The sequence below is a fragment of the Actinacidiphila acididurans genome (assembly GCF_016918855.1).
GTDB classification, from domain to species: domain Bacteria; phylum Actinomycetota; class Actinomycetes; order Streptomycetales; family Streptomycetaceae; genus Actinacidiphila; species Actinacidiphila acididurans.
The window spans coordinates 56,003-111,123 of the sequence record NZ_JADKYB010000026.1; the positions used below are offsets into that span (position 1 = coordinate 56,003).

The 55,121-nt window shown below is 73.7% G+C and carries 55 protein-coding genes and 1 pseudogene (2 of these 56 running past the window's edge); 35 read left to right on the forward strand and 21 right to left on the reverse strand.

What is annotated here, in order from left to right:
- Positions 1-1,948 carry the 3' portion of an FUSC family protein gene (locus ITX44_RS34200; RefSeq protein WP_205362722.1) on the forward strand. Its footprint begins 173 nt before the window's first position, so the window shows 1,948 of its 2,121 coding nt (coding positions 174-2,121); the start codon falls outside the window, past its left edge; its stop codon occupies positions 1,946-1,948.
- A gap of 94 nt (positions 1,949-2,042) precedes the next feature.
- A complete protein-coding gene (locus ITX44_RS34205; protein ID WP_205362723.1) occupies positions 2,043-2,186 on the forward strand; it encodes a hypothetical protein in 144 nt (47 codons plus the stop codon).
- 113 nt (positions 2,187-2,299) lie between these two features.
- Here the strand turns inward: ITX44_RS34205 and ITX44_RS34210 are convergent, their stop codons facing one another.
- Positions 2,300-3,547 (reverse strand): acyl-CoA dehydrogenase family protein, encoded by a 1,248-nt coding sequence (locus ITX44_RS34210; RefSeq protein WP_205362727.1) that lies wholly within the window; start codon positions 3,545-3,547, stop codon positions 2,300-2,302.
- Positions 3,548-3,706: 159 nt separating this feature from the next.
- On the opposite strand from ITX44_RS34210, the gene ITX44_RS34215 reads away from it, so the two are divergent.
- Positions 3,707-4,351, forward strand: a complete 645-nt coding sequence (locus ITX44_RS34215) for a TetR/AcrR family transcriptional regulator (protein WP_205362728.1) — start codon at positions 3,707-3,709, stop codon at positions 4,349-4,351.
- Between the two features lie 45 nt (positions 4,352-4,396).
- Here ITX44_RS34215 and def read toward each other — a convergent pair whose 3' ends face one another.
- Entirely contained in the window at positions 4,397-4,954 is a 558-nt protein-coding gene (gene def / locus ITX44_RS34220; RefSeq protein WP_205362729.1) for a peptide deformylase, read from the reverse strand.
- A 194-nt stretch (positions 4,955-5,148) separates the two neighbouring features.
- Between def and ITX44_RS34225 the strand changes: the two genes are divergently transcribed.
- The 9 genes from ITX44_RS34225 (at position 5,149) to ITX44_RS34265 (ending at position 13,156) form a co-directional block, all read left to right on the forward strand.
- Positions 5,149-6,387: a MurT ligase domain-containing protein gene (locus ITX44_RS34225; protein WP_205362730.1), complete on the forward strand. Its 1,239-nt coding sequence runs from the start codon at positions 5,149-5,151 to the stop codon at positions 6,385-6,387.
- Between the two features lie 29 nt (positions 6,388-6,416).
- Positions 6,417-7,145 carry a type 1 glutamine amidotransferase gene (locus ITX44_RS34230; RefSeq protein WP_205362731.1) on the forward strand — a complete coding sequence of 243 codons (729 nt, stop codon included), beginning with the start codon at positions 6,417-6,419 and terminating at the stop codon, positions 7,143-7,145.
- A gap of 267 nt (positions 7,146-7,412) precedes the next feature.
- Positions 7,413-8,438: a 6-phosphofructokinase gene (locus tag ITX44_RS34235; RefSeq protein WP_205362732.1), complete on the forward strand. Its 1,026-nt coding sequence runs from the start codon at positions 7,413-7,415 to the stop codon at positions 8,436-8,438.
- Between the two features lie 131 nt (positions 8,439-8,569).
- Positions 8,570-9,532, forward strand: a complete 963-nt coding sequence (locus ITX44_RS34240) for a cytochrome c oxidase assembly protein (protein WP_205362734.1) — start codon at positions 8,570-8,572, stop codon at positions 9,530-9,532.
- 45 nt (positions 9,533-9,577) lie between these two features.
- On the forward strand, positions 9,578-10,606 hold the full coding sequence (locus ITX44_RS34245; protein ID WP_205362736.1) for a hypothetical protein: 1,029 nt from the start codon (positions 9,578-9,580) through the stop codon (positions 10,604-10,606).
- Between the two features lie 119 nt (positions 10,607-10,725).
- A complete protein-coding gene (locus tag ITX44_RS34250; protein ID WP_205362914.1) occupies positions 10,726-10,890 on the forward strand; it encodes a hypothetical protein in 165 nt (54 codons plus the stop codon).
- Between the two features lie 99 nt (positions 10,891-10,989).
- Positions 10,990-11,715: a lysophospholipid acyltransferase family protein gene (locus ITX44_RS34255; RefSeq protein ID WP_205362738.1), complete on the forward strand. Its 726-nt coding sequence runs from the start codon at positions 10,990-10,992 to the stop codon at positions 11,713-11,715.
- Positions 11,716-11,790: 75 nt separating this feature from the next.
- Positions 11,791-12,642, forward strand: coding sequence for a TIGR02452 family protein (locus tag ITX44_RS34260; RefSeq protein WP_205362740.1), 852 nt, complete (start codon positions 11,791-11,793; stop codon positions 12,640-12,642).
- A gap of 28 nt (positions 12,643-12,670) precedes the next feature.
- The gene (locus ITX44_RS34265) at positions 12,671-13,156 is read left to right on the forward strand and encodes a YbaK/EbsC family protein (protein WP_205362742.1); all 486 of its coding nucleotides are present in this window, start codon (positions 12,671-12,673) and stop codon (positions 13,154-13,156) included.
- Positions 13,157-13,237: 81 nt separating this feature from the next.
- Here ITX44_RS34265 and ITX44_RS34270 read toward each other — a convergent pair whose 3' ends face one another.
- The 8 genes from ITX44_RS34270 to ITX44_RS34305 all read right to left on the reverse strand — a co-directional run bounded on the left by ITX44_RS34270 (position 13,238) and on the right by ITX44_RS34305 (position 20,385).
- Positions 13,238-14,872 carry an alpha/beta hydrolase gene (locus ITX44_RS34270; RefSeq protein ID WP_205362745.1) on the reverse strand — a complete coding sequence of 545 codons (1,635 nt, stop codon included), beginning with the start codon at positions 14,870-14,872 and terminating at the stop codon, positions 13,238-13,240.
- Between the two features lie 54 nt (positions 14,873-14,926).
- Positions 14,927-15,802, reverse strand: a complete 876-nt coding sequence (locus ITX44_RS34275; protein ID WP_205362747.1) for an urease accessory protein UreD — start codon at positions 15,800-15,802, stop codon at positions 14,927-14,929.
- Positions 15,799-16,476 (reverse strand): urease accessory protein UreG, encoded by a 678-nt coding sequence (ureG, locus tag ITX44_RS34280; protein WP_205362749.1) that lies wholly within the window; start codon positions 16,474-16,476, stop codon positions 15,799-15,801. The genes ITX44_RS34275 and ureG overlap by 4 nt, the downstream gene beginning before the upstream one ends.
- Positions 16,477-16,614: 138 nt before the next feature.
- Complete coding sequence (locus ITX44_RS34285) at positions 16,615-17,316, reverse strand: urease accessory protein UreF (protein WP_205362899.1); 702 nt, start codon at positions 17,314-17,316, stop codon at positions 16,615-16,617.
- A 359-nt stretch (positions 17,317-17,675) separates the two neighbouring features.
- Positions 17,676-19,397, reverse strand: coding sequence for an urease subunit alpha (locus ITX44_RS34290; RefSeq protein ID WP_205362751.1), 1,722 nt, complete (start codon positions 19,395-19,397; stop codon positions 17,676-17,678).
- A complete protein-coding gene (locus tag ITX44_RS34295; protein WP_205362754.1) occupies positions 19,390-19,701 on the reverse strand; it encodes an urease subunit beta in 312 nt (103 codons plus the stop codon). The genes ITX44_RS34290 and ITX44_RS34295 overlap by 8 nt, the downstream gene beginning before the upstream one ends.
- A 12-nt stretch (positions 19,702-19,713) precedes the next feature.
- Entirely contained in the window at positions 19,714-20,016 is a 303-nt protein-coding gene (locus ITX44_RS34300; protein ID WP_205362901.1) for an urease subunit gamma, read from the reverse strand.
- 78 nt (positions 20,017-20,094) lie between these two features.
- The gene (locus tag ITX44_RS34305) at positions 20,095-20,385 is read right to left on the reverse strand and encodes a type II toxin-antitoxin system Phd/YefM family antitoxin (protein WP_205362755.1); all 291 of its coding nucleotides are present in this window, start codon (positions 20,383-20,385) and stop codon (positions 20,095-20,097) included.
- Positions 20,386-20,473: 88 nt separating this feature from the next.
- Here ITX44_RS34305 and ITX44_RS34310 point away from each other — a divergent pair, with 88 nt between their 5' ends.
- From ITX44_RS34310 to ITX44_RS34320, 3 genes are all read left to right on the forward strand, one after another.
- Positions 20,474-21,106, forward strand: coding sequence for an ATP-dependent Clp protease proteolytic subunit (locus ITX44_RS34310; RefSeq protein ID WP_205362756.1), 633 nt, complete (start codon positions 20,474-20,476; stop codon positions 21,104-21,106).
- A gap of 6 nt (positions 21,107-21,112) precedes the next feature.
- On the forward strand, positions 21,113-21,430 hold the full coding sequence (locus ITX44_RS34315) for a hypothetical protein (RefSeq protein WP_205362758.1): 318 nt from the start codon (positions 21,113-21,115) through the stop codon (positions 21,428-21,430).
- A 637-nt stretch (positions 21,431-22,067) separates the two neighbouring features.
- Positions 22,068-22,559 (forward strand): C40 family peptidase, encoded by a 492-nt coding sequence (locus ITX44_RS34320; RefSeq protein WP_205362760.1) that lies wholly within the window; start codon positions 22,068-22,070, stop codon positions 22,557-22,559.
- A 48-nt stretch (positions 22,560-22,607) separates the two neighbouring features.
- On the opposite strand, the gene ITX44_RS34325 is transcribed toward ITX44_RS34320, so the two are convergent.
- Positions 22,608-23,036 (reverse strand): ATP-binding protein, encoded by a 429-nt coding sequence (locus ITX44_RS34325; protein ID WP_205362762.1) that lies wholly within the window; start codon positions 23,034-23,036, stop codon positions 22,608-22,610.
- A gap of 247 nt (positions 23,037-23,283) precedes the next feature.
- Between ITX44_RS34325 and ITX44_RS34330 the strand changes: the two genes are divergently transcribed.
- Together ITX44_RS34330 and ITX44_RS34335 are read left to right on the forward strand one after the other, a co-directional pair.
- Positions 23,284-24,141: a helix-turn-helix domain-containing protein gene (locus ITX44_RS34330; protein WP_205362764.1), complete on the forward strand. Its 858-nt coding sequence runs from the start codon at positions 23,284-23,286 to the stop codon at positions 24,139-24,141.
- A gap of 99 nt (positions 24,142-24,240) precedes the next feature.
- Positions 24,241-24,474, forward strand: coding sequence for a DUF397 domain-containing protein (locus ITX44_RS34335; RefSeq protein WP_205362766.1), 234 nt, complete (start codon positions 24,241-24,243; stop codon positions 24,472-24,474).
- Positions 24,475-24,563: 89 nt separating this feature from the next.
- Here ITX44_RS34335 and ITX44_RS34340 read toward each other — a convergent pair whose 3' ends face one another.
- Positions 24,564-25,703, reverse strand: coding sequence for an 8-amino-7-oxononanoate synthase (locus ITX44_RS34340; protein ID WP_236062217.1), 1,140 nt, complete (start codon positions 25,701-25,703; stop codon positions 24,564-24,566).
- A gap of 183 nt (positions 25,704-25,886) precedes the next feature.
- On the opposite strand from ITX44_RS34340, the gene bioB reads away from it, so the two are divergent.
- From bioB to bioD, 3 genes and pseudogenes are all read left to right on the forward strand, one after another.
- Complete coding sequence (gene bioB, locus ITX44_RS34345) at positions 25,887-27,152, forward strand: biotin synthase BioB (protein WP_205362776.1); 1,266 nt, start codon at positions 25,887-25,889, stop codon at positions 27,150-27,152.
- Positions 27,145-28,506, forward strand: coding sequence for an adenosylmethionine--8-amino-7-oxononanoate transaminase (locus tag ITX44_RS34350; protein WP_205362777.1), 1,362 nt, complete (start codon positions 27,145-27,147; stop codon positions 28,504-28,506). Before bioB ends, ITX44_RS34350 begins: the two co-directional genes overlap by 8 nt.
- A 146-nt stretch (positions 28,507-28,652) precedes the next feature.
- Positions 28,653-29,363 (forward strand): annotated as a pseudogene (gene bioD / locus ITX44_RS41845) (dethiobiotin synthase); the annotation flags it as partial.
- A 509-nt stretch (positions 29,364-29,872) separates the two neighbouring features.
- On the opposite strand, the gene ITX44_RS34360 reads toward bioD, so the two are convergent.
- Positions 29,873-30,250: a fic family toxin-antitoxin system, toxin component gene (locus ITX44_RS34360; RefSeq protein WP_205362781.1), complete on the reverse strand. Its 378-nt coding sequence runs from the start codon at positions 30,248-30,250 to the stop codon at positions 29,873-29,875.
- Positions 30,247-30,489 carry a toxin-antitoxin system HicB family antitoxin gene (locus ITX44_RS34365; protein ID WP_205362790.1) on the reverse strand — a complete coding sequence of 81 codons (243 nt, stop codon included), beginning with the start codon at positions 30,487-30,489 and terminating at the stop codon, positions 30,247-30,249. Before ITX44_RS34365 ends, ITX44_RS34360 begins: the two co-directional genes overlap by 4 nt.
- A 99-nt stretch (positions 30,490-30,588) precedes the next feature.
- Between ITX44_RS34365 and ITX44_RS34370 the strand changes: the two genes are divergently transcribed.
- The 4 genes from ITX44_RS34370 to ITX44_RS34385 all read left to right on the forward strand — a co-directional run bounded on the left by ITX44_RS34370 (position 30,589) and on the right by ITX44_RS34385 (position 34,438).
- Positions 30,589-31,023 carry a GNAT family N-acetyltransferase gene (locus ITX44_RS34370; RefSeq protein WP_205362797.1) on the forward strand — a complete coding sequence of 145 codons (435 nt, stop codon included), beginning with the start codon at positions 30,589-30,591 and terminating at the stop codon, positions 31,021-31,023.
- Between the two features lie 150 nt (positions 31,024-31,173).
- A complete protein-coding gene (locus ITX44_RS34375; RefSeq protein WP_205362798.1) occupies positions 31,174-32,526 on the forward strand; it encodes a hemolysin family protein in 1,353 nt (450 codons plus the stop codon).
- Positions 32,523-33,539, forward strand: a complete 1,017-nt coding sequence (locus ITX44_RS34380) for a hemolysin family protein (RefSeq protein ID WP_205362799.1) — start codon at positions 32,523-32,525, stop codon at positions 33,537-33,539. The genes ITX44_RS34375 and ITX44_RS34380 overlap by 4 nt, the downstream gene beginning before the upstream one ends.
- Before the next feature lie 80 nt (positions 33,540-33,619).
- Entirely contained in the window at positions 33,620-34,438 is an 819-nt protein-coding gene (locus ITX44_RS34385; RefSeq protein WP_205362800.1) for an SGNH/GDSL hydrolase family protein, read from the forward strand.
- Between the two features lie 127 nt (positions 34,439-34,565).
- Here ITX44_RS34385 and ITX44_RS34390 read toward each other — a convergent pair whose 3' ends face one another.
- Positions 34,566-35,078 carry a GFA family protein gene (locus tag ITX44_RS34390; protein ID WP_307795622.1) on the reverse strand — a complete coding sequence of 171 codons (513 nt, stop codon included), beginning with the start codon at positions 35,076-35,078 and terminating at the stop codon, positions 34,566-34,568.
- Positions 35,079-35,103: 25 nt separating this feature from the next.
- Between ITX44_RS34390 and ITX44_RS34395 the strand changes: the two genes are divergently transcribed.
- From ITX44_RS34395 to mug, 4 genes are all read left to right on the forward strand, one after another.
- The gene (locus ITX44_RS34395) at positions 35,104-35,373 is read left to right on the forward strand and encodes a hypothetical protein (RefSeq protein WP_205362801.1); all 270 of its coding nucleotides are present in this window, start codon (positions 35,104-35,106) and stop codon (positions 35,371-35,373) included.
- A gap of 155 nt (positions 35,374-35,528) precedes the next feature.
- Complete coding sequence (locus tag ITX44_RS34400) at positions 35,529-36,419, forward strand: alpha/beta fold hydrolase (protein WP_307795623.1); 891 nt, start codon at positions 35,529-35,531, stop codon at positions 36,417-36,419.
- Positions 36,420-36,535: 116 nt separating this feature from the next.
- Positions 36,536-37,969 carry an adenylosuccinate lyase gene (gene purB / locus ITX44_RS34405; protein ID WP_205362809.1) on the forward strand — a complete coding sequence of 478 codons (1,434 nt, stop codon included), beginning with the start codon at positions 36,536-36,538 and terminating at the stop codon, positions 37,967-37,969.
- Positions 37,966-38,604: a G/U mismatch-specific DNA glycosylase gene (mug, locus tag ITX44_RS34410; RefSeq protein ID WP_205362904.1), complete on the forward strand. Its 639-nt coding sequence runs from the start codon at positions 37,966-37,968 to the stop codon at positions 38,602-38,604. Before purB ends, mug begins: the two co-directional genes overlap by 4 nt.
- Before the next feature lie 28 nt (positions 38,605-38,632).
- Here mug and ITX44_RS34415 read toward each other — a convergent pair whose 3' ends face one another.
- The gene (locus ITX44_RS34415; protein WP_205362810.1) at positions 38,633-39,151 is read right to left on the reverse strand and encodes a hypothetical protein; all 519 of its coding nucleotides are present in this window, start codon (positions 39,149-39,151) and stop codon (positions 38,633-38,635) included.
- A 151-nt stretch (positions 39,152-39,302) separates the two neighbouring features.
- Here ITX44_RS34415 and ITX44_RS34420 point away from each other — a divergent pair, with 151 nt between their 5' ends.
- Complete coding sequence (locus ITX44_RS34420; RefSeq protein WP_205362811.1) at positions 39,303-40,460, forward strand: ROK family transcriptional regulator; 1,158 nt, start codon at positions 39,303-39,305, stop codon at positions 40,458-40,460.
- Positions 40,461-40,545: 85 nt separating this feature from the next.
- On the opposite strand, the gene ITX44_RS34425 is transcribed toward ITX44_RS34420, so the two are convergent.
- Positions 40,546-41,307: a GntR family transcriptional regulator gene (locus ITX44_RS34425; protein ID WP_205362812.1), complete on the reverse strand. Its 762-nt coding sequence runs from the start codon at positions 41,305-41,307 to the stop codon at positions 40,546-40,548.
- 305 nt (positions 41,308-41,612) lie between these two features.
- Here ITX44_RS34425 and ITX44_RS34430 point away from each other — a divergent pair, with 305 nt between their 5' ends.
- Positions 41,613-42,359 carry an SDR family oxidoreductase gene (locus tag ITX44_RS34430; RefSeq protein ID WP_205362813.1) on the forward strand — a complete coding sequence of 249 codons (747 nt, stop codon included), beginning with the start codon at positions 41,613-41,615 and terminating at the stop codon, positions 42,357-42,359.
- A 180-nt stretch (positions 42,360-42,539) separates the two neighbouring features.
- Complete coding sequence (locus ITX44_RS34435) at positions 42,540-44,000, forward strand: NCS2 family permease (RefSeq protein WP_205362814.1); 1,461 nt, start codon at positions 42,540-42,542, stop codon at positions 43,998-44,000.
- 211 nt (positions 44,001-44,211) lie between these two features.
- Here ITX44_RS34435 and ITX44_RS34440 read toward each other — a convergent pair whose 3' ends face one another.
- Together ITX44_RS34440 and ITX44_RS34445 are read right to left on the reverse strand one after the other, a co-directional pair.
- Positions 44,212-47,139: a tetratricopeptide repeat protein gene (locus ITX44_RS34440; protein ID WP_205362816.1), complete on the reverse strand. Its 2,928-nt coding sequence runs from the start codon at positions 47,137-47,139 to the stop codon at positions 44,212-44,214.
- Positions 47,136-48,947, reverse strand: a complete 1,812-nt coding sequence (locus ITX44_RS34445; RefSeq protein ID WP_205362818.1) for an HSP90 family protein — start codon at positions 48,945-48,947, stop codon at positions 47,136-47,138. The genes ITX44_RS34440 and ITX44_RS34445 overlap by 4 nt, the downstream gene beginning before the upstream one ends.
- A gap of 342 nt (positions 48,948-49,289) precedes the next feature.
- Here ITX44_RS34445 and ITX44_RS34450 point away from each other — a divergent pair, with 342 nt between their 5' ends.
- The 3 genes from ITX44_RS34450 (at position 49,290) to ITX44_RS34460 (ending at position 53,277) form a co-directional block, all read left to right on the forward strand.
- Positions 49,290-50,723, forward strand: a complete 1,434-nt coding sequence (locus ITX44_RS34450; RefSeq protein ID WP_205362820.1) for a GNAT family N-acetyltransferase — start codon at positions 49,290-49,292, stop codon at positions 50,721-50,723.
- Positions 50,724-50,867: 144 nt separating this feature from the next.
- A complete protein-coding gene (locus tag ITX44_RS34455) occupies positions 50,868-52,556 on the forward strand; it encodes a DUF885 domain-containing protein (RefSeq protein ID WP_205362822.1) in 1,689 nt (562 codons plus the stop codon).
- 196 nt (positions 52,557-52,752) lie between these two features.
- Positions 52,753-53,277 carry a GNAT family N-acetyltransferase gene (locus tag ITX44_RS34460; protein WP_205362824.1) on the forward strand — a complete coding sequence of 175 codons (525 nt, stop codon included), beginning with the start codon at positions 52,753-52,755 and terminating at the stop codon, positions 53,275-53,277.
- A gap of 25 nt (positions 53,278-53,302) precedes the next feature.
- On the opposite strand, the gene ITX44_RS34465 is transcribed toward ITX44_RS34460, so the two are convergent.
- Positions 53,303-53,821: a rhodanese-like domain-containing protein gene (locus ITX44_RS34465; RefSeq protein WP_236062201.1), complete on the reverse strand. Its 519-nt coding sequence runs from the start codon at positions 53,819-53,821 to the stop codon at positions 53,303-53,305.
- A gap of 94 nt (positions 53,822-53,915) precedes the next feature.
- Between ITX44_RS34465 and ITX44_RS34470 the strand changes: the two genes are divergently transcribed.
- On the forward strand, positions 53,916-54,362 hold the full coding sequence (locus ITX44_RS34470; RefSeq protein ID WP_205362825.1) for an Lrp/AsnC family transcriptional regulator: 447 nt from the start codon (positions 53,916-53,918) through the stop codon (positions 54,360-54,362).
- A gap of 13 nt (positions 54,363-54,375) precedes the next feature.
- Here the strand turns inward: ITX44_RS34470 and ITX44_RS34475 are convergent, their stop codons facing one another.
- A protein-coding gene (locus tag ITX44_RS34475) for an AAA family ATPase (RefSeq protein WP_205362826.1) crosses the window boundary here: on the reverse strand, positions 54,376-55,121 show its end. 2,803 nt of this gene lie beyond the right edge of the window; the window shows 746 of its 3,549 coding nt (coding positions 2,804-3,549); the start codon falls outside the window, past its right edge; it ends in the stop codon at positions 54,376-54,378.

Genomic DNA, 55,121 nt, shown 5'->3' on the forward strand with positions numbered 1-55,121 from the left:
CGCCGCCGGGGTGGCCACCTTCCAGCGCAGTTGGCGGCCGCGCCCCGCGCTGGCGCTGTGGACGGGCGCCGCGCTGGCGGTGAGCACCTTCCTGGGGTACCTGGCCGCCTCGCACCTGGTGCCGTTCATGATCCTGCTGGCGGTGTGGGCGTTCGGCGCGGGCCTGGCGTGGGCGCTGGGCCCGACCATGGGCACGGTGGCCGCGCTCACGGTGGCCGTGATGCTGGTCGTGGTGACGCTGCCGACGACCGTGCTCGGCGCGCTGCACCACGCGGCGCTGATCGCGGTCGGCGCCGTGGTGCAGGCCGCGCTGATCTGGCTGTTCCCGGTACGGCGCTGGGGGCGGCAGCGGGACGCGCTGGCCGACGCCTTCGCCGCCGAGGCCGGCTTCGCCCGCCGGCTGCGGCAGGACCCGCTGGCCGAGTTCGACCCGGCGCCGCTGATGGCGGCCCGCGGCGCGGCCGTGGTCAGCCCCTGGCAGGCGCGGCGGCGGCCGGGTGAACTGCACGGCAACCGCGGCCTGGCCGAGCGGATCCGGCCGGTGCTGGCCTCGCTGGCCGACCCCAGGGTGGGCGCCGCCGCCGAGGGCCCCGAGCGCGACCGGGCCCGCGAACTGCTGGCGGTGGCGGCCGACGTCCTGGACGCGGTGGCCCGCGCGATCCGGCACGGCACGGCGGTACGGGTGCCCGCGTCGGCGCGCGAGGTGCTGTACGCGCCCGGGCTGTACCCCGAACTCACCGGCACCGCCCGCAAGTCCGCCACCCGGCTGATCGCCCTGCTCGGCGCCGCCGTGGACCGGGCCAACGGTTCCGGACCCGCCGACACCGACAGCACCGCGCACCTGCTGCGGCCCGCGGTGCGCGAACTGCTGCCCCTGGCGCTGCGTTCGGTACGCCGCCAGGCCGAGTGGGACGCGCCGGTGTTCCGGCACGCGCTGCGGCTGTCGGTGGTGTGCGCCGCGGGTTACCTGCTGGGCACGGCGCTGCCGCTCGGCCACGGCTACTGGGCGCCGCTGACCTCGGTGATGGTGATGCGCCCGGACTTCACCCAGACCTTCGAGCGCGGGGTGGCCCGGCTGGCCGGCACGGTGGTCGGGGTGACGCTGGGCAGCGCGGTCGTCAGTCTCGGCCACCCCGGCACGTACGCGAGCGCCGCCCTGGCCGTACTCAGCGTCTGGCTGCTGTACCTGCTGCTGACCACCGGCTACGTGGTGATGCAGGTGTGCGTGGGCGCGTACGTGGTCTTCCTGCTGAGCATGGCCGGCACCCAGCTGGAGCAGACGGTGCGCGACCGGCTGCTGCTGACCCTGCTGGGCGGCGCGCTGGCGATGGCCGCGTACGCGGTGTTCCCGGCCTGGGAGACGACGCTGCTGCGCGAACGGCTGGCCGAGTGGACGGAGGCCGCCGGCGGGTATCTGGCCGCGGTGTTCGAGGCGTACGCCGACCCGCCCCACCGCAGACCGCGGGCAGTGCGGCAGTCGCTGCTGGAACTGCGGGCGGCCGGCGCGGCCTGGGACCAGGCGGTCACCCGCGCCGACGCCGAACCGGTACGGCACCGCGGCCTGTCGCGTACGGCCGTACGGGACGCCGACGCCGCGGTCTCGGCGCTGGGCCGGGTCGGGCTGCTGGTGGAGGCCCACCTGCCGCCCCGGGACGCGCCCCCGGTCCCGGCGGCCGGCGAGCTGGCCGCGGCGCTGCGGAAGGCGACCAGGGCCGCGGCGCGGGACATCCGGGAACGGCGGGCGCCGCAGTGGGAGCAGGTGCGGGCGGCTCTGGAGAAGTGGGAGGCGCAGTTGCCCGCGGACCCGGCGGACGAGGCGGAGCCGCAGGTGCTGCGGCGCGGCGCGGACCTGCTGGTGGAGACGCTGGACGAGCTGGCGGAGGCGCTGCGCCCCCGCTCGCTCGGGCGCCGGCACCCGGCGGGCGGGGCCCGCGGGACCGCCCGCTGACCGCGACGGCGCCGGGGCGCGGGGCCGGGGTGACCCGGGGAACGGGGCGGTGTGCGAGCGGGGCTAGGCTGAGGCGGATCAGAAGGAGCTCCCCATGCAAACTCACGTGCACCACGCGCTGACCCTCGCGATCAACGATTCGGCCGGTCCCGGCCTGGTGATGCGTACGCTCATCGTGGCCTCGGTGGTCGGCGTCGTGCTGATCGCCTGGTTCGTGCTGCGCGGCTACCGCGACTGAGCCTCGGCCCGGCCCTCGGCTCCGCCGGGGGTACGACCGGGCGCCGTGCCGGGACGGGCCGCCCGTGGTCGTTCCGGCGGCGGCGTCCCGGCGGCGTGCCGCCGGCGCGCGGCTCAGCGGATCGGCAGGCCCGACAGCGCGCGGGCGATGACCAGGCGCTGGATCTCGCTGGTGCCCTCGAAGATCGTGTAGATGGCGCTGTCCCGGTGCATCCGCTCGACCGGGTACTCCCGGGTGTAGCCGTTGCCGCCGAGGATCTGGATGGCCTGGGCGGTCACCTTCTTGGCGGTCTCACTGGCGAACAGCTTGGACATCGAGCCCTCGGCGGCGGTGAACGGCCGGCCCGCCGTCGCCATCCACGAGGCGCGCCACACCAGCAACCGGGCCGCGTCGATCTGCGTGCGCATGTCGGCGAGCTGGAAGGCCACACCCTGGTTGTCGATGATCGGGCGGCCGAACTGCCGCCGGTCGACGGCGTATTCGAGGGCGTACTCGTAGGCGGCGCGCGCGGTGCCGACCGCCATGGCACCGACCGCCGGGCGGGACGCCTCGAAGGTGGCCATGGCCGCGTTCTTGATCCGCTCCGCGCTGTCCGCCTGGCCGGCGGCCGCCGCCGCGACCCGCTCCCTGGCCCGGGCCAGTCGCTCGTCGAGCTTGTCCTTGCCGCCGAGCAGGCAGTGGCCGGGCACCCGTACGTTGTCCAGTACGACCTCGGCGGTGTGCGAGGCGCGGATGCCGTGCTTCTTGAACTTCTGGCCCTGGGACAGGCCCGGCGTGCCCGGCGGCACGATGAAGGAGGCGTGGCCGCGGGAGCCGAGGTCGGGGTCGACCACCGCGACGACCACGTGCACGCCTGCGATGCCGCCGTTGGTGGCCCAGGTCTTGGTGCCGTTGATCACCCACTCGTCCTTGGCCTCGTCGTACACCGCGCGGGTGCGCATGGCGGCCACGTCGGAGCCGGCGTCGGGCTCCGAGGAGCAGAAGGCGGCGACCTTGACGTCGTCGGCGTCGCCGTACATCTGCGGGACCCAGGTGCCGATCTGCTCCTCGGTGCCGTTGGCCAGCACGCCGACCGCGGCCAGGCCGGTGCCGACGATGGACAGCGCGATCCCCGCGTCGCCCCAGAACAGCTCCTCCATCGTCATCGGTATGCCGAGGCCGGTGGGGTCGAAGAACTGCTGGGCGTAGAAGTCCAGGGAGTACAGGCCGATCTTGGCCGCTTCCTGGATGATGGGCCAGGGGGTCTCCTCCCGCTCGTCCCACTCGGCGGCGGCCGGGCGCATCACGTCGGCGGCGAATCCGTGGATCCAGTCGCGCACGGACTTCTGGTCGTCGTTGAGTTCGAGCGTGAAGTCGCCCATGGTTCTCTCCCCTGTGCGGTTACCTACGGTAACGACGGCGATGTCAGCAGTCTGTTACCCACCAGTAGGAATGTCAACTCGGACCTCGGCGCACATCCACCTCAGCGGAGAGTGTTACTTTGCGCAGACCACCTGCAATCGAACACCGGGGAGGCGAGGGTGGAGACCGGCCAGCGGCAGGACCGGCGGACGGCCACCGAGCGACGGCGCCAGGAACTGCTGGAGGCCGCCGACCGAGTGGTGCTGCGCGACGGGCCCGAGGCGTCGATGAACGCCATCGCCGCGGAGGCGGGTATCACCAAGCCGATCCTGTACCGGCACTTCGGCGACAAGAGCGGGCTGTACCGGGCCCTCGCCAAGCGGCACACCGACGCGCTGCTGGCCACCCTGCGCGCCGCCGTGGACTCCCCCGGCGACCGCCGCGACCGGGTCGAGGCGACCATCCACGCCTACCTGCACGCCATCGAGGCGCACCCGCAGGTCTACCGGTTCCTGATGCACCCCTCCGAGTCGCCCACCGAGGGCGAGAAGGGGTTCGACGCCGGCGGCCACTCGATCCCGGTGCTGCGCCGGATGGGCGAGGACATGGCCGAGGTGATCGCCGAACGGCTCGAACTCGGCGCGGACGGCCGGCAGACCGCCCGGGCCTGGGGCCACGGCATCGTCGGCATGATGTGGGCGGCCGGCGACTGGTGGCTCGCCGAGCGGCCCAGCTCCCGCGACCAGCTCGTACGCAACCTCGCCGACCTGCTGTGGGGCAGCCTGGCGGCGGTCGAGGACCGGGCGGGCACTCAAGGTCTGTGACGGCCGCGGGGGCCGGGGCGTCGGCACCGAGCGCCGGCCTCGGGCTCACCGGTCCCGTTCGTGGGCCGCGACCGCGCGGCGGGCCGACCACAGGGCCCGGCTGCGGCGCGGTCCGCGCAGCCGGTCGGTGAACACCGTGCCCTCCAGATGGTCGTACTCGTGCTGGAGGCAGCGGGCGAAGAAACCGGTGCCGGTCACGGTCAGCGGGCGGCCGTCCACGTCGAACCCCTCGACCACGGCCTCGTCGTGGCGCCGGGTGCCGGACTCCACGCCCGGCAGGGACAGGCAGCCCTCGGCGCCGGTGACGGTGACCCCGCCGGTGTGCACCAGGCGCGGGTTGACCACGTGGCCGAGGTGGCGGCGGTCCTCGTCGTCGGGGCAGTCGTAGACGAACACCCGCAGGGGCAGGCCGATTTGATTGGCGGCCAGGCCCACCCCGGACGCCGCGTACATGGAGGCGAACATGTCCTCCACCAGCCGGGCCAGCGGTTCGCCGAATTCGGTGGCCTCCGGGCAGGGCGCGTGCAGCACCGGGTCGCCGAGCAGCCGCAGCCGGTGGACGGTGCCGGTGCTGCCGGGGATGGAGAGGCCGCCGTGTCGCATGCGGCACAGCGTACGGCCCGCCGCGCGCCCCCTGCGCCGCAGGTCGCACCCGGCCGAAGTAGGGGCCCGCAGCCGGAAATGGATAGGCTGAGCCCGGCCGGGTCGTGTGCCGCGGGGGCGGGTGCGGGCGGCACAGGAACACCGGCCGCGGCCGGGGCAGGGCCCCGGGCCGAGTCGAGGAGGAACGGAGAACGATGGCAGGCAATTCTGAGCCGCTGTCGCCGCGCGCCAAGCTGGCCGTGACGGCGGGCAAGGCCGCGGCGGCGGTGTCCCGCGTCGCGGGCAAGGGCAGCGGATCGGTGATCGGCGGCAAGGTCGCGCTCAGATTCGACCCCGAGCTGCTGGCCCGGCTCGCCCGCCACCTGGACGTGGTGCTGGTCTCCGCCACCAACGGCAAGACCACCACCACCCGGCTGCTGGCCGAGGCGCTGCGCGCCAACGGTCCCGTGGTCTCCAACGCGCTCGGCGCGAACATGCCGGCCGGCATCACCTCCGCGCTGGCCGGCGGCTCGGACGCCCGCTACGGCGTGATCGAGGTGGACGAGAAGTACCTCGCCGGGGTCGCCCGCGACGTGACGCCCAAGGCGATCGCCCTGCTCAACCTCTCGCGCGACCAGCTCGACCGGGCCGCCGAGACCCGGATGCTCGCCGAGAAGTGGCGCGAGGGCCTGGCCGGCTCCGAGGCGATCATCATCGCCAACGCCGACGACCCGCTGATCGTCTGGGCCGCGTCCTCCAGCCCGACCGTGGTGTGGGTGGCGGCCGGCCAGTCCTGGAAGGACGACGCCTGGTCCTGCCCGTCCTGCGGCGGGGTGCTGCAGCGGCCCGACGACGACTGGTACTGCGGCGAGTGCGGCTTCCGCCGGCCCACCCCGACCTGGGCGCTCAGCGGCGACCACGTCGTGGACCCGTACGGGGTCGCCTGGCCGATCCACCTCCAGCTGCCCGGCCGGGCCAACAAGTCCAACGCCGCCGTGTCCACCGCCGCCGCGGCCGCCTTCGGGGTGGACCCCAAGGTCGCGCTGGAGCGGATGTACAAGGTGCAGGCGGTTGCCGGGCGCTACGACGTGGTCACCTGGCAGCAGCGCGAACTGCGGCTGCTGCTGGCGAAGAACCCGGCCGGCTGGCTGGAGACGTTCTCCCTCATCGACGGGCCGCCCACCCCGGTGATCCTGTCGGTCAACGCCCGCGGGGCGGACGGCACCGACACCTCCTGGCTGTGGGACGTGGACTACACCCGGCTGGCCGGGCACCCGATCATGGTGCTGGGCGACCGCAAGCTGGACCTGGCGGTCCGGCTGGAGGTGGCCGGGCTGGAGTTCCGGGTCTGCCAGGGCCTGGAGGAGGCGGTGCGCACCGCGCCGCCCGGCCGGATCGAGGCCATCGCCAACTACACCGCCTTCCAGGACCTGCGCCGCAAGGTCGGCAATTGACCCGCCCGCGAGCGAGCCGAGGAGCAACGATGAGTGAGTCCAGCCTGCGCGTGGTGTGGGTCTACCCCGACCTGCTGAGCACCTACGGCGACCAGGGCAACGCGCTGGTGGTCGAGCGCCGGGCCATGCAGCGGCGGGTGCCGGTCAGCCGGGTGGACGTCCGCTCCGACCAGCGGATCCCCACCTCCGGGGACATCTACCTGATCGGCGGCGGCGAGGACCGCCCGCAGCGGCTGGCCGCCGAGCGGCTGCGCCGTGACGGGGGGCTGAGCCGGGCGGTGGCCAACGGCGCCATCGTGTTCTCGGTCTGCGCCGGCTATCAGATCCTGGGCCACGAGTTCGTCAACGACCTCGGCCGCCCCGAGGCGGGCCTGGGCCTGCTGGACGTGGTGAGCGTGCGCGGCGAGGGCGAGCGGTGCGTGGGCGACGTGCTGGCCGACATCGACCCGCGGCTGAACCTGCCGCCGCTCACCGGCTTCGAGAACCACCAGGGCGTCACCCACCTGGGCCCGACCGCGCGGCCGTTCGCCCGGCTGCGGATCGGCAAGGGCAACGGCACCGGCGACGGCACCGAGGGCGCCTTCAACGACACCGTGTTCGGCACCTACATGCACGGCCCGGTCATGGCCCGCAACCCGCAGATCGCCGACCTGCTGATCAAGCTGGCGCTGGACGTGAACGCGCTGCCGCCGGTGGACGACCAGTGGTTCGAGGCGCTGCGCGCCGAGCGGATCGCCGCTGCGACACAGCCCGCCTGAGCCGCCCGGGCGGGCGCTCCGACCTGCCGTTTTATGGCCGCTTTAAATGCGGCTTTATCACGGCATAATGTCCGGTCCGTACGGTTCGGGCAGTGATCGGTGGCGTAGCGTTCACGCTACGGAATCGTTTCCCGGAATTTGAGCAATGGTCAGATGTCCGCACTCCGGTCGCCGTGGAGGCTCCACGGCCCGGCTGGGTAAGCTGACGACGACACCACCGGACGACGGGGTCCGGCCGCCCGGTCGAGTGCAGGAGTGTTCAGAGCAATGCGTATTGGTGTGCTGACCAGCGGCGGCGACTGCCCCGGGCTGAACGCCGTCATACGGTCCGTGGTGCACCGCGCCGTCGTGGATCACGGTGACGAGGTCATCGGTTTCCACGACGGGTGGAAGGGCCTGCTCGAATGCGACTACCGCAAGCTCGATCTCGATGCGGTGAGCGGCATCCTGGCCCGCGGCGGGACCATCCTCGGTTCCTCCCGGGTGCGGCCCGAACACCTGCGCGGCGGTGTGGACACCGCGAAGGGACATGTCTCCGACCTCGGTCTTGACGCGATCATCCCGATCGGCGGTGAGGGCACCCTGAAGGCGGCCCGGCTGCTGTCGGACGCGGGCCTGCCGATCCTTGGGGTGCCCAAGACCATCGACAACGACATCGCGTCCACCGATGTCACCTTCGGCTTCGACACCGCGGTCATGGTGGCCACCGAGGCGCTGGACCGGCTGAAGACCACCGCGGAGTCGCACCAGCGGGTGCTGATCGTGGAGGTCATGGGCCGTCACACCGGGTGGATCGCGCTGCACGCCGGCATGGCGGCCGGCGCGCACGCCATCCTGGTGCCGGAGCGGCCGTTCGACGTGGCGGAGCTGGCCAAGGTGGTCGGGGAGCGCTTCGAGGCGGGCAAGAAGTTCGCCATAGTGGTGGTCTCCGAGGGCGCCAAGCCGCGCCCGGGCACCATGGACTTCACCTCCGGCTCCAAGGACGTCTACGGGCACGAGCGGTTCACCGGCGTGGCCAACCAGCTCTCGGTGGAGCTGGAGGAGCGGCTGGGCAAGGAGGCCCGCCCGGTCATCCTCGGCCACGTGCAGCGCGGCGGCACCCCGACCGCGTACGACAGGGTGCTCGCCACCCGGTTCGGCTGGCACGCGGTGGAGGCCGTGCACCGCGAGCAGTTCGGCATGATGACCGCGCTGCGCGGCACCGAGATCACCCTGGTGCCGCTGAGCGAGGCCGTCGAGGAGCTCAAGACGGTACCGCCGGAGCGCTACATAGAGGCCGAGTGCGTCCTGTGACCCGCTGACCGCACCCGCCGCGACGCGCCGTACCACGGCGCCGACCCGGACATCCCGAACCGCCCCCGGCCGCATCCCCGGCCGGGGGCGGTTCTACTCTGGTGCGGACACAACGGGCGAAGGAGCGGCGGATGGATTTCGGCGGACACGGCATGCCCGGCATGCACATGGACTTGCCGCCCTTCACCCTCGGCCGCGGTCTGGGCTGGAGCAACGACCCGTTCTTCCTGGTGCTGTGCGTGCTGCTGCTGGCGCTGTACGGGTGGGGGGTGCTGCGGCTGCGGCGCCGCGGCGACCGCTGGCCGGTGGGCCGTACGATCTCCTTCGCGCTCGGCGTGCTGACCGTGGGCGTGACCATGTGCACCAGGCTCAACGACTACGGCATGGTCATGTTCAGCGTGCACATGGTGCAGCACATGATCCTCAGCATGCTCTCGCCGCTGCTGATCCTGCTGGGCGGGCCGGTCACGCTGGCGCTGCGGGCGCTGCCGACCGCCGGAGCGGGCCGCATCGGGCCGCGCGAGCTGCTGGTGAAGCTGCTGCACAGCCGCTACCTCCAGGTGATCACCCACCCGGCGTTCACCATCCCGCTGTTCGTGGCGAGCCTGTACGGGCTGTACTTCACGCCGCTGTTCGACGACCTGATGGGCAGCCGGGCCGGGCACATCGCGATGATGGTGCACTTCCTGGCGGTGGGCCTGGTGTTCTTCTGGCCGATCATGGGCGTGGACCCGGGCCCGAACCGGCCGGGGTACGTGATGCGGATGCTGGAGCTGTTCGCGGGGATGCCCTTCCACGCGTTCTTCGGCATCGCGCTGATGATGGCCAGCGAGCCGATGGTGTCGACCTTCAAGCACCCGCCGGTGTCGCTGGGCATCGACGCGCTGAACGACCAGACGGCGGCCGGTGGCATCGCCTGGGCGTTCAGCGAGATCCCGTCGGTCATCGTTCTGGTGGCGCTGCTGTTCCAGTGGTACACCTCCGAGCAGCGCCAGGCGCGCCGCAAGGACCGCGCGGCGGACCGGGACGGCGACGCGGAGCTGGTGGCGTACAACGCGTACCTGGCCTCGCTCCAGGCGCGCCAGCGCGGCTGACGGACGGCCGGCGCGGCCGAACGCACACGACAAGGGGGGCCCTGGATGGGCGGGCAGGTACGGATCACGACGTCGGCGGTGGAGTTGCCGGGCGGGGTCGTGGTCCGGTTCATGCGGACGCTGCGCCTGCCGGAGACGGGCACCCACCCGTTGCCGCCCGGGCTCGGCACCTTCCCGCTGCGCCGGGTGCAGGACTACCCGGACAGGGTCCCCGCGCAGTGGCTGGCGCACGGCGGGGTGCTGCTGCCGGTCTACCAGCGCGAGGCCATGTGGCTGAGCTTCTCCGCTCCCCGGCCGGCCGCCCTCCAGGTCGGCGCGGGCAAGGTGTGCGCGGTGTCCGGCAAGCCGTGGAGCGACCGGCTCTCCCGGGACCCGCAGAACTACCTGGTGCTGCCGCGCCAGCCGTGGCTGGACGGCATCAACTCCGGGCAGGGCACGATCCGGCAGTTCGTGGCGGTGCCACTCGGGCTCGGGGCGACCGTGGAGGGCCAGGTCTCCGGCGAGGAGGTCTGGGGCGGGGTGCAGTTGCAGGTGTTCGAGCTCGGCGAGCAGGCGCTGGGGCGGTGGCAGGCCGCCGAGCGCGAGCGGGAGCGGGCCTTCCTGCCGCCGCCCGAGCCCATGGCGTCCGGCGCACCGGGCGGACCGGTCCCGACGGCGGCCGCAGTGCCGGCACCGCGGCTGACCCGCGCCGCGCCCGCCATGGGCCTGGGCGCGGGCGGGCGGATGCGGCAGGAGGTCTACCGGGACGAGCGCCCGCTGACCGACTGGCGCGCCGAGCCGTCCGGGCGGATCTTCGTCCACTTGGCGACGGCCCCGCAGTGGCAGGACATCACCGGGGAGCCGGCGCCGTCCTCACCGGTGGACCGGGCCGCCTACACCACCGCGGGCCTGCCCTGGTACGACTACTACGACGCGGATGCCGCCGATTTGCCGGCGGCCGACCCGCTGGCGGACGTCAAGCCGGTCGGCGACTGGCTGGGCGACGACCAGACCCCGTGGGTGCCGCCGGGCCCGCACCAGGTCCAGCACCTCGGTGACGACGACCCCGGCCGGGTGAGCGACGGGGAGTGGTAGCGCGGGTGGCGGTGCCCGGTTCACCATGAGGAACGGGCCGCCCGGGGAAGGGCCGCCGCGGGGCGGGCCCGGCCGGCCGGGGTGTCCGGGACGTTCCGGGCGTCCGGAAGGAGGGTGCCGTGCCCGATTCCGCGAAGGTCATGACCGCCTGCACCCTCGTCTGCCTGGTCCTGGTGGTCCTCGACAGCCTGGTGATCGGCGCCGACGCCCTGCTGTGGTCCGGCTGGGTGGTGCTCGGCCTGTGCACGGCCGGCGTCCTGCTGCTGCGCCCGCCGCGCGGCTGAGGCCCTTTCACGGCCCGACGGGAACCGCTCGCGGCGCTTCGCCCGGCAGGGCAATGAGGCTTCTGGTCACGGTGTGCGCGCGGGCACTACCCTGCGGGCGTGTTCTACCGTGTGCTCAAATACGTGATCCTCGGGCCGTGGTTGCGGCTCTTCTTCCGGCCCCGGATCGAGGGCGTGGAGAACATCCCCGAGACGGGTGCCGCGATCGTGGCGGGCAATCACCTGTCCTTCTCGGACCACTTCGTGATGCCGGCGATACTCCCGCGCCGGATCACCTTTCTGGCGAAGGCGGAGTACTTCACCGGGCCGGGGCTCAAGGGCCGGCTGACGGCGGCGTTCTTCCGCAGCGTGGGCCAGATCCCGGTGGACCGGTCCGGCGGCAAGGCCGCGCAGTCGGCGATCGAGGCGGGCCTGGGGGTGCTGTCCCAGGGCGAGTTGCTCGGCATCTACCCGGAGGGCACCCGGTCCCACGACGGACGGCTGTACCGGGGGCGTACGGGTGTCGCGGTGATGGCACTGCGCGCGGGCGTGCCGGTCATTCCGTGCGCGATGGTCGGCACCTTCGAACTCCAGCCGCCAGGGCGGGCGTTCCCCAAGCTCGGCCGGATCACCATCCGCTTCGGAAAGCCGCTGGACTTCAGCCGGTTCGCCGGCGCGGCCGAGGAGCGGGTGGTGCTGCGCTCGGTCACCGATCACATCATGTACGAGATCATGAACCTGTCCGGCCAGGAGTACGTGGACCGCTACGCGGGCGAGGTGAAGGCCGAACAGCAGGCGCTGTCGCCGCAGGGCCCCACCGCCAGGCTGCGGCGCGGCAGGTCCTGAGCCCGAAACCGTGATCGAGCCCGCGCCCGTAATCGGCTGGCGCGGCCCGGCGCGGCGCCCGTAGCGTCAACAACCATGAGCGCACGCCTGCGGAACATCGCCGCCGAGAACGAACGGATCCTGGACGAGGGCGGCTACACCGGTCCGGCGGGCCGGTTCGTCCCGCTGGCGGACGCGGTGGCCGCGGCGGCCGACGGGACCCGGCTGTTCGGGCCGCAGGCCGTGCCGCTGCCGCCGGATGTGCCGCGGGGCGTGGGCGCCCGCTGCACGGTGACGCCGGAGTCCAGCACGAAGGCGGCCGGGCGGCTGACCGCGGAGGGGTCCGGGCCGGTGGCCGTGCTCAATTTCGCCTCCGCCCGCAATCCCGGCGGCGGTTACCTGAACGGCGCCCAGGCGCAGGAGGAAGCGGTGTGCCGGGCCTCCGCGCTGTACCGGTGCCTGCTGGGCGCCCCCGAGTACTACACGTACCACCGCGAGCACCGGGACCCGTTCTACAGCGACCGCGTCATCTTCTCCCCCGCCGTGCCGGTCTTCCGGGACGACCGCGGCGCCCTGCTCGACACGCCGTACGAGGCGGGCTTCCTGACCTGTCCCGCGCCCAATGCCGGAGTGATCGCGCGTACGATGCCGGACAGGGTGGAGTTGATCGCGCCCGCGCTGCGCGAGCGGGCCCGGCGGGTGCTCGAGGTGGCGGTCGCGGGCGGCTACCGGCGGCTGGTGCTGGGCGCCTGGGGTTGCGGGGTGTTCCAGAACGACCCGGCCACGGTGGCGGGTGCCTTCGCCGGACTGCTCATCGGGGACGGGGACTTCACGGCCCTGGTCGACGAGGTGGTCTTCGCGGTGCTGGACCGGCGGCCGGACTCCCCCACCCGGGCGGCGTTCGAGGCCGCCTTCACCACCCCGGCCGCGCCCGGCGGCCGGCGGTGACCGGACGAGAAGGGCGACACACGCGGGTATGAGCGAGCACGAGACGTACGACCGGCTGATCGCGCTGCTGGACGAGCAGGGCGCGCAGTACCGGACCATCGATCACGCGCCGGAGGGCGCCACCGAGGTGGTCAGCGAACTGCGCGGCAACAACCTGGCGCAGGCGGCCAAGTGCATCGTGGTGATGGTCAAGGTCGGCAAGAAGGTGACCCGTTACGTGCTGGCGGTGGTGCCCGGCGACCGGCGGGTGGACCTGGCCGCGGTCAAGGCACTGCTGGAGGGCACCTACGTGTCGTTCGCCTCCCGGGACATCGCCGAGCGGCTGGCCGGCAGTGTCAGCGGCACCGTGCTGCCGTTCTCCTTCGACGAGCGCCTGGAACTGGTGGTGGACCCGGAGCTGCTCACTCACGAGGAGATCTTCTTCAACGCGGCCCGGCTGGACCGTTCGCTGGCGCTGTCGGTGAAGGACTACGTGCGGATCACCGCGCCGCGCGTCGAGGCGATCGCGGGCTGAGCCCGTCCCGCGCGGTGGGCCCCGTCCCGGGGGGCGGGGCCCACGGCTCGGGCGGTCAGTGCCTTTCGGTCACGGGGCCCGTCACTTGGCCCCGGCCGGTACGGGCGTGGCGTGCGGCCCGCACGTCACGTCCTGCGCGTCGAGCGTGCCCTTGAGGAGGTAGGCGTCGACGCGGGAGTTGATGCACGGGTTGGTCAGGTTGGTGACGCCGTGCGAGCCCGCGTCCTGCTCGGTGATCAGCCGCGAGCCGTCCAGGCGCCCGTGCAGGTCCACGGCGCCGGGGTACGGGGTCGCGGCATCGCGGGTGCTCTGGACGATCAGCACGCCGGGCAGGCCAGGACCGGTGTGCACCCGCACGGGATTCTGCTGCCGCACCGGCCAGGTCGCGCACGGCAGGTTGAGCCAGGCGTTGGCCCAGGTCAGGAACGGGTACTGGGCGTTCAGCGCGGTGTTGTCCCGGTCCCAGACATGCCAGCTGGTGGGCCACTTGGCGTCGGTGCACTCCACCGCGGTGTAGACGGCGTTGCCGTTCTCCGCGGTGATGTTGCCAGCGGTGTCGGACAGGTCGGGACCTGCCGCGTCCACCAGGGCCTGGGTGTCGCCGGCGAGGTAGCTGCTCCACACGCCGGCCACGGTGGTCCACATGGAGTCGTAGTAGGGCGCGTTCTGGAAGAAGCCGAGGAGCTCGGCGGGGCCGACGACGCCGCCGATCGGGTGCGCCTTGGCGGCGGCCCGCAGTTCCAGCCACTTCGCCTGGACCTTCGCCGGGGTGTCGCCGATGTGGTAGACGGAGTCGTATTTCGCGACCCAGGTCTCCCAGTCCGCCCAGCGTCCTTCGAAGGCGACGTCCTGGTCGAGGTTGTTGCGGTACCAGATCTGGTCCCGGGCGGGGTCGACCACGCTGTCCACGATCATGCGGCGCAGGTGGCCGGGGAAGAGCGTGGCGTACACCGCTCCGAGGTACGTGCCGTAGGACACGCCGAGGTAGTTGAGCTTGCGCTCGCCCAGCGCGGCCCGGATGACGTCCAGGTCGCGGGCGGTGTTGACGGTGGTCATCTGGGAGAGCGTCGCGGCGCCGGTGCGCTCCAGGCAGCCGTCGGCGTACTCCTTGGCGAGCTTGCGCTGGGCGAGCTTGTCGGCCTCGTCGTCGGGCACCGGGTCGGGCTTGGGGGCCTTGACGAACTCCTGCGGGTCCTGGCAGGAGATGGGCGCGGAGTGGCCGACGCCGCGCGGGTCGAAGCCGACGAAGTCGTACGCCTTGGCGGTGTTCTTCCACAGCGCGCTGCCGGTGGTGAGCCGGAGCGGGAAGCGCAGGCCCGATCCGCCGGGGCCGCCGGGGTTGTAGACCAGGGCGCCCTGGTGTTCGGCGGGGGTGCCGGTGCCGACGGCCCGGTCCACGGCGAGCTTGATACTGGCGCCGAACGGGTGGGCGTAGTCGACGGGCACGGTCACCCAGCCGCACTGCACGGGTGCGGCCAGGCCCCACCCGTCGGGGCAGGCGGCCCAGTCGATGCCCGTACGGCCGGCGGTGGCCGCGGCGATCGCCTCACCCGCCGTCTCCGGTACGGCGAGGGCGGACATGCCGGTGTACGCGGCGGCCTGTGATGCGGGCCGTGCGCCGGGCTCCGGCGCGGTCGTGGCGGTCGCCGCGGGTGCGGCGGCGACCGCCCCCGCGATCAGGGCGCCGGCCGAGACGAGCACGAGCGTGCGTCTCACGGTGCGAACCTCCCCCTGCTCGGCCGTGGCTCGTGGCCACGGTGGTCACAGTGATCAGGTGCGAATCCTTTCCCCTGTGTGTTCGCTGTGAACAGGCCGAGCGGGTGATTCTTCATCAAAGTGTGATTGTTGGCCGAAGTCGGGGTGCCGGGCGGTCAGTGCGGCGAGTGCCTCGTCCAGGACGCGGCGCAGGAGCAGGCCGTCCGGGGCGATCGCGCTGATCAGGGCACCGGGGCCGGCCAGCGGGGTCACCGCGGCCCGGGCGCCGCCGCCGGCCCGGTCGCCGATGACGTGGGGTCGGGCCGGGGCGGGGCCGAACGCCGGGTCCACCAGGAGGAGCTGACCCACCGCCCGGTGGTCGCCGAGGGTGCCGGCCGTGCCGGGGACGCCGGGGCCGAAGGCGAGTTCCTGGTCCAGCAGCGGACGGCCGCCGACGTGCACGGTGAGCCGGGAGACCAGGCGGCCGCTGTCCTCCGCGTGCCGGCCGAGGATCTGCTCCTCGCGCAGCAGCAGCCGGGCCGCGGGCGCGAGCTCCACTCGGGTGGTGGCCCGCAGGATGCTGCCTCGGGCGGCGATGAGCGGCTGCGGCAGCCAGTCCAGGGATCCGTCGCCGTCCACCGTCAGCCGTACGTCGTAGGCGGCCTCGTCGCCGTACGGTCCGGGCAGCGCGACGGTGGCGGCCGCGGCGCCGACCACCAGCCGCGCGCCCGGCCCGACCTCGCACTCGACGCGCAGCCGGTCGCCGCCGAGCGGGCCGCTCATCGCGCCGACCAGGGTGACGCCGGCCGCGCGTGGCTCGCCGGGCACGGGGGTGCGCCGCGGGGCCAGCGGTGCCTGGCCGGCCAGCAGCGGCAGGACGGTGCCGTGCGCGGCGGCGGCCGCGCCGATCCGGGCCAGCGCCCGTACCCCCCGGTCCCGGCCGGGCGTCACACCGCCGCCGGGGTCCAGGCGGCCAGCCGCTCGCCGATCCAGGCCGCCACCGGCTCGATCCCGCCGTCCCGGGCCACCGAGGTGAACACCACCGGCAGGTCGCCGCGCTGCGCGGCCGCGTCCCGGGCCATCCGGTCCAGGTCGGCGCCCACGTACGGGGCCAGGTCGATCTTGTTGACCACCAGCAGGTCGGCGGTCGTGACGCCGGGGCCGCCCTTGCGGGGGATGTCGTCGCCGCCGGCCACGTCGATGACGAAGATCTGGGCGTCCACCAGGCCCCGGGAGAAGGTCGCGGTCAGGTTGTCCCCGCCGGACTCGACCAGCACCAGGTCCAGCGGTCCCACCGCGCTCTCCAGCTCCTCCACGGCCTCCAGGTTGGCCGAGATGTCGTCCCGGATGGCGGTGTGCGGGCAGGCGCCGGTCTCCACGGCGACGATCCGCTCGGCGGGCAGCACCGCGTTGCGCAGCAGGAAGTCGGCGTCCTCGCGGGTGTAGATGTCGTTGGTGACGACGCCGATGGCCAGGTCCTCGCGCAGTTTTCGGCACAGGGCGGCGACGGTGGCGGTCTTGCCGGACCCGACCGGGCCGCCGAGCCCGATCCGCAGCGCGCGCGGGCCGGACGGGACGGAGTGGGCGTACCGCTCGGGGTAGATCTCGGGGTGGTCGAGGTGCATGGGTGTCAGCTCCGTTCGTGGACCGGGCATTCGTGGACCGGGCATTCGTGGACCGGGTGGGGGCCTTCGTTCTCGAGCGATGCGAACGGCGGAGGGCCGGCGGTTCGCCAGGGCCGCGGCTCATGCGGCTCGTGCCGCTCATGACGCGAACAGCCGGACGGGCCAGGTGGCGTGCTGCTCGGCGGCGATGTCGAGCAGCGGCGAGGAGGCGGCGGGCAGCACGCCGGTGCCCTCGGCGGGGATCCGGGCGGCCTGTTCCGCCGCAGTGCCCGCGATGTGGTCGATCTCCGGGGCCAGCCGGGCCAGGACGGCGGTGGCCTCGAACGGGTCGAGGCCGAGCAGGCGTACGGCGGCGGTGGCCGGGCCGCCGACCGACTCGTACGCGGCGGTGTACGCGGCGTCCAGCGGTCCGAGGCCGGCCGCGCGGGCGGTGACGCCGAGGACCACCGGCTGATGGGCGCCCCGGGGAAAGGCCGCGGCGAGGGCGTCGAGGGCCGGGTGCGGCCACACCGCCCGGCTCGCTCGCAGCAGTTGCCGCCCCAGGCGGCGCGAGACGGTGCGCAGCGCCACGGAGGGCGTGCGGGCGTCGGCGGCCTCGTCCAGGCCGGCCGGATCCGCCTCGGGTGCGGTCGCCGCCGCGGCCAGTGCGGCGGCGACCAGTCCAGTGGTGTGCAGCCGCCCCCGGCAGAAGGCGGCCAGGCCGCCCGCGTCACGGATCCGCCCGTCGGCGACGGCGGCCTCCGCCCCGCCTGAGTGCGCGTGGCCGCCGGCCGGGAAGCGACCGTCCGCGAGCAGCAGCAGAGCGGCCCGCCCCCCGGCGGGGGCGCCGCCGGGGGCCATGGCAGCCGGAAAGGCGGTGGCGGCAGCCGTCGTGGGCCGGGCGACGAGACGTTCCCCGGACGCGTCGGCATGACGCCGAGCGCCGTCGTCCGCCCGGCCGCGGGTCGGTTCGGCCCGGTCCTGGAGGCCGTCGTCCGGCCGGCTGCGAGCCGTGTCGGCCCGCAGCCGCGTACCGTCGGCCGACCGGCCGCGGCCCGAGCCGGCCAGGTCGCGCCCGTCGGTGTCCCGCCGATCAGGGACCGCATCGGCGTCGCCCTGCGTGCCCTCGGCGAAGCGGTCGCCGACCGGGTCGGCCCGGTGCTGCCGGGTGTCGGTGTCCATTTCGCCTCCCAAACGGCCGTCGGTGCGGGCCCCGCGCCTCAGAACAGGAAATACCGCTGGGCCATGGGCAGTTCGGCCGCGGGGGCGGGCTCCACGACCTCGCCGTCGATGGTCACGGTGAAGCTGTCGGGGTCGACCTCGACGGCCGGGGTGGCGTCGTTGTTGCGCATGTGCTCCTTGCGCACCCCGCGGGTCGAGCGGATCGGGGTGAACCGCTTGGCGAGGCCGAGGCGTTCGGGCAGGCCGTCGTCGATGGCCGCCTGGGTGACGAAGTTGACGGAGTTGGCGGCCGGGGCGGCACCGACGCCGCCGAACATGGGCCGGGGCAGCACGGGTTGGGGGGTGGGGATGGAGGCGTTGGCGTCGCCCATCTGCGCGTACGCGATCTGGCCGCCCTTGATCACCAGGAGCGGTTTGACGCCGAAGAAGGCGGGTTCCCACAGCACCAGGTCGGCCAGCTTGCCGGGCTCGACGGAGCCGATCTCGTGGTCCAGGCCCTGCGCGACGGCGGGGTTGATCGTGTACTTGGCGACATAGCGGCGGGCCCGGACGTTGTCTGCGGGTCCGTCGCCGGGCAGCGCGCCGCGCCGCCGCTTCATCACGTGCGCGGTCTGCCAGGTGCGCAGCGCGATCTCCCCGATCCGGCCCATGGCCTGGGAGTCGGAGCTGATGATGCTGATCGCGCCGAGGTCGTGCAGCACGTCCTCGGCGGCGATGGTGGACGGGCGGATCCGGGACTCGGCGAAGGCCAGGTCCTCGGGCACGGTCGGGTTGAGGTGGTGGCAGACCATCAGCATGTCGAGGTGTTCCTCGACGGTGTTGAGGGTGTGCGGCCGGGTCGGGTTGGTCGACGAGGGCAGCACGTGCGGCTGCGAGACCACCGTGATGATGTCGGGCGCGTGCCCGCCGCCGGCGCCCTCGGTGTGGTAGGCGTGGATGCCCCGGCCGGCGATCGCGGCGAGGGTGTCCTCGACGAAGCCGGCCTCGTTGAGGGTGTCGGTGTGTATGGCGAGCTGCGCGCCGGTCTCCTCGCACACCCGCAGGCAGGCGTCGATGACTGCGGGGGTGGCCCCCCAGTCCTCGTGGATCTTGAAGCCGACCGCGCCGGCCCGCAGCTGGTCGTGCATCGCGGCCTGGTTGACGGTGTTGCCCTTGCCGAGCAGGCCGACGTTGACCGGGTACGCCTCCAGGCCCGCGAACATCCGCGCCAGGTGCCAGGCACCGGGGGTGATGGTGGTGGCCTTGGTGCCCTCGGCCGGCCCGGTGCCGCCGCCGAGCACCGTGGTGACGCCGCTGGTGAGCGCCTGGTGCATCAGGGTCGGCGAGATGAAGTGGACGTGGGCGTCGATGGTGCCGGCCGTGAGGATCTTCCCGTTGCCCGCGATGATCTCGGTGTCGGGGCCGATGACGAGGCCGGGGTGGACGCCGTCCATGGTGTCGGGGTTGCCGGCCTTGCCCAGGGCGGTGATCCGGCCGTCGCGGATGCCGATGTCGGCCTTGACGATGCCCCAGTGGTCCAGCACCACCGTGCCGGTGATCACGGTGTCGGGGGCGCCCTCGGCCCGGGTGGCCCGGCCCTGGCCCATGGACTCGCGGATCACCTTGCCGCCGCCGAAGACCGCCTCGTCGCCGGCCGTTCCTGGGCCGCCGGCCAGGTCGCGTTCGACCTCGATCAGCAGGTCGGTGTCGGCCAGCCGGATCCGGTCACCGGTGGTGGGCCCGTACAGGGCGCCGTATACGGAACGCGCCAGTTCAGGCATCGAGGGGACCCCCGGTCTCGCCGCGCAGCCCGGGGACCACCCGCAGGCCGCCTATGGGGACGAGTTCGACCTCGGCCGGGATGCCGGGCTCGAAGCGGACGGCGGTGCCGGCGGGGATGTTCAGCCGCAGGCCGCGGGCGGCGGCCCGGTCGAAGCGCAGGCCCGGGTTGGCCTCGGCGAAGTGGTAGTGGGAGCCGACCTGGACCGGGCGGTCGGCGGCGTTGAGCACGGTCAGCCGGGTGACCTCGCGGCCGGCGTTGAGCGGCACGGTGTCGTCCGCGTAAAGGATCTCTCCGGGGATCACGGTGGCCGCCCCTCAGACGATCGGCTGGTGGACGGTGACGAGCTTGGTGCCGTCCGGGAAGGTGGCCTCGACCTGCACGTCGTGGATCATCTCGGGGATGCCGTCCATGACGTCGGCGCGGGTGAGGACGGTACGGCCGGAGGACATCAGCTCGGCGACGGTCCGCCCGTCCCGGGCGCCCTCCAGGATGTGGGCGGTGATGAGGGCGATCGCCTCGGGGTGGTTGAGCCGCAGTCCCCGGGCGCGGCGGCGTTCGGCCACGTCGGCGGCGACATGGATGAGCAGCCGTTCCTGCTCGTGCGGGGTCAATTGCACAGCCACACCTCACCGTCGTCAGGAACCGGCAGAGATCCGGAGACTAGTTCGGCGTGGTTACGGGCGCGTTAACTCCCGTTACGGGCGGTGGTCACCGGGGGCCGGGTCGTCGTGCCGGGCGGCGATGCCGAACCGGCGCCGTTCGCCCGTGGCGGACGGACGGGCTACCGCGGTGGACACCGTACTGATCACCTGCTCCTCCGCGGCCTCGTCGAGATCGCGGAGTCGTTGCAGGTCAGCGGCGGAGACCAGGGCAACCAGGGGCTTGCCGTGGCGGGTCAGCACCACCTGCTCACCGCCGTAGACCACGCGGTTGATGAGCTCGGCGAGCTGGGCCCGCGCTTGTGTGACCGGGACGTCATGGGTCATGCTCCCCATCATAACGGGATGTACGTCCTGTACATTTTGACTCGATGGCTGATCAAGGGGCCGGGGCCCCGCTGGAGGTGCGCGCACGATGTCAGAACCGACCGCCCGCTATGTGCTGCCCGAGTTCACCGAGCGCAGCAGCACCGGTGTGCGGACCATGGATCCGTACTCCAAGCTGCTCCAGGAACGGATCGTCTTCCTCGGCACACAGATCGACGACACGTCCGCCAACGATGTGATGGCCCAGCTCATCCACCTGGAGAGCGCCGCGCCCGAGCAGGACGTGCACCTCTACATCAACTCGCCCGGCGGCTCGTACCCGGCGATGACGGCGATCTACGACACCATGCAGTTCGTCACCTGCGACGTGGCGACGGTGTGCATCGGGCAGGCCGCCTCGGCCGCGGCGGTGCTGCTGGCGGCCGGCGCCCCGGGCAAGCGGATGATCACCCCGGGGGCGCGGGTGCTGATCCACCAGCCGCGGATGGCCGAGGCCGTGCAGGGCGACGTGTCGGACCTGGAGATCCAGGCCCGGGAGCTGCTGCGCACCCGGGAGCAGTTGGAGGAGCTGCTCGCCCGGCACACCGGGCAGGAGGTGGAGCGGGTGCGCGCCGACATCGAGCGGGACAAGCTCTTCGACGCCGAGGGCGCGCTCGGCTACGGCCTGGTGGACCGGCTGACCACCAGCCGCAAGGGCGGCCGGCCGACCGGACTGCGGTGACCGCCGATGCTGCCGGAACCGCCACCGCTGCCCGCTCTCACCCGCTCCGAGGGCGAACTGGTGGACTGCTATCTGGAGGTCGTGGACCTGCTGGGCCGGATCAACCCGTCCCGGGCCCGTGACACCTACGGCGCGCTGCGGGCCGCGCAGGCGCTGGTCGCCCGGGCGGCGGCGCTCAAGGAGGCGCTGACCGTGATGCACATGCGCGGCGAGACCGAGTTGCACCACGCCACGCTGGGCCGCGCGCTTCGGGTGCTGGACGGGGAGCGGCGCTCGGGCCTGGTCGCGGTGGCGCCGGAACCCAAGGAGCCGCCGCGGCGCTGAACCGACGGTCGGTTCGTCTTGCCGGCGGGACACGCGGCGTACGGACACAGCGGACGGCGCTTCCACGGCCTCGACCGCCCGGCGATCGGCGGCTGCCGAGCGCCGGTCACGCTGCGGCGCCGCGCCGACACGACGCGCCCGACACGCGATCAGCCCGTTGGCCTATCCCGCGCGATCGCGCAACTCGGCGCCGATTTGCGCGTGTCGACTGGCACGGGCCGGTCGGGCCGACGTCTTCCCAGGTCAGGCCGGTGGGCCGGAGTCGGGCCGACGGGCCGGGCAGGGAAGGTCCGCCCGGACGGCGCAGGGGTGATCAGACTCACATCCGGCGTTTTAGTCCCCGCACGAGCCCGCCGTGTGCGTAACCATCCGTGGTGACGACAAGCCCCCGCCACCGTGGCGGGGCGGTCCGCGCGGACGCCCAGTCCTGCCGCCGCGCGGATGCCCGGTCGACACGAGCGCACCCGGCAGGAGCGGAGGACCCAGCACGACGGGGCCGGCCCGGACCACGCGTCCGGGCCGCCCCTTGGGGTGAAGCCGCCGCGCGGCGCGCCGAGCGCGTCCCGCGGGGCCGGGCATCTTCGCCTGCCCGAACCCGACAGGTCATCCTTCGCAGGCGGACGACGAAGGGTCGCGCATGACCGCGCTCCACCGATCCACCCCCGCGCACGGCGTGTCCGCCCGGCTGTCCCGGATCGGGGCGGCCTCCGTGCTCACCGCGGCGGCCGTCACGGTGCCCTCGCTGCTGCCGGAGACCGCCCAGCAGGCCGAGGCGGCCACCCTGTCCCTGCGGGCGCTCGACGTGGCCGCCTCCAAGCAGGGCTCGCCGTACCAGTGGGGGGCCAGCGGTCCCAACCGCTTCGACTGCTCGGGGCTGACGCTGTATTCGTTCAAGCGTGCGGGCAAGAAGCTGCCGCGCACCGCCGCGGAGCAGTACAACAGCACGCGCCACATCTCGGCCGGTTCCCGCCATTTGGGCGACCTGGTGTTCTTCCACTCGGGTTCGGGCGTGTACCACGTCGGGATCTACGCGGGGAACAACCGCATCTGGCACGCCCCCAAGACCGGCTCCCGGGTCCGCCTGGAGAAGATCTGGACCCGCAGCGTCTGGTACGGCCGGGTCAAGTGACCGGCCGGGACCGGAGCGGCGGGTGGCACCGGCCCGCCGCCCCGGGGCTCACACCACCGGCACCGCCCAGGGCAGGCTGATCCACACCGTCTTGCCGCCCTCCTCGGTCGGGACGACCTCGAGCCGGCCGCCGGACTCGACGGTCAGGTGCCGGATGATGACCATGCCGCGGCCGTTGTCCTGCTGGACGGCGGCCGGCAGCGGGCGCGGCCAGCGCGGATGGCTGTCGGTGACACCGATGTGCAGTTCCTCCGAGCGCTCCAGCCGTACGTCCACGGTGAAGGTGGGCGACAGGCCGCAGGTGTGCAGCACCGCGTTGGTGGTGAGTTCGGAGACGATCAGCCGGACCGAGTCCACCGCTGGGGCGTCGGGCGGCAGTCCCCACTCGGCCAGCAGGGCGCACACGTAACGCCGGGCCGTCGTCACCGAGGCCGGGTCGCTCGGCAGGGTGACGGATGCTTCCTGAAGATCTGCCATGGCGACGCTGTTCCCTTTCCCGCCGTGACCGGACTCCGGTGCGGGCGCGCCGCGGGGCGGGTCCCGATGCGGCTGGTTCGCGCCAGAGTGCCACTCATCGTGCCGCCATTACGGACGATCCAGCGAGCAATGCATATATCTGTCGCTCGAAACGGTGAACTCTGCTACGTGAGAACGCATTTGGTCGGCACACTGTCGTATCGGCCCTTGTCGGCCGGAACCGCTCACTTCAGGAGGCGCGAGGAACATGGAACGAGTTCCCGCCGTACGCCGGCGCAGACTCGGTGAGGAGCTGCGCCGGCTGCGCGATCTGGCCGGGCTCACCAGTGGCGAGGCCGCGGGTCTGGCCGGCTGGCACCAGTCGAAAGTCAGCCGGATCGAGACCGGCCGCAGCAGCGTACGCGCGGAGGACGTCACGGTGCTGCTGGACGTCTACGCCGTGCGCGACCGCGACCTGCGCGACCTGCTGGCCACGTTGGCCGGCAACGGCTACCAGCGCGGCTGGTGGCACGACTTCCGGGACGTGCTGCCGGTGGAGTACCGGGACTTCATCAGCCTGGAGACCGGCGCGAGCCGGGCCCGCTCGATGGAGAACTCGGTGGTGCCCGGGCTGCTCCAGACCCCCGCCTATGCCGAGGCGCTCACCAGGGACGTCATGCCGCAGCTCAGCCGGCGCGAAGTGGACGCGCTGGTACGGGTGCGGATAGCCCGTCAGGCGGTGCTGCACCAGGACCCGCCGCTGGAACTGGAAGCAGTGCTGGACGAGGCGGTGCTGCGGCGCAGCGTCGGCGGCCCGGAGGTGATGGCGGGCCAGCTGCGCGCCCTGGAGGAGGCCGCCAAGCTGCCCCAGGTACGGCTTCAGGTGCTGCCCTTCACCGCCGGCGGACACATGGGAGTTACAGGTTCGTTCGTTGTGTTCTCCTTTCCGAACACCTCCGATCTGGACGTGGTTGTTGTCGACCATTTGACGAGTAGTCTTTATGTCGATCGGAAGGAAGACATCGAGGCGTACGGAGCCGCGTTCGCCCGATTGCAGGACCGCGCTCTTCCGTACGAGGAGTCGGCGGCAATGATCGCCGAGCTCCGGGCCGAGTTGTCGGGTTGATCCTGGCCGACCGGAATCAGCCGAAAAATCACCGAAAACGCACCGGCGAGTGGCTCGTTGTACTTCCGCAGGTACCAACTGCCGCACAAAGGAGGCATCATGAGAACGCTGTCCCGGTACGTTTCCTCCAGCACCACCCTTTCCGGCGTGACGTGGCGGCGCAGCAGCCACAGCACGGCGGCGAACAACTGCGTGGAAACCGCGCTGCTGGCGTCCGGGCAGCTCGCGGTCCGCGACTCCAAGGACGCCGACGGCCCGGCGCTGCTGTTCACTCCGCACGCCTGGTCGCAGTTCGTCAGGGAGCTGTCGGACGGTGAGCTCGGCCGGGTGTGAGCCCGGCCGAGCTCACCGCAACAGCCCGCCGCTGATTCCGTAGCCGTCCTGCCGTCGTCCGGCCGGCCGGAACCGGGTCCGCCCGCGGGTCACTCCGGGGGCGCGGTGCGCACAATGACGTCCACCGCTCCCCGGATCTGCTCCTCCGTCAGGTCGGCGCGAGCGGTCAGCCGCAGCCGGGAGATCCCGTCGGGCACGGACGGCGGACGGAAGCAGCCCACCGACAGGCCGTCCTCGCGGCAGCGCTGCGCCCACGCCACCGCGGCCTCCGGCGAGGGCGCGCGGACCGACACCACGCACGCGTCCGGCGCGGTCGCGTCCAACCCGGCCGCGGTCAGCAGTTCGTGGAAGGTTCGCGCGGCGCCCCGCGCCCGTACCGCCCGCTCCGGCTCCCGGCGCAGCACCCCGAGCGCGGCCAGCGCCGCGCCGGCCGCGGCCGGCGCGAGCCCGGTGTCGAAGATGAACGTACGGGCGACGTTGACCAGGTGCTCGATGACGACCGCGGGACCGAGCACCACCCCGCCCTGGGCGCCCAGCGACTTGGACAAGGTGGCCGTGGCCACCACGTCGGGCGCCCCGGCCAGACCCGCCGCGTGGAGGGCGCCGCGGCCGCCGTCGCCGAGCACGCCCAGCCCGTGCGCGTCGTCCACCACCAGCCCGGCCCCGAACTCCCGGCACACCGCGGCGAGTGCGGCCAGCGGGGCCGCGTCGCCGTCGACCGAGAAGACCGATTCGGTGATCGCCAGAGCCGGCCCGTCGTGCCCGGCCAGCGCCTTGCGCAGCGCCTCCGGGTCACCGTGCCGGACCACCTCCCGCTCGGCCCGGGACAGCCGGCAGCCGTCGATCAGGGAGGCGTGGTTCGCGGCGTCGGAGGCCAGCAGGGTGCCAGGCCCGCCCAGCGAGGTGACCGCGGCGATGTTGGCCGCGTAGCCGGAGGCGAACACCAGGGCCGCCTCGAAGCCGGTGAACTCGGCGATTTCAGCCTCGAGTTCGGCGTGCAGCGCGGTGCTGCCGGTCACCAGCCGGGAGCCCGTCGAGCCCCCGCCCCAGTCGAGGCACGCCTGCGCCCCCGCGGCCGTGACGTCCGGGTGCCGGGCCAGGCCCAGGTAGTCGTTGCCGGCCAGATCCAGCAGCGGCGAGCCGGCCGGGCGCGGGCGCAGCCGGCGGGTGAGCCCCGCCGCGTCGCGGACGGCGGCCTGTTGCCGCAGCCGGTCGAAGGGGCCGGGCAGCCCGGCGGTCGGCGTGCGGTTCACAGGAGTCCCCCGGTTCGTGACGATCGGACGCGAGTCGGCTCCGGCACCGTACCCACAACCCACACCTGTACCCGGTGTGGTGATGGCCACAATCCGCGACACCCCCGTTGTGGGGTCGGGCATTGGCCGCGGGCACCCGGGTAGGCAAGGATCGCCCTCATGGATCTGCTGACCACTCTCGTGGACAAGGGGCTGCGACGCGAGCTGCCCACCCGGGACGAGGCACTGGCCGTCCTGGCGACCTCCGACGACGAACTGCTCGACGTGGTGGCCGCGGCCGGCCGGGTGCGCCGTCAGTGGTTCGGGCGCCGGGTCAAGCTGAACTACCTGGTGAACCTCAAATCGGGGCTGTGCCCGGAGGACTGCTCGTACTGCTCGCAGCGGCTGGGCTCGACCGCGGACATTCTGAAGTACTCCTGGCTCAAGGCCGACGACGCGGTGGCCGCGGCGAACGCGGGGGTCGCGGGCGGCGCCAAGCGGGTGTGCCTGGTGGCCAGCGGCCGCGGGCCGACCGACCGGGACGTCGACCGGGTCTCCCGCACGATCGAGGCGATCAAGGCGGACAACGAGGACGTCGAGGTGTGCGCGTGCCTCGGGCTGCTCTCCGCCGGCCAGGCCGAGAAGCTGAAGGCCGCGGGCGCCGACGCGTACAACCACAACCTGAACACGTCCGAGGGAACCTACGGCGTTATCACCACCACCCACACGTACGCCGATCGGGTGGACACGGTGCAGCAGGCGCAGGCGGCCGGGCTGTCCGCCTGCTCCGGGCTGATCGCGGGCATGGGCGAGAGCGACGCGGACCTGGTGGACGTGGTGTTCGCGCTGCGCGCGCTGGACCCGGACTCGGTGCCGGTCAACTTCCTGATCCCCTTCGAGGGCACCCCGCTGGCCAAGGAGTGGAACCTCACCCCGCAGCGCTGCCTGCGGATCCTGGCGATGGTCCGGTTCGTCTGCCCGGACGTCGAGGTCCGGCTGGCCGGCGGGCGCGAGGTGCACCTGCGCTCGATGCAGCCGCTGGCGCTGCACCTGGTCAACTCGATCTTCCTGGGCGACTACCTGACCAGCGAGGGCCAGGCGGGCAAGGCCGACCTGGACATGATCACCGACGCCGGGTTCGAGGTGGAGGGCGCGGACACCACCACGCTGCCCGCGCACCGGGCCGCCGCGGACGCGGGCTGCGGCTCGCACGGCGCGTCCGGCTGCGGCGGGCACGAGGGCGGGGCCTGCGGTACGCACGAGGGCGGGATCTGTGGTCACGCGGAGAGCGCCGCCGAGCCGGTCGCGGCAGTCGCGGCGGTGGCCGAGCCGGTGGCCGCGGCCGCTGCCCCGGTTGCGGCAGCCACCGGTCCGGCGGGTCCGCGTACCGATCTGGTCGCGGTCCGCCGCCGGGGTGCGGGTACGGATCTGCCGCCCAATGCCTGATCCGCTGCGCCCCCGCACGTCCGCTCCCGGCACGTCCGACGCCGCGCCCGATTCCGGCGGTCTCGCCCCCGACGTGCTGCTGGCCCTGGACCGGCAGCACGTCTGGCACCCGTACGGGCCGATGCCCGGCCGGCAGGAGCCGTTGGTGGTGGCGTCGGCCGCCGGGGTGCGGCTGCGGCTGGCCGCGCCCGCCGAGGGCCGCACCGAGCTGGTGGACGGCATGTCCTCGTGGTGGTCGGCGATCCACGGCTACCGGCACCCGGTGCTGGACGAGGCGGTACGCGGCCAGCTCGGCCGGATGAGCCATGTGATGTTCGGCGGGCTCACCCACGAGCCGGCGGTCCGGCTGGCCGCCCGGCTGGTGGAGATCACCCCCGAGCCGCTGCGGCATGTCTTCCTCGCCGATTCCGGCTCGGTCTCGGTCGAGGTCGCGGTCAAGATGTGCCTGCAGTACTGGCGCTCGCGGGGGCGCGGCGACAAGCACCGGCTGCTGACCTGGCGCGGCGGCTATCACGGCGACACCTGGCAGCCGATGTCGGTGTGCGACCCCGAGGGCGGCATGCACGAGCTGTGGTCGGGCGTGCTGCCCCGGCAGGTGTTCGCCGACGCCCCGCCTCGAGGCTTCGACGCGCCGGTGGACCCGGCGTACGAGCGGCACCTGCGGGAGACGATCGCCCGGCACGCGCACGAGGTGGCCGCGGTGGTCGTGGAGCCGGTGGTGCAGGGCGCCGGCGGCATGGCCTTCCACTCCCCCGGCTATCTGCGGGTGCTGCGCGAGGCGTGCGACGAGCACGACGTGCTGCTGGTCTTCGACGAGATCGCCACCGGTTTCGGCCGTACCGGGGAGCTGTTCGCGGCCGGCCACGCCGGGGTCAGCCCCGATGTGATGTGCGTCGGCAAGGCCATGACCGGCGGATACCTGACGATGGCGGCGGCGCTGTGCACCTCCCGGGTCGCCGAGGGCATCTCCCGCGGCGAGGTGCCGGTGCTGGCGCACGGCCCGACCTTCATGGGCAACCCGCTGGCCGCGGCCGTCGCCGACGCCTCGATCGGCCTGCTGCTGGACCAGGACTGGGCGCAGGAGGTCAAGCGCATCGAGACCGGTCTGCGCGACGGGCTGGCCGCGGCGGCCGAGGTGCCGGGCGTGAAGGACGTGCGCGTCCTCGGCGCGATCGGGGTGGTCCAGCTCGACCACGAGGTGGACATGGCGGCGGCCACCCGGGCCGCGGTGCGGGAAGGGGTGTGGCTGCGGCCCTTCCGGGACCTCGTCTACACCATGCCGCCCTATGTCACCGGGGACGACGACGTGGCGCGGATCTGCGCCGCGGTGGTCGCGGCGGCGGCGCAGGGGTGAGTTCCGGGCCGGCCGGACGGGGTCCGGTCGGCGCCGCCCGTGACCACAATCACCCATGTGGGTGACGCTTGGCCGCGTCGTGGGCGGGTAGCGGCGCGACGCAGAACGTCGCAGTACGAAGACAGGCACGAGGAAGGGAGCGGCGCATGGCCATCGTGGTCGTGACGGGGACGGGCACCGAAGTCGGCAAGACGGTCGCCACGGCGGCGGTGGCCGCGGCCTCGCTGGCGCAGGGGCTCAGTGTGGCGGTGCTCAAGCCCGCGCAGACCGGGGTGGCCGAGCACGAGCCCGGCGACGCCGCCGAGGTGGCCCGGCTCGCCGGTCCAGTGACCGCGGCCGAACTGGCCCGCTACCCGGAGCCGCTGGCGCCCGTGACGGCCGCGCTGCGGTCGGGCCGCAACCCCGTGGGGCCCGAGGAGATCGCCGAGGCGGCGGCCAAGCTGGCCGCGGTCCACGACGTGGTCCTGGTCGAGGGGGCGGGCGGGCTGCTGGTCCGCTACGACGAGAAGGGCTCGACCCTGGCGGACACGGCGGCGCTGATGGGCGCGCGGGTGCTGCTGGTCGCCCCCGCGGGGCTGGGCACCCTCAACGCCACCGCGCTGACCGCGGAGGCGCTGGCCGCACGGAAGGTCATCTGCCTGGGCGTGATCATCGGTTCCTGGGCGCCCGACCCGGGCCTGGCCGAGCGCTGCAACATCGCCGACCTGCCGGTCGCGGCCAACGCCCCGCTGCTCGGCGCCCTGCCCGAGCGGGCCGCCGCCCTCTCCCCCGCGGCCTTCCGCGCCGCCGCCGCCGACTGGCTGGCCCCCGAACTCGGCGGCCGCTGGGACGCCCAGGCCTTCGCCGCGCACTACGCGCCGGCGCCGTACGCACCGGCTCCGGAAGCGGCGCCCACACCGGACCCGTCGCCCGCACCCGAAGTGTCCGCGGCACCGTACGACCCCACGCCGCAGCAGCCGCCCGCGGGGACGGCGCCGTACGGATCGGAACCGCAGCAGCAGCCGGGCGGAGCGACGGAGCGGTACGGCTCGGTCCCGCCGCAACCCGGTGAGTCGATCCCCCCGCACGCATCGCACCCGCAGCAACCCGGCGGGTCGACCGCGGCCTACGGATCGGACTCACAGCAGCAACCGGGCGGGGAGGCTTCGCCGTACCCATCGGATTCCCGGCAACCCGGCGGGCAGGCCACGCCGTACGCATCGGCGGACCAGCCGGCCCCTGGGCTGCCCGCGCAGGGTGAGCCGGGTGGCACGGACGCCCCGGCGGGAGGGGTCCCGGCCCAGGCGCCGCCGATGCCCGGGGACAGGTTCAGCCGCTAGCTGTATTGATCACGAGCGTTGGGGACGTCAGGGCCGGCGTGGGCCGCTCAGCCGGGCACCGTCCAGGTACGGAGCTCCTCCGCGATGCGGTCCACCCCGGCGGAGCCGTCCTTGACCAGGCGGGCCAGGTCGCGGACCTGTTCGGGCGTGGTGGTCACCCGCAGGCCGCCGGCCACCAGGTAGGCGTAGGCGACGGCGGTGGCGAACAGGGCGTTGGAGCGCTCCAGGGCCGGGACGTGCAGGAGGAGCTGGAGCAGGGCGGCGGCGCGGGCGTGCTCGTCGGGGTAGACAGGGCGGCCGAAGATCTCGGCCTGGTGTCTGCTGACCGCGGCGACGAGGGCGCCCCAGTCGGTGACCTGCGGGTCGCCAGGGGTGTTGCGCTCGGCGACCATGAGCAGCCACGCGAGGTCGATCCGCAGCGTCAACGGGTGCCTTCGCCGGGGTCGCCGTCCGCCCGGGCGCCGAACTCCTCGGCGAAGACCTGCTCGTACCGGCGCATGAAGTCCGCCGCGGCCTGGACGAAGGCCCGCCCGTTCTCCCCCTCGTCCTGCTGGACGAGTTCCTCGATGTAACGGTTCACACTGATGCCGCGCTGCGAGGCGCGGGCCCGCGCCGTCTCGGCCGTGGCTTCGTCCACCCGTACGTTCAACTGGGTTTTCGCCATGCGACCACGCTAGCGCCGAGGCGCTAGTAGCGGCAAGAGCGTCGTCCCGCATCGCGGAATACCGGCGGGCCCGCCGGGCACCGGTGGTGGGATGGTCCGATGAACGATTTGCGGATCCGACCGGCGGCCCCGCGCGACGTGGCCGCTGTCCTGGCCTTCTGGCGGATCGCGGCCGAGGGCACCAGCATCAGCGACGACCCGGACGGGGTGGCCACGCTGATCGGCCGGGACCCGGAGGCGCTGCTGCTCGCCGAGCGCGACGGGGAGCTGCTGGGCACGGTGATCGCCGGCTTCGACGGCTGGCGCTGCCACCTGTACCGGCTGGCCGTGCGCCCGGACGCCCGCCGCCAGGGCGTCGCCCGGGCCCTGCTGGACGCGGCGGAGATACGGTTCGCCGCGCTCGGCGGCCGACGCGGCGACGCGATGGTCCTGGAGGACAACGACCTCGCCCACAGCGCCTGGGCCGCGGCCGGCTACGCGCGCGAGTCGCGGTGGCGCCGCTGGACCAAGCCGCTGGCGCCCGACGCCGACTGACCGGATCGGCCGGTCCCGTACCCGGGCGGGTCGCGATCCTCCTGCGGGCCGGAGGCGATGACGGCACCGGCACCGCCGACGGCGGATTTCGGCCCGTACGGGCGGGTGCGCGGCGGGCGCGGGTCGCCGATCATGGGAGCGAGGTGTCCGATGACCGAAACGCTCCTGCTCGTGGTGGCGGTGCTGCTCGCCCTTGCCAGCGGCGTGTTCGTCGCGGCCGAGTTCTCGATGACCACGGTCGAGCGCGGTGAGCTGGAGCGGGCGGCCCGGGCCGGGGAGCGCGGCGCGCCCGCGGCGCTGACGGCGGTGCGGACGCTGACCGTTCAGCTCTCCGGCGCCCAGCTCGGCATCACCGTGACCGGCCTGGTCATCGGCATGCTCGCCAGGGGGTCGATCGCCACGCTGCTGCGTGGGCCACTGCGGGCGATGGGGCTGGGCGCGTCGGGGGCGTCCTCGACGGCGCTGGTGCTGGGCACGGCGCTCTCGACGGTCTTCCTGATGGTGGTGGGCGAGCTGATGCCCAAGAACTGGGCGATCTCCCGGCCGATGGCGGTGGTCACGCGGGTGGCGCCGGTGCAGGTCGCGTTCAGCCGGGCGTTCGGCCCGCTGATCCGGCATCTGAACAGCGCCGCGAACCGGGTGCTGCGCCGGCTGGGTCTGGAGCCGGCCGAGGAGCTGGCCTCGGCGCGCAGCCCGCAGGAACTGGTCGCGCTGGCCCGGCACTCGGCGCAAGAGGGCGCGCTGGAGGCCGACACCGCGGAGCTGTTCGTACGCCTGCTGGGCCTGGCGGAGCTGACCGCTGAGAACGTGATGACCCCCCGCGTGCAGGTCACCGCCCTGGAGGAGCAGGCAACGGCGGAGGACGTGGCCAACGCCACCCGCGCGACCGGCCTGTCCCGCTTCCCGGTCTACCGCGACACCCTGGACGCGGTGATCGGCACCGTCCACATCAAGGACGTGCTGGCCGTCCCGGCCGCCGGCCGCCGGCACCTGCCGGTGACCGCCCTGCTGCGCGAGCCGCTGCTGGTCCCGGAGTCGCTGACCGTGGACCGGCTACTGAACCGGCTGTCCAGCCGTCAGTCGATGGCGGTGGTGATCGACGAGTACGGCGGGACCGCCGGGGTCGCCACGATGGAGGACATCGTGGAGGAGGTGGTCGGCGAGGTCCGCGACGAGCACGACCCGCACGAGCTGCCCGACCTGCTCTTCCTGCACGAGGACCGGCAGGGCCGGCGGGTCTACGACGCGGACGGCGCCACCCGGACCGAGGACCAGCTGGAGCGGATCGGGCTGCGCGCGCCCGAGGGACCGTACGAGACGCTGGCCGGGCTGGTGGCGCACCGGCTCGGGCGGATCCCGGAGCGCGGGGACGTGCTGGAGGTCGGCGGCTGGCGGATCGAGGTGACCGAGTCGGCCGCCCACCGCGCGGCCCGGGCACTGCTGACCGCGCCGCCGGGCGGGCGCGGGCCGGGCCCGGAGCACGAGCGGGAGCCGGTGCCATGACCGCGGTGCAGGTGCTGGTCGGGCTGCTCACGATCGTGGCGAACGCCTTCTTCGTCTGCGCCGAGTTCGCCATGGTCTCGGTGCGGCGCAGCCAGATCGAGCCGCGGGCCGGTGCCGGTGACCGGCGGGCGCGGCCGGTGCTGTGGGGCCTGGAACACCTGTCGCCGCTGCTGGCCGGGGCACAGCTCGGCATCACCGTGTGCACCCTGGTGCTCGGCATCGTGGCGGAGCCGGCCATCGCGGACCTGGTGGAGCCGCTGTTCCGGGCGGTCCACGTACCGCACGGCGCGGTGCACCCGGTGTCCTTCGTGATCGCGCTGGCGCTGGCCACGTATCTGCACATGCTCTTCGGCGAGATGGTGCCGAAGAACATCGCGCTGGCCGGGCCGGTCCGGTCGGCGCTGCTGCTCGGGCCGCCGCTGGTGGCGCTGACCCGGGCGCTGCGGCCGCTGATCTTCGGCATCAACGCGCTGTCCAACGCGGGGCTGCGGCTGCTGCGGGTGGAGCCGCGCTCGGAGGTGGCCGCGGTGTTCTCGTCGGACGAGCTGTCCCGGATCGTGGGGGACGCGGGCGAGGCGGGCATGCTCGACGAGCGGGCCACGGCCCGGCTGCGGGAGGCGCTGGAGCTGGGGCGGCGGCCGGTCGGCGAGATCGTGGTGCCGGCCGAGCGGGTGGTGCGGGCGCCGCTGGGCAGCACCCCGGAGGGGCTGGAGGAGTTGAGCGCCACCTCCGGCTTCTCCCGGTTCCCGGTGGCCGACGAGAGCGGGCGGGTGCTCGGCTATCTGCATGTGAAGGACGCGCTGGACGCCGAGCCGCGGGACGCCCCCTTCCCCCGCTCGGCCCTGCGCCCCATCACCCGGGTCGGGGCCGACACCCCGCTGGACGACGTGCTCACCGCGATGCGGGCCCGTGGCGCCCACCTGGCCGCGGTGGTGGACGTGGAGGGGCGGGCGCTGGGCCTGGTGACGATGGAGGACGTGCTCAAGGAGCTGGTGCGGCCGGGGCGGGCGTGACGGCGGGCGGGCCCGGCGGCCGTGTGCGCGGGCGGGGCGGTGCGGACCGGGCGCGGGGGCTCCCCTAGGATCGCCCCGTCATGGGGACTCCGTTTGCGTACACCAGCTTTGTCGCGGTCGGCGACTCGTTCACCGAGGGCATGTCGGACCTGCTGCCCGACGGCAGTTACCGGGGGTGGGCGGATCTGCTCGCGGCCCGGCTCGCCGCGCGGACGCCGGACTTCCACTACGCCAACCTGGCGGTGCGCGGCAAGCTGATCCGGCAGATCGCGGCGGATCAGGTGGACGCGGCGGTGGCGATGTCCCCGGACCTGATCACGCTGGTGGGCGGGCTCAACGACGTACTGCGGCCCGGGTGCGACGTGGACGAGGTGTGCGCGGCGCTGGAGACCTCGGTGGAGAAGCTGGCCCCGGCCTGCCGGCAGCTCGTCCTGATGCGCAGCCCGGCCCGGCGCGGCCCGGTGGCGACCCGGTTCCTGCCGCGCATGGAGCAGCTCTTCGCCTTCATCGACGACCTCGCCCGGGAGCACGGCGCGCTGGTGGTGGATCTCTACGGCGCCGAGGTGCTGGGCGACCCGCGGATGTGGGCCGAGGACCGGCTGCACCTGACCGGCGAGGGCCACGAACGGGTCGCCGAGGCGGTCTGGCAGACCCTCGGGCTGCCGCCGCAGTCCGAGTGGCGCACTCCGCTGCCACCGCACGTCCCGGCCGCCTGGGCCGCCCGCCGGGTCGCCGACCTGCGCTTCACGAGCCGCCATCTGCTGCCCTGGATCGGCCGCCGGCTGACCGGCCGCTCCTCCGGCGACGGCCGCGAACCGAAGCGCCCGGCGCTGCTGCCGTACGAAGTGCTGTCCGCATCGCCGACCACGCCGTACGAAGCGCCGTCCGAGGCCGGGTGACGCGAGCCGCGGGCAGGTCCGCGGTCCCGCTCCGCGTCCGTACGGTTGCGCCCGGTCACCCCATATGCAACCCTGGGGTTGCGTAAGCAGCGGAGACGAGGGCACGCTCCGGGCCCGCCGCGGCGGCTCACACCGCGGTGGCCCGGTCCCCGACCGGCACCTGCGGGAGCCAGGACACCGCGTCCTCGGGGAAGCGCTGGACCTCCGGGACGACCACGGAATGGTCGTCCAGGCTCATGATCGTGACAAAAACGGCCGAGGCTCCGTCGTCGAGTGCGCAGATACGCGCACCGCATTGGGGACAGAATCCGCGATTGACGCCCGGCCAGGTGGCGAACCAGGTCGGCTCACCGCCCGGGCCGTCCCAGGAGAAACCCTGGAGGAGAAAGCCGACCCAGGCCGTCATCGGCCCGCCGGACAGTTTCTTGCAGTGTGCACAACTGCACACGAGCGGGGCGATCGGATTACCCGTCACGGTGTACCGGATGTTCCCGCACAGGCAGCCGCCGGTGAAGGTCTGCTGCTGATTCGTTTCGCTCATGCCGTCTTCCCGGAACCTGCGCCACCAGTTGCGCAGAGGAATATGCCATGCCCGCTGCCGGGCCGCCAGCACGACACGCTGAAACGTCGGCCGGACCACAGGGGACCAGTGGTAATCCGATCGGATGACGATCGGTTCAGCATTAATCGATTATGTGATCGGCAAGGTGCTCACCGGTGTGATGGGCTGTTTGAATGTTCTTCCGCATTGCCCTGTCGACCCCAAAAGCGGTATCGGACCGGCGGAGAGCACGGCGGAAGAGGACCATTTCGTGTCACCTATTCATGATTCCTCGTACCGCGGGGCGGCGGGCGGCCGCTTCCCGCGAGTCGAATTCCGGCCACGCACAACCGCGAGCCACGTACAACCACAAGGAAGTGGAGTGAAAAAGTGACGACGGACAGGCGAAAGGCGATCACACCGGGCGCGGAAGGCGCGATGCGCGCCGTCACGGCCGAGTTCCCGGCATCAGCGGCACCGGCCCCATCGGCGACAGCGGCTCCCCCCGGTCCGGCCCGCGCGCCCAAGCACGGCAGGGTGGCCTCGGCCGTGCCGACCGACACCCGGCTCGCGCACTCGCTGGAGGGGGACTTCCACAGCTCCCATGTCACGGTGCGGGGCCTGCGGCTGCACTACGTCGCCGGCGGGGAGGGCCGGCCGCTGATCCTGCTGCCCGGCTGGCCGCAGACCTGGTGGGAGTTCCGCAAGGTGATGCCCGCGCTGGCGGCCGCCGGGTACCGGGTGATCGCGGTGGACCTGCCGGGCATGGGCGGCTCGGACAAGCCCGCCGGTGGGTACGACAAGAAGACGATGGCCGGGGTCATCCGCAGTCTGATACGGGCACTCGGCTACCGAAGGGCCGACATCGCCGGCCACGACGTCGGCTCGCAGGTCGCCTTCAGCTTCGCCGTCAACCACCCCGAGGCCACCCGGAGAGTGGCCCTGCTGGAAACCCTCCACCCGGACCCGTCGCTGTACCGGATCCCGATCCTGCCGGCCCGCGGATTACCCTTCTTCCCCTGGTGGCTGGCCTTCGGCCAAGTGCCCGGGCTGCCCGAGCAAGTACTGGCCGGGCGGGCCCGGCACCTCATCGACTGGATCTTCGACGCCTTCCTGGTGGACCAGACCGCCCTGACGCTGCTGGACCGTTCCGTCTTCGCGCACGCGTACAACACGCCCGACGCGATCCGCGGCGGCAACGGCTGGTACCAGGCGTTCGGCCAGGACATCGTCGACCTGGGGACGTACGGGAAGGTGACCGCGCCGGTGCTCGGGATGGTCTCCGGCCTCGGCGACGGCGTGCTCGCCGAGCGGATGCGGGCCACGCTGCCCACGCAGGCGGCCGACGCGCAGGTCGTCCAGGTGGAGGACGCGGGCCACTTCTTCGTCGAGGAGGCACCGCAGGCGGTGGTCGACGAGTTCGTCAGGTTCTTCGGCTGACCGCCCGCCGCCCTGCCGCCCCACGGCGGGCCGCCGGCCGTGGGGCGGCGCCGTAGCTCGCGGCCGGGGATGCCGGGGCCCGGGACCGGTGCGGGCGCCCGGTAGAATCGGCCCCCGTGACAGCCAAGCCGCGTATCCCGAATGTCCTGGCCAACCGCTATGCGTCGGCGGATCTCGCCACCCTCTGGTCCCCGGAACAGAAGGTGGTGCTGGAGCGGCGGCTGTGGGTGGCCGTGCTGCGGGCGCAGGCCGACCTCGGCGTCGAGGTGCCGGCGGGCGTGGTCGAGGACTACGAACGCGTGCTGGAGCAGGTCGACCTCGGCTCGATCGCCGAGCGGGAGCGGGTCACCCGGCACGACGTGAAGGCGCGGATCGAGGAGTTCAACGCGCTCGCCGGGCACGAGCACATCCACAAGGGCATGACCTCCCGGGACCTGACCGAGAACGTGGAGCAGCTGCAGATCCGGCTCTCGCTGGAGCACGTCCGGGACCGTACGGTCGCGGTGCTCGCCCGGCTGGGGCAGCTCGCCGGGCAGTACGCGGAGCTGGTGATGGCCGGCCGCTCGCACAACGTCGCCGCGCAGGCCACCACGCTCGGCAAGCGGTTCGCCACCGCCGGAGACGAGCTGCTGGTCGCCTTCGAGCGGGTCGAGGAGCTGATCGGCCGCTACCCGCTGCGCGGCATCAAGGGCCCGGTCGGCACCGCCCAGGACATGCTGGACCTGCTCGGCGGCGACGATGCCCGGCTCGCGGAGCTGGAGCAGCGGATCGCCGGGCACCTGGGCTTCGCCCGCACCTTCACCTCCGTCGGCCAGGTCTACCCGCGCTCGCTGGACTACGAGGTGGTCTCCGCGCTGGTGCAGCTGGCGGCCGCGCCCTCCTCCACGGCGAAGACGATCCGGCTGATGGCCGGCCACGAACTGGTCACCGAGGGCTTCAAGCCCGGCCAGGTCGGCTCCTCGGCGATGCCGCACAAGATGAACACCCGCTCCTGCGAGCGCGTCAACGGCCTGATGGTGATCCTGCGCGGCTACGCCTCGATGACCGGCGAGCTGGCCGGCGACCAGTGGAACGAGGGCGACGTGTCCTGCTCGGTGGTGCGCCGGGTCGCGCTGCCGGACGCCTTCTTCGCCTTCGACGGCCTGCTGGAGACCTTCCTGACGGTACTGGACGAGTTCGGCGCCTTCCCCGCGGTCGTCGCCCGCGAACTGGACCGCTACCTGCCGTTCCTGGCCACCACCAAGGTGCTGATGGGCGCGGTGCGCGCCGGGGTCGGCCGGGAGGCGGCGCACGAGGTGATCAAGGAGCACGCGGTGGCCTCGGCGCTGGCGATGCGCGAGAAGGGCGGGGAGCGCAACGAGCTGCTGGACCGGCTCGCCGCTGACGACCGGATCCCGCTGGACCGCGCGGCCCTGGACGCGCTGATGGCCGACCGGCTGTCCTTCACCGGCGCCGCGGGCGGGCAGGTCGCCGAGGTGGTGCGGCGCGTCGAGGAGGTCGCCAAGGCCCACCCGCGCGCCGCGGCCTACGCCCCGGGGGCGATCCTCTGACCCCCGAGCAGCTCGCCGCGGCCCGGGACCGGACGCTGGCGGACATCATCGGGCCGGGGCTGCGGGTGCTGTTCTGCGGCATCAACCCGGGCCTGATGTCGGCCTGGACGGGCCACCACTTCGCCCGGCCCGGTAACCGCTTCTGGCCCGCCCTGCACGCCTCCGGCTTCACCCCGCGCCGCTTCCTGCCCGCCGAGCAGCAGGAGATGCCCGCCCTCGGGCTCGGCATCACCAATGTGGCGCCCCGGGCCACCGCGCGGGCCGACGAGCTGACCCGCGAGGAACTGATCGCCGGCGGCGCGCTGCTCACCGCCAAGGTGGAGACCTTCCGGCCGGCCTGGCTGGCGGTGCTCGGCGTGACCGCCTACCGGGTCGCCTTCGGTGACAAGGACGCACAAGTGGGGCCGCAGGAGCGGCGCATCGGCGGGACCCGGATCTGGGCGCTGCCGAGCCCGAGCGGCCTCAACGCCCACTGGTCGCCGGCGACGCTCGCCGAGGAGTTCGCCCGGCTGCGGGCGGCGGCGTTCGCGGACGTGGGCGCGGACGGGGCCGTGGACGTGGTCACGGGCGATGCGGTTACGGGGACGGCTTCGGCGGCACCCGGCGGCGTCGCACTCGCCGAAGCGGACGGCTGACCGGGCGGGCGGAGCATCGTACGGCCCCTCAACCGCCGTCCGCCCGCGGGCCGTCGGCCGCCGCGGGGCCCGCGCCGCCGGCCGCCCCGGGGCCCGGCCGTACGGCCCGTTCGTAGGCCGTCCGCTCCCCCACCGCGAGGACGAGCTGGAGCGGTAATCCGCCGTCCCACTGGCCCACCCCGAGCGCTATCCAGCGCTCGCCCACCAGCCAGCCGTACATCTCCGGCACGTAGCCGCACAGTTCGTCCAGGGGCGCCGGCACTTCCTCGCCGTCCATCGAGCGGATCAGGATCGCATACAGGTCCACGGTCTCCGGCTCGCCCCAGCGGGTGCCGAGCAGGTCGACCAGCGCCTGGCACCAGACGGTGAAGTCCTCCTCGGCCTCGGCGCGGCGGGCCGGATCGCTGTCGTGGAAGTCCTCGCTGACCGCGAGGTCCTCGATGTGGAAGCCGGGGCCGCCGACGACGGCGCCCTCGCGGACCCGCTGCGCGGGGAAGGGCAGTCGGCGCAGCCGGTCCACCTCGGCGAGCTGGGCGGCAAGATCCATGTGACCAGTAAAGCTCCGCCGTATGACAATTGGCGGCCCGTCAGGACGACCGGGCCGGCCACCCACGGGCCCGATGCCCGACGGCACTCGCCGCGCGGCTTCCTGGCGGGTACGATCCGCCACACACGCGCACATGCTGGGAGGACACACCTTGGGGCGACTGACCGGCGGGGACCCGTCGCTGCTCCGGCGGATCAATTCCGCGGTCGTCCTTCACGCCCTGCGCGGCGCACAGACCCCCACGCTGACCGAGCTGGTGCAGAGCACGGGGCTGTCCCGGCCGACCGTCGAGGGCGTCATCGAGGGCCTGAGCGAGTCGGATCTGGTGGTGGAGGTGGCGCCGGACCCGGCTGACGGCCGCAAGCAGGGCCGGCCGGCCCGCAGGTTCCGCTTCCACGCGGAGGCCGGGCACCTGCTGGGCATCGAGATCGGCGCGCACCAGGTACGGGTGGTGCTGTCCGACCTGGGCGGTCAGGTGCTGGGCTCGCACGGCCGCGAGGTGCCGGAGTCGGCGTCCGCGGACGACCGGCTGGAGCGGCTGCGCGGTACGGTCGCCGAGCTGCTGCGCAAGGCCGGGGTGGCCCGCAGCACGCTGTGGGCGGTGGGCGTGGGGAGTCCCGGCATCGTGGAGTCGGGCGGCGAGGTGCGGCTGAGCACGGCGCTGCCCGGCTGGACCGGACTGCCGCTGGGCGAGCGGTTGCAGCGGTCCTTCCGATGTCCGGTGCTGGTCGAGAACGACGCGAACGTGGCGGCGGTGGGCGAGCACTGGAAGGGCGTGGCGGTCGGCACCGACGACGTGGTGTTCGTACTGGCCGGGCTGAGCCCGGGTGCGGGCTCGCTGATCGGCGGCCGGCTGCACCGGGGTTTCGGCGGGGCGGCCGGCGAGATCGGGGCGCTGCACCTGCTGGGCCGCGAGGTGACCCCCGAGCATCTGCTGTCCACCACCGGCACCCCGCTGCACCCGCTGGACGAGCAGGCGGTGGCCCGGGTGTTCGCGCTGGCCAAGGACGGCGACGTGCAGGCCAAGGACGCCGTCGAGCGCTTCCTGCACCGGCTGGTGCACGACGTGGCGGCGCTGGTGCTGGCGATCGACCCGGAGCTGGTGGTGATCGGCGGCTGGGCGGCGGGCCTGGACGGCGTCCTGGAGCCGCTGCGCTCGGAGCTGGCCCGCTACTGCCTGCGCCCGCCGCGTGTGGTGCTCTCCGCCCTCGGCTCGGACGCGATCGCGACCGGCGCGCTGCGGATGGCCCTGGACCACGTCGAGGAACAGCTCTTCGCGGTGGAGCAGGCCTCCCCGGCCCGGCGCTGACACCGCCCGGCGGTCGGGCCGGGAACAGCGAAACGGCGGCCCGCTCCGGGGAGTTCCCCGGGCGGGCCGCCGTCGTGGCCGGAGTTCAGGACGCCTGGCGGCTCTCCGGCTCGTGGTGGGTGACCTCCAGCGCTCCGGAGTCGCCGAAGGTGAGCCGGCAGGTGTCGGCGCGGTAGGTGGCCACGGAGGCCGCGGCGACCCGGCCGCCGGAGACGTAGCGGGTGGTGACGACGAGGACCGGGGCGCCGGGCAACCGGTCGAGCAGCTTGGCGTCCTCGGCGCGGGCCGAGCCCAGCTCCACCGCGCGGTCCTCGCTCTCCAGCTCCAGGGTGTGCAGCTCGCGCAGCACGGCAGGGGCGTGCTCGGCCGGGGTGAGCAGGCCGGGCAGGCCCGGGACCGAGGCCGGCGGCACGTAGAGCAGCTCGGTGGCGACCGGCTGGCCCTGGACGGTCCGCTCGCGGCGCACGGTGTGCACCGCCTCGTCGGCCGCGGTGCCCAGCAGGGCGGCGACGGCGGCGGGCGCGACGGCCTCGGCGCAGCCGATGGTGGTCCACGCGTCGCGGCCCGCGCCCGGCCAGGTGTTGGCCGAGGGGCCCACGGCCACGCCGATGCGCGGCGGGGCGACGGTGGTGCCGACCCCACGCCGCCGCTGGAGGCGGCCCTCGAGTTCGAGCTGCTCCAGCGCCTGGCGGAGCGTGGCCCGGGCGACGCCGAAGCGCGCGGCCAGGTCCCGTTCGTTCGGCAGGATCTCGCCGACCTCGAACTCCGAGTCGAGGGCGTCGTTCAGCACCGTCTTCAGGTGCCAGTACTTCGGCTCCTGCACCGATTCGAGCTGCGTGGTCCCCACCCTGTCCTCGCAATCGCCTTCCGGGCCCGCCCGTCCGGCGGACCCAACCGCGGCTTGTTCAGCCTTGTTTCGGAACCCCTGTTTATTAAAGGTCCTTTCACTACCAGGACCATAGAGCGCTGTCACGAACTTGGTCAAGACCAATCCTCCGATGCCTGCCAACCGCACCGAAACCGGATACATGAGGCGTTCACGCAGTGTTGACGGGGCGCTGCGATAGCGTTCGTGATCTCCGCGGGAAACGCAGAGGGCGGGCGGCCGTACGGCGCCGGTGCGCGGGGCGGCGACGGGAAGGGGACGAAAGCGTGGACCAGGTCACGGTGGTCACCGGCGGCAGCCGCGGGATCGGGGCGGCGGTGGCGCTGCGGCTGGCGGCGGCCGGCCACCGGATCGGGCTGGGCTACGAGCGGGCGGAGGAGGCCGCGCTGGACGTGGCCCGGCAGGTGCGCGCGGCGGGCGCGCAGTGCCTGGTGCACCGGGTGGACACCGGCGACGAGGCCCGGGTCGACGCGTTCTTCGACGCGGTGCGGTCCGAACTCGGCCCGGTCACCGGGCTGGTGAACAACGCGGGCGTCACCGGGCCGCTCGGCCGGTTCGCCGAGACCCCGGTAGAGGTGATCGACCGGGTGCTGGAGGTCAACGTACGCGGCGCGATGCTGTGCGCGCGGCGCGCGGTGCGGGAGATGTCCACCCGGTACGGCGGCAGCGGGGGCGCGATCGTCAACATCTCCTCGGGCGCGGCGACGCTGGGCGGCGCGGGCGAGTACGTGCACTACGCCGCGTCCAAGGCGGCGGTGGACGCGCTGACGGTGGGCCTGGCCAAGGAACTGGCCGCCGAGGGGGTGCGGGTGAACTCCGTGCAGCCCGGCATGATCGTCACCGGCATCCATGCGGCGATGGGCGACCCGGAGCGGCCCTGGCGCAACCCGGACCGCGTCCCGATGCGGCGCCCCGGCGAGCCGGAGGAGGTCGCGGGCGCGGTGGCCTGGCTGCTGTCGCCGGAGGCGTCCTACACCACGGGCGCGGTGCTGCGGGTGGCCGGCGGGCTCTGATGGATCATTGAGGCTCGGGGGGGGTGTTGACCTGAGCATGGCCGGAACACGACGGTGATACGGGGTAACGCACCGGAAACCCGCGGGTGACGGGTGCGGGGGCAGAATCCTGTGCCCTGTCCCCCTTCCACTGTGTGCCGAAGTGTTTGTCGAAGCCTTGTGCCCGAACCGAGGAGCAGCATGTCAGGTTCCGCCGTGGACGCCGGCCGGCCGGTGTCCCGTCCACCCCTTGCCGGCAGCGCGCTGGACAGATGGTTCCGGATCTCGGAACGCGGGTCCACCGCGGTGCGGGAGTTGCGCGGCGGGGTGGCCACGTTCTTCACCATGGCGTACATCCTGGTGCTCAATCCGATCATCCTCGGCAGTGCGACGGACAAGTTCGGGCACCATCTGTCGACGCCCCAACTGGTCACCGCCACCGCGCTGGTGGCCGCGGTGATGACCGCGATCATGGGCGTGGGCGGCAACCTGCCGCTGGCCATCGCCGCCGGACTCGGGCTGAACGCCGTGGTGGCCTTCCAGCTCGCGCCCAAGATGAGCTGGCCGGACGCGATGGGCCTGGTGGTCTTCGAGGGCCTGCTGATATGCGTGCTGGTGGTCACCGGGCTGCGCGAAGCGATCATGAACGCCATCCCGCTGCCCATCAAGCAGGCGATCAGCGTCGGCATCGGCCTGTTCATCGCCTTCATCGGCTTCGTGGACGCCGGGTTCGCCACCCGTATCCCGGACGCCGCCAAGACCACCGTGCCGGTGCAGCTCGGTGCGACGGGCACCCTGACCGGCTGGCCGGTGCTGGTGTTCTGCCTCGGGGTGCTGCTCACGGTGGCGCTGGTCGCCCGGCGGATCAAGGGCGCGATCCTGATCAGCATCGTGGTGATGACGATCGTGGCGATCGTGGTCAACTCCGTCGCCGACGTCCCGGCCGCCGCCTGGGGGCTGAGCGTGCCCAAGTGGCCGCACAAGGTCGTGGCGAGCCCGGACTTCGGGCTGGTGGGGCACTTCAGCCTGCTCGGCGGCTTCCAGGAGGCGGGCGTGGTGACCGCCGCGCTGTTCGTCTTCACCCTGGTGCTCTCGGACTTCTTCGACGCCATGGGCACGATCGTGGGCATCTCCAGCGAGGCCGGGCTGCTGGACAAGCGGGGGCGGGTGCCGAACATCGGGCGCGTGCTGTTCATAGACGGAGCGGCCGCGGTCGCCGGCGGCGCGGCCTCCTGCTCGTCCAACACCGCCTACGTGGAGTCCGCGGCCGGCGTCGGCGAGGGGGCGCGCACGGGTCTGGCCAGCGTGGTGACCGGTGCGCTGTTCGCCGTGGCCCTCTTCCTGTCGCCGCTTGCCGCGGTGGTGCCCTCGCAGGCGGCGGCGCCCGCGCTGGTCGCGGTGGGCTTCCTGCTCATGGCCCAGGTGCGCAACATCGACTGGACCCAGTACGACATCGCGATCCCGGCCTTCCTGACCATCGCCGCGATGCCCTTCACGTACAGCATCACCAACGGGATCGGGGCGGGCTTCCTGTCCTTCGTGGCGATCAAGCTGGTGCTGGGCAAGGTCCGCGACGTCCACCCGCTGGTGTGGGCGGTCTCGGTGTGCTTCGTGGCGTACTTCGCCATCGACCCGCTCCAGCAGTGGCTGGGCGCGAAGTAGCGGGAGCGTACAACGGGTGCGGCCGGCCGTCCGCCCTCCACCGGAGGAGGGGAGCCGGCGGAGCGGCGGACGGACTACCGCCCCACCAGGCACGGGGAGCACCGGTCGGGGCGGACGGCCGGGCCGGCACACGTACCGACCCGCAACCGGAGAACTCACCCCGGCCCGGCGGAGTTCCCGGGCCGGGGTGAGGCGGACGCGGCCCCAGGGGTCAGTCCTGCTGCGTGCTGTCCGGGCGCAGGTGGTCCAGGACGGCCTGGGCCTGGGCTCTGCGGTTGGCGGGGGTGTCGCCCTCGTGGCCCTCGTACTCGGCGAGGACGGCGGTCGCGCGCTCGTGGGCGGGGCCGGGGTGGCCGAGGCGGGTGTGGAGCCAGGCGCCGAGGAGGGTGGCCGCGGTGCGGTCGTCGCGGGCCTCGGGTCCCAGCGGGTCGAGGACGGTGACGGCCAGGTCGGCGAAGCCGAGGGCTTCGGTGAGCCGGCCCGGGTCCTCGGTGCCGCGCAGCAGGATCTCGGCGGTCTGGTGGTGGGTGGCGGCCAGTTCGATGCGCAGGTGGGCGGAGGCGGTCGGGTCGTCCGCCGCGGCCAGTGCCTGTTCGGCGGTGTCGGTGGCGGCGGCCATCAGGTCACGTGCGGCGGACAGGCCGGCCCGGCCGTCGCGGATCTCGATCCAGGCGCGGGCGCGCAGGGTACGGACCACGGCGTGCGGGTCGCCGACGTCGCGCCACAGGGTCTCGGCGCGGGCGTAGGCACGTACCGCCTCGTCGTCGAGTTCGGCCCGGTTGAGGGCGTCGGCGGCGAGGTTGGCGAGCATGGCGTGGTCGTGCTGGTCGCTCCAGTGCTCGGCGACCTGGGCGGCGAGCAGGAACTGCGTGGCGGCCTCGCGGACCTCGCCGAGGTCGAGCTGGGCCTCGGCCAGCCACCAGCGGGCCTGGACGAGCTCGCCCTCGTCGTGGCCGGCGGCGAGGTCGGGCAGCACCGACTCCAGGACGGCGGCGGCCTCGTCGGGCCGCCCGGCGCGGCGCAGGCTGCCGCCGAGCAGCACCCGGGCGGTCGCGCCGAGGCCCGCCGGGTCGCCGGACTCGTCGGCCCAGTGCGCGGCCTCCAGGGCGTGGCCGGCGGCCTCGTCGTCGCGGCCGAGGGCCGCCTGTGCCTGGGTGGCGATCAGCAGCAGGCTCGCGCGGTGCGGCGGTTCGAGGATGTCCGCGCCGTGATCGAGGGCGGCCAGCGCGTACCGGGCGGCGGCCTGCGGGTCGTCGCGCCGCAGGCACAGGTCCGCGAGGGCGCCCTCGGGCTCGGCGGCGTACCAGGGCTGGCCGGCCTCGTGGTGCAGGTCGGCGGCGCGGGCGAGCAGTTCGACGGCGTCGTCCGCCCCGCGTCCGGCGGCGAGCCGGCCGAGCAGCACGGTGGCGTCGGCGAGCCGGGCGGTCATGCCGGGCTCGGCGCGGTAGGCGTCGCTGAAGGCGGCGACGTCCGCGGCCTGGGCGCCGGCGGCGCCCAGCACGGCCGGCCGCTGCTCGGGGCTGGCCGGCGTCAGCAGCAGGATCCGGCAGCGCAGCAGCAGGGCACCGGTGAGCTGGCGCGGGGTGGCCTGTGCCATGCCGTGCAGCGCGGCCAGTTCGCCGACCTGCCGGTCGACGGCGGACAGCGCCTCACTCGTGGCGCCGGTGAGCGCGAGCGCGTAGGCGGCGCGGGCCCGGCAGCCGGCCGCCTCGCCGAGCACGCCGGCGTCCCCGTACTGGACGGCGGCCCGCTCGAAAAGCTCGGCGGCGGCGCTCGGCTCGTCGAGGGCGGCCATGGCCGCGTGGTCGGTGATCTCGGCCCGGGCGAGCGGGTCGAGGTCGGCGCCGGTGCGGTGCGCGGCGCTCTCGGCGTCGATCCACGCCTGGTGGGCGCCCGGGTGGCCGGCGTCGCTGAGCCGGCGCGCCTCGGCGACCAGGGCGGGTACGTCGTCGGCGGCGGGGTGCGGCGCGGCCGGCGCGGGCTGCTGAGGAGCGGTGAGGCTTTCGGCGGGCCGGGCCAGTGGGGCGGAGCGCACCCCGAGCGGCAGCCGGTCCAGCAGCGGCCGGCGGGCGATACGGGCGCGTACGGCGGCGGAGACCGCGTCGGTGCCGTTGCGCTCGTCGAACCGCCCGGCCAGTTCCAGCGCCCGGTCGCGGCCGTGCTCGTGCAGTTCGGCGGCGGTCCACTGCCGTCCGGGCGGGCCGGGGACCGGGCCGTCGCCGTGGCCGAGCGCCACCAGGTTGCCGGTGAGCAGGGCGGTGACGGCCAGGTGGTCCATCAGGCTGTCCGGGTCGCCGGTGGCGGTGAAGTACGCCGGGTGCTCGGCGAGGATCTCCAGGCCGCGGGCCTCGTTGCCGGTCAGGGCGCAGAACTCGATGTGGAGGGCGACCGAGGAGCGCATGCTCTCCATCGGGCGGAGCATGCGGTAGCCGCGCAGGTGGTTGGCGCGGGCCTGGTCGGCGCGGCCGAGCCGCAGCAGCGGCAGGAGGCTGGAGGCGAGGACGGCGTGCGGCTCGTGGGCGCAGGTGAGTTCGCCGTCCAGCACCGGGGACCACCGGCTCAGCGCGGCCTCGTCGTCGCCGAGGTGGAGGTGCCAGGCGCCCTGGAGGTGCAGTTCGCACGCCTGGCAGTCGCTCAGCTCGTCGCGCTCGGCCGACTGCCAGGCGGCGTAGGCGCGTTCGGCCCGGGCCAGGTCGCCGGTGTGCTTGGCGATGCGGAACTCGCCCTGACGCACGGCGCGTTCGGAGTGGCCGGCGAGCCGGTAGCGGCGCTCCATCTCGGCCTGCCACTGCTCGATGGCGGCCAGCGGGATGTGCGGCTGGTCCAGCATGCCGCTGGAGACCCACTTGAAGTACCAGTGCAGGCTGTGGGTGGCGGCCTCGTCGAAGTCCGCCGGGTTCTCGTCCCACATCCGCAGCGCCCGGGCGAACGGCACGAACTTCTTGTCCGCCTCGGAGCTGTAGTTGTACGCGGTCAGCAGGTTGAACAGCGCGTCGATCAACAGCGGCCGGTCGCCGGTGCGTTCGGCTTCCTCCGCGAGGAGTTCGGCGCGCGCGTTGCGGGCCGGCCCCTCCGGTTCGGCCCGATTGTCCTCGATGGCCCGCCGAATGGCCGCGGCGTCCCTGGCTTCGGTGGTCATCGGCCCTCCTCCCGTTCGGCGTGTGGTCCGGTGGCCCATTGCAGCAGATCGAGGAACGCCCGGTTGAGCAATGCCGAATCCGCCGGGCGCAGCGGGCGCTGGGCCATCAGCAGGGCCTGCCCGTACAGTCCCTCCACCGCGGTGCCGGCCAGTGCCGGGTCGGGGAGCGTGGCGAGGGTGCGGACCAGCGGGTTGAGGTGGTTCAGGACCAGCCGGGAGCGGGGTGCGGTGCCGCGCAGCGAGCCGAGGATGCCGGCCCACAGGTCGTCGGCCGCCGCGGCCTCGCCGGCCCGGGCCCGCTCGTGCCGGGCGGCCCGGTCGTCCAGGTGCAGGGCGGGCACGGTCAGCGGGTGGAAGGCGCGCAGCGCCACGTCGCAGTCGAGCGGGTCCAGGACGGCGCGGGCGGTGGCGAGGAAGCCGGCCAGCGCGAGTTCCTGGCCGGCCGGCACGTCGTCGAGGAAGGCGGTGACCGTGTCCGCGTCGAGTTCGGCGACCGTGCTGCCCGGCCGGACCCGCGGCAGCATCTCCACGAGTTCCGCGTCGTAGGTGTAGCCGCCGTTGACCACACCCATGCCCTGGGCCGCGGCGATGGCGGCGACCTGGCGGAACTCCTCCACCGTGCGGGTGAAGTGGACCACCGGGTGGCGGCGGGCGAACTCCTCGAGCGAGCGCTGCCCGTCGGTGGTCTCGAACGGCAGCCAGGGCAGCATGATCCGCAGCAGGTCCGCATCGTGCCGGGCCAGGGTCTTCACGCCGAGATGGTGGACGGACAGGAAGTGGGTCAGCCGCTCGGGGTCGCCGGCGGCGAGCCCGGTGATCCACTCACGGATCCGGTCGCCGAGGGCGTCGCGCACCGCGGCGAGCGTCTCGTCGGCGTAGAGGTGTTCGCGGGAGGCGGTGGGCCGCAGCGTGTCGGTGTCGATCACGCAGCGGACGAAGAAGGCCCAGTCCGGCAGGAGTTCGGGGGCGTGCTCGGTGAGCAGCATGCCCTTCAGGTGCACCCGGTGGCCGGCGCGCTGGGCCGGGCTGACCGCGGACGGCAGCACGAAGGCCACCCCGCGCACCCCGGCCACCGGCAGGTCGAGGTCGACGGAGTCCAGCGGGGTGAAGCCGAACTGCTCGCGGCAGTAGCGGGCCAGCGCCTCGCGGCGGGCGCCGGGGCCGGAATGCGGCCGCTCCCACACCGGAGGCCGGTCGGTGACGGCGGTGCCGTCGACGCGGATGTCGTACGGCAGCAGCGCGCCGAAATCGCGCACCAGGACGGCGACCTTCTCGGGGGCGAACCACTCCTCGGCGCCCGGCCGGGCGGCCAGGTGGACGGTCGTGCCGGGTTCGGGGCGCGCGTCGGCCGGCAGGGTGCGGACGGTGTACGAGCCGTCGTCGCGGGCGGTCCACTCCACCGGCGGGGCCAGCGGGTCGCGGGCGGAGCGGCTGACCACCCGGACGGTGCCGGCCACCACGAAGCAGGCCAGCAGGCCGATGCCGAACTGGCCGAGGAAGCCGCTGCGGGCGCCCTCCAGGCTGTCCCGCTTGGAACTGCGGCCGATGGTGGCGAGCAGGGCGTGGACGTCGGCCTCGGTCAGCCCGGTGCCGGTGTCCTCGATACGCAGGGCGCCCGGCGAGGTGTGCAGGGCGACCCGCGCGGGCGCGCCGGGGTCCTCGGCTCTTCGGGCGGTGATGGCGTCCACGCCGTTCTGCAGCAGTTCCCGCACGTACACCCTGGGGCTGGAGTACAGGTGGTGGGAGAGCAGGTCCACCAGGCCGCGCAGGTCGACCTGGAAGGTGTGCGGTGTCGGTTCGGCAGTCATCGTCGCTGCGCCGGTGGGGGGTTGCGGCGCGGGTCGGGCGGCGCGGGTCCGCGGGCGGGCGAGGTCCGGCCATCGTAGGCATCGCGAACGCCCGTTGACCATGGGCGAATCGGGGTGAAGGGAACCGGAACCATTACTGCGCGCGTAGACGTTACGTATCAGTCACGGCCGGGTCGGCATCCGGACAGGGCGGACCGGGTGGACGAGGTGTCCGCGGGTCCGGCCGGACCGACCGGGGCGGCAAAAAGGTTGAAAACATAATTTTACCGTTGAGATCCGCACTTTACCGTCCGGTCATGGAACGTTCGTGATCACGCAACAACCATTGGGCACGGTGGATGCATGCCTCACTCGACTACCGACCGCGCCGCGACCCGGCACCGTCACTGGGGCCGGGAGCTGGTGGAAGTGGCCGCGCTGTTCGCCGCGATGGCGACCGCCGACTTCGTCGCCCAGCTCGTCAACCACGGACCGGACGGGCGCGTCCTGCTGATCACCTCGGCGGTGGCGCTGCTCGCGGCCGCCGCGTTCCATGTGTGGTGGTCGCACCGTCCGAGCGGGCCGGGGACGGCGCACCAGGCCGTCCCCGGCCCGGAACGCGAACAGGAACAGGAACGGGACGAGGAGCAGGAGCCGCGGGAGGAGCTCGCGACCACCCTGTGGCGGATGCGCACCACCGTGCGGGACACGCCGGGCTCGCTCGGCGCGGTGTGCACGGCGCTGGCCCGCAGCCGGGTGGACGTCGTCACCCTGCAGACCCACCCGCTGGCCGAGGGCACCGTGGACGAGTTCCTGCTGCGCGCGCCGCAGGCGCTGCCGGCCGCCGCGCTGGTGCTGACCGTGAGCGAGGCCGGCGGCACCGACACCTGGATCGAGCGGGCCGACGCGCACGACCTCGTGGACGCCCCGACCCGGATGCTCGCGCTGGCCACCCGCACCGCCCTCGACCCGGCCGAACTCCCCCTCGCGCTGCGGCAGTTGTTCGGCCGCTGCACCATCCGCTCGACACCGGCCGGAACCGGTCCGGAAGCGGCCGGGACGAGCGGCGAGGACGGCGGCGACGCCGACTCCCCCGCGCCGACGGTGATGCGGCTGCGCGACCCGTCCGGCGGCACCATCACGGTGACCCGGGACCACCTGCCCTTCACGCCGACCGAATTCGCCCGCGCCCGCGCGCTGGTGGAGCTGGACGCCCGACTGGGGGTACGGATGCCGGCCGGCCGGCACGTCCTGACGCTGCCCGAGGGCGAACGGATCACCGTACGCCGGGCCGGCCCGGAGGACGAGGAGGCGGCGCTGGCGATGCACCGCCGCTGCTCCCCGGCCACCCTCGCGCTGCGCTACCACGGCCCGGTCGCCGACGCCGACCGCTACCTGCCGCACCTGCTCAGCCCGCGCCTGGGCCAGTCGCTGGCCGTCGAGACGGCCTCCGGCCGGCTGGTGGCGCTCGGCCACCTGCTGTGGGACGGCGACGAGAGCGAGGCCGCGCTGATCGTGGAGGACCAGTGGCAGCGCCGCGGGATCGGCGTCGCCCTGCTGCGCAAGCTGGTGGAACTCGCGGTCGCGGCGGGCCGGGACAGCGTCTACGTGGTCACGCGGTCCGGCAACACCGGCATGGTCGCCGCGATGCGGGAGCTGGGCCTGCCGCTGGACTACCAGGTGGAGGACGGCACCCTGGTGATCACCGCCTCGCTGCCGTCCGCCGGGGGCCCGCTGTCCGCGGGCGACACCGAGCCGGCGATCGCCGAGCTGCCCTGGATCCCGAGCCGGAACTGACCACCGCGCCGACGGTCCCGGGAGCCCGCTTCCGGGGCCGTCCGCGTACGCCCGCGTACCGGGCATCACCCGCACCGGCAGCCGTCATGACCGTACGACCCCCTGGTGATGACGCGCGGACCGCGACGTACCAGGATGGGCCGCATGTCCACTCTCACCAGCAGTCCGCTGCCCCGGCAGGTCGCCGACGCCTACGTCGACGACCTCATCGCACTCGACCCGACTCTTGGCACCTACCTCGGCGTACCGGGCAGCAACCGGCTGCTGCCGGACTACACGCCGGCCGGCTGGGAGGCCAGGGCCGAGCTGGCCCGGACGACGCTGGCGAGGCTGTCGGACGCCGAGGACCGGACCGGGGCGGACAGCGACGCCGAACGGCGCTGCGCCCGGCTGCTGCGCGAACGGCTCACCGCGGAACTCGCCGTCCACGACGCCGGGGAGAATCTGCGAGCGCTGAGCAACATCGCCTCGCCCGCGCACAGCATCCGCGAGACGTTCACCCTGATGCCTACGAACACGCCGGAGGACTACGCGGACCTGGCCGTCCGGCTGCGGGCGGTGCCCGCCTCGCTGACCGGCTACCGGGCCTCGCTGGCGGAGGGCATCAGCCGCGGGCTGCCCGCCGGGCCGCGGCAGGTCGAGGCCGTGATCGGGCAGATCGGCGAGTGGATCCAGGGCGGCGGCGCCGACTCCTGGTTCGCCGGGCTGGTCGAGGACGGTCCGCAGGAGCTGCGCGCGGAACTGGACGCCGCCGCGGCCGAGGCCACCGACGCGTACGCGGGCCTGCGCGATTACCTGCGGCGGGAGTACGCGCCGGCCGTCGCGGACGCGCCCGACACCGTGGGCCGCGAGCGGTACGCCCGCTGGACCCGCTACTGGAACGGCACCGACCTGGACCTGGACGAGGCGTACGCCTACGGCTGGTCGGAGTTCCACCGGCTGCACGCGGAGATGACCGCCGAGGCGGGCAAGATCCTGGCCGACGCCACCCCCTGGGAGGTGCTGCGCCACCTGGAGCAGCACGGCCAGGCCGTGGAGGGCGTGGACGAGGTGCGGCGCTGGCTCCAGGACCTGATGGACGAGGTCATCGGCGCGCTGGACGGCACCCACTTCGAGCTCGCCGAGCGGGTCAAGCGGGTGGAGGCGATGATCGCGCCGCCCGGCGGCGCCGCCGCCCCGTACTACACCGCCCCCTCGGAGGACTTCTCCCGGCCCGGCCGGACCTGGCTGCCCACCATGGGCAAGACCCGGTTCCCGGTGTTCGACCTGGTCTCCACCTGGTACCACGAGGGCGTGCCCGGGCATCACCTGCAGATCGCCCAGTGGGCGCACGTGGCCGAGAACCTGTCCCGCTACCAGGCCACGGTCGGCATGGTCAGCGCCAACGCCGAGGGCTGGGCGCTGTACGCCGAACGGCTGATGGACGAGTTGGGCTTCCTCACCGACCCCGAGCGGCGGCTGGGCTACCTGGACGCCCAGATGATGCGGGCGAACCGGGTCATCGTCGACATCGGCATGCACCTGGAGCTGGAGATCCCCGCCGACTCGCCGTTCCACCCGGGCGAGCGGTGGACGCCCGAGCTGGCCCGGGACTTCTTCGGCCGGCACAGCGGCCGCGCGCCGGACTTCGTGGACAGCGAGCTGATCCGCTACCTCGGCATCCCGGGCCAGGCCATCGGCTACAAGCTGGGCGAGCGCGCCTGGCTGACCGGCCGCGCCAACGCCCGCGCGGCCCACGGCGACGCCTTCGACGCCAAGGCCTGGCACATGGCCGCCCTCTCGCAGGGCTCGCTGGGCCTGGACGACCTGGTGGCGGAGCTGTCCGCGCTGTAGCCGCGCCCGGGGAGCCGAGCGCCCGGGCGGTCACCGCCCGGGCGTCCGCCCGGCACCGGCCGGGGCTAGGCTGGCTGCCTCGCGGCCCCCGGGCCCGCCTGCGTGCCGTCCGGGACCGGCCGGTCCCGGACGCGGGCCACCGGGTCACCCGGGGCAGGGGGCACGGGGATCTCAATGGACAAGGCGGTACGGCTGGATGACGCTGCACGCTTCGCACGACGAGGGCCGGCTGGTGCTGACCCAGGGCCGGCTCACCCTGCGCGAGCAACTGCCCCAGGAGGCCGCGCTGCTGGCCGAGGGCAAGCCCGGGTCGCTGACCTGGATCGACGGGGTGCCGGGCGAGGGCACGATGGGCGCGGCCTCGATGACGGTGGCCGCCGCCCGGGCCGGGGCGTACCGGCCCGGCTGGGGCCTGTTCGCGATCATGCGCACCGAGGACGCGACGGCGGTGGGCGGCGTCGGATTCCACGGGCCGCCGCTGCGGGGCGCGGTGGAGATCGGATACGACCTGACGGAGTCCGGCCGCGGCGCGGGCTGGGCCACGGACGCGGCCCGGGCCCTGTGCCAGTGGGCGTTGGGCCAGCCGGAGGTGCTGGTCGTGCTGGCCACCACCGAGCCCGGCAACCGCGCCTCGCAGGCCGTACTGGGACGGGTCGGCTTCGGCCGGGTCGCCGACCGCGGCGACCTGTGGGCGTACGAGCTGACCCGTCTGCCCGGCTGACCCGCCCGCGGGCGGCCAGGTCCGGTCAGCAGCCGCAGGCGGCCGCGTCCACCGGCGTGGTGAGCGGGTCGGCGGCGCCGCGGGCCGATCCCTCGGCCGTCTCGTAGCCGAAGCCCTCGCGGATCCAGTACTCCATGCCGCCGAGCATCTCCTTGACGGGGAAGCCGAGCCCGGCGAGCAGGAGCGCGGCCCGGGTCGCGCCGTTGCAGCCGGGCCCCCAGCAGTGGACGACCACCGGCACGGCGCGGTCGAGGAGTTCGTCCGCCAGCTCCGGGATGCGTGCGGTGGGCAGGTGCAGCGCGCCGGGGATGTGGCCCTGATCCCAGGCCTGGTCGCTGCGGGTGTCCACCAGGACGAACCCGGGGTCGCCGCCGGCCCCCAGCGCGGCGGCCACGTCCGCGACGTCGGTGTGGAAGGCGAGCGAGGCGGCGAAGTACGCGGCGGCGTCCACGGGGGCCGCGGGCGGCACCCGCAGCACCGGGTTGTCGGCGGGGACGCCGGTCATGGCGGCGGTCGGCTGCGGCAGGGTCTGCGGTGTGGTCATGCCGTCGAATGTACGGTCCAAGATCGCCGCGTTGAAGTGACGTTCCCCGGCGTTCTTCTTGTCCGTCCGGGGTTTCCCCTGCTATCCAGTCCGTATGACCACGATTTCCCTGGACGCCACGGACTGGCGGCTGCTGGAGGCCCTGCAGCGCGACGGGCGGGCCTCTTTCGCCGAACTGGCCCGTACGGTGTCGATGTCGCCGAGCGCGGTCACCGAGCGGGTACGGCGGCTGGAGGAGGCGGGGGTGATCACCGGATACTGCGCGGTGATCGACCACGAACGGATCGGGCTGCCCGTGCTCGCCCTGGTCCGGCTGCGCTACCCCACCGGCAACTACCGGCCCTTCCACGAGATGCTCGGCACCACCCCCGAGGTGCTGGAGGCGCACCACGTGACCGGCGACGACTGCTTCGTCATGAAGGTCGCGGCCCGCTCGATGCGGCACCTCGAGGAGGTCACCGGCCGCCTGGCGGGCCTGGGCGCGGTGACCACGAGCGTCGTCTACTCCTCCCCGCTGGAACGCCGCCCGCTGGTCCTCTAGGGGTTGCCGGGCATCAGGCGAGGGCGGGGGCGCGCAGCTGGAGGGTGGAGCCGTCGCGGCCCTTGGTGACCCGGAGCTGGGCCGGGATGCGGTGGCGCAGGTCGGCGACGTGGCTGACGATGCCGACCGCGCGGTCGCGTTCGCGCAGGCCGTCGAGGACGTCCAGCACCTCGTCCAGGGTCTGGTCGTCGAGGCTGCCGAAGCCCTCGTCGATGAAGAGCGTGTCCAGCCGGGTGCCGCCGGCCTCGTCGGTCACCACGTCGGCCAGGCCCAGCGCGAGGGCGAGCGAGGCGAAGAAGGTCTCGCCGCCGGAGAGCGTGGCCGTGTCCCGCTCGGTGCCGGTCCAGGCATCGACCACCATCAGGCCCAGCCCGGACTTGGCCCGCCGGTCGGCCCGGGCGTCGGTGTGCACAAGGGTGTAGCGCCCGCCGGACATGCGCAGCAGCCGCACGCCGGCCGCCGCGGCCACCTGCTCCAGCCGGGCGGCCAGCACGTACGTCTCCAGCTCCATCCGGTACGTGTTCTCCGCGGAGTTGGCCGCGACCAGGTCGGACAGCCGCTTGAGCCGGGCGGCGGCCTCGCGGGCGGGGGCCAGGTCCCGTACCCGGGCGGTGGCGGTGGCGCCGAGCCGGTCGAGTTCCCTGACGCGGGACGCGGCGGCGGCTTCGGCGGCCGAGGCGACGCGCAGGGTGCGGGTCGCCTCCTCCAGCGCGGCCAGTGCCAGGTCCGGGCGCGCGGGCGGCTCCTGCGCCGCGGCGG

Excerpts from the sequence above, each read along its gene's own strand:
- ITX44_RS34370 (WP_205362797.1), top strand. The coding sequence starts at position 30,589 with ATGAACGATTTGCGGATCCGACCGGCGGCCCCGCGCGACGTGGCCGCT.
- ITX44_RS34415 (WP_205362810.1), bottom strand. The coding sequence starts at position 39,151 with ATGGATCTTGCCGCCCAGCTCGCCGAGGTGGACCGGCTGCGCCGACTG.
- ITX44_RS34230 (WP_205362731.1), top strand. The coding sequence starts at position 6,417 with ATGAGTGAGTCCAGCCTGCGCGTGGTGTGGGTCTACCCCGACCTGCTG.
- ITX44_RS34460 (WP_205362824.1), top strand. The coding sequence starts at position 52,753 with ATGACGCTGCACGCTTCGCACGACGAGGGCCGGCTGGTGCTGACCCAG.
- ITX44_RS34335 (WP_205362766.1), top strand. The coding sequence starts at position 24,241 with ATGAGAACGCTGTCCCGGTACGTTTCCTCCAGCACCACCCTTTCCGGC.
- ITX44_RS34210 (WP_205362727.1), bottom strand. The coding sequence starts at position 3,547 with ATGGGCGACTTCACGCTCGAACTCAACGACGACCAGAAGTCCGTGCGC.
- ITX44_RS34310 (WP_205362756.1), top strand. The coding sequence starts at position 20,474 with ATGTCAGAACCGACCGCCCGCTATGTGCTGCCCGAGTTCACCGAGCGC.
- ITX44_RS34305 (WP_205362755.1), bottom strand. The coding sequence starts at position 20,385 with ATGACCCATGACGTCCCGGTCACACAAGCGCGGGCCCAGCTCGCCGAG.
- ITX44_RS34225 (WP_205362730.1), top strand. The coding sequence starts at position 5,149 with ATGGCAGGCAATTCTGAGCCGCTGTCGCCGCGCGCCAAGCTGGCCGTG.
- ITX44_RS34205 (WP_205362723.1), top strand. The coding sequence starts at position 2,043 with ATGCAAACTCACGTGCACCACGCGCTGACCCTCGCGATCAACGATTCG.
- ITX44_RS34325 (WP_205362762.1), bottom strand. The coding sequence starts at position 23,036 with ATGGCAGATCTTCAGGAAGCATCCGTCACCCTGCCGAGCGACCCGGCC.
- ITX44_RS34285 (WP_205362899.1), bottom strand. The coding sequence starts at position 17,316 with ATGGCCCCCGGCGGCGCCCCCGCCGGGGGGCGGGCCGCTCTGCTGCTG.
- ITX44_RS34290 (WP_205362751.1), bottom strand. The coding sequence starts at position 19,397 with ATGCCTGAACTGGCGCGTTCCGTATACGGCGCCCTGTACGGGCCCACC.
- ITX44_RS34470 (WP_205362825.1), top strand. The coding sequence starts at position 53,916 with ATGACCACGATTTCCCTGGACGCCACGGACTGGCGGCTGCTGGAGGCC.
- ITX44_RS34245 (WP_205362736.1), top strand. The coding sequence starts at position 9,578 with ATGGGCGGGCAGGTACGGATCACGACGTCGGCGGTGGAGTTGCCGGGC.
- ITX44_RS34435 (WP_205362814.1), top strand. The coding sequence starts at position 42,540 with ATGTCAGGTTCCGCCGTGGACGCCGGCCGGCCGGTGTCCCGTCCACCC.
- ITX44_RS34240 (WP_205362734.1), top strand. The coding sequence starts at position 8,570 with ATGGATTTCGGCGGACACGGCATGCCCGGCATGCACATGGACTTGCCG.
- ITX44_RS34440 (WP_205362816.1), bottom strand. The coding sequence starts at position 47,139 with ATGACCACCGAAGCCAGGGACGCCGCGGCCATTCGGCGGGCCATCGAG.
- ITX44_RS34375 (WP_205362798.1), top strand. The coding sequence starts at position 31,174 with ATGACCGAAACGCTCCTGCTCGTGGTGGCGGTGCTGCTCGCCCTTGCC.
- ureG (WP_205362749.1), bottom strand. The coding sequence starts at position 16,476 with ATGCACCTCGACCACCCCGAGATCTACCCCGAGCGGTACGCCCACTCC.
- ITX44_RS34445 (WP_205362818.1), bottom strand. The coding sequence starts at position 48,947 with ATGACTGCCGAACCGACACCGCACACCTTCCAGGTCGACCTGCGCGGC.
- ITX44_RS34395 (WP_205362801.1), top strand. The coding sequence starts at position 35,104 with ATGACGATCGGTTCAGCATTAATCGATTATGTGATCGGCAAGGTGCTC.
- ITX44_RS34365 (WP_205362790.1), bottom strand. The coding sequence starts at position 30,489 with ATGGCGAAAACCCAGTTGAACGTACGGGTGGACGAAGCCACGGCCGAG.
- ITX44_RS34320 (WP_205362760.1), top strand. The coding sequence starts at position 22,068 with ATGACCGCGCTCCACCGATCCACCCCCGCGCACGGCGTGTCCGCCCGG.
- ITX44_RS34385 (WP_205362800.1), top strand. The coding sequence starts at position 33,620 with ATGGGGACTCCGTTTGCGTACACCAGCTTTGTCGCGGTCGGCGACTCG.
- ITX44_RS34260 (WP_205362740.1), top strand. The coding sequence starts at position 11,791 with ATGAGCGCACGCCTGCGGAACATCGCCGCCGAGAACGAACGGATCCTG.
- ITX44_RS34450 (WP_205362820.1), top strand. The coding sequence starts at position 49,290 with ATGCCTCACTCGACTACCGACCGCGCCGCGACCCGGCACCGTCACTGG.
- bioB (WP_205362776.1), top strand. The coding sequence starts at position 25,887 with ATGGATCTGCTGACCACTCTCGTGGACAAGGGGCTGCGACGCGAGCTG.
- ITX44_RS34380 (WP_205362799.1), top strand. The coding sequence starts at position 32,523 with ATGACCGCGGTGCAGGTGCTGGTCGGGCTGCTCACGATCGTGGCGAAC.
- ITX44_RS34350 (WP_205362777.1), top strand. The coding sequence starts at position 27,145 with ATGCCTGATCCGCTGCGCCCCCGCACGTCCGCTCCCGGCACGTCCGAC.
- ITX44_RS34315 (WP_205362758.1), top strand. The coding sequence starts at position 21,113 with ATGCTGCCGGAACCGCCACCGCTGCCCGCTCTCACCCGCTCCGAGGGC.
- def (WP_205362729.1), bottom strand. The coding sequence starts at position 4,954 with ATGCGACACGGCGGCCTCTCCATCCCCGGCAGCACCGGCACCGTCCAC.
- ITX44_RS34265 (WP_205362742.1), top strand. The coding sequence starts at position 12,671 with ATGAGCGAGCACGAGACGTACGACCGGCTGATCGCGCTGCTGGACGAG.
- ITX44_RS34330 (WP_205362764.1), top strand. The coding sequence starts at position 23,284 with ATGGAACGAGTTCCCGCCGTACGCCGGCGCAGACTCGGTGAGGAGCTG.
- ITX44_RS34465 (WP_236062201.1), bottom strand. The coding sequence starts at position 53,821 with ATGACCACACCGCAGACCCTGCCGCAGCCGACCGCCGCCATGACCGGC.
- ITX44_RS34455 (WP_205362822.1), top strand. The coding sequence starts at position 50,868 with ATGTCCACTCTCACCAGCAGTCCGCTGCCCCGGCAGGTCGCCGACGCC.
- ITX44_RS34235 (WP_205362732.1), top strand. The coding sequence starts at position 7,413 with ATGCGTATTGGTGTGCTGACCAGCGGCGGCGACTGCCCCGGGCTGAAC.